The sequence below is a fragment of the Jiella soli genome (genome assembly GCF_020615385.1).
Taxonomy (GTDB): domain Bacteria; phylum Pseudomonadota; class Alphaproteobacteria; order Rhizobiales; family Rhizobiaceae; genus VKMB-3413.
Window position 1 is genome coordinate 1 of sequence record NZ_JAJAVB010000002.1, and the last position, 56,400, is coordinate 56,400.

Annotated in this window: 53 protein-coding genes, 1 tRNA gene and 1 other RNA gene (1 of these 55 only partly in view); 36 read left to right on the forward strand and 19 right to left on the reverse strand. The window is 66.9% G+C overall.

Annotation, left to right across the window (positions count from 1 at the left end; translation table 11 throughout):
* Positions 1-559, reverse strand: a 559-nt coding sequence (locus LH400_RS00265; RefSeq protein ID WP_229150647.1) for an FAD-dependent monooxygenase, incomplete at its 3' end; no start/stop codon positions are given.
* A 348-nt stretch (positions 560-907) separates the two neighbouring features.
* Between LH400_RS00265 and LH400_RS00270 the strand changes: the two genes are divergently transcribed.
* From LH400_RS00270 to LH400_RS00280, 3 genes are all read left to right on the forward strand, one after another.
* Positions 908-3,136: a TonB-dependent siderophore receptor gene (locus LH400_RS00270; protein ID WP_229150648.1), complete on the forward strand. Its 2,229-nt coding sequence runs from the start codon at positions 908-910 to the stop codon at positions 3,134-3,136.
* 7 nt (positions 3,137-3,143) lie between these two features.
* A complete protein-coding gene (locus tag LH400_RS00275) occupies positions 3,144-4,247 on the forward strand; it encodes a siderophore-interacting protein (RefSeq protein ID WP_229150649.1) in 1,104 nt (367 codons plus the stop codon).
* Positions 4,248-4,349: 102 nt separating this feature from the next.
* On the forward strand, positions 4,350-4,628 hold the full coding sequence (locus LH400_RS00280; protein ID WP_229150650.1) for an SH3 domain-containing protein: 279 nt from the start codon (positions 4,350-4,352) through the stop codon (positions 4,626-4,628).
* 54 nt (positions 4,629-4,682) lie between these two features.
* Here LH400_RS00280 and LH400_RS00285 read toward each other — a convergent pair whose 3' ends face one another.
* The 4 genes from LH400_RS00285 to LH400_RS00300 form a co-directional block, all read right to left on the reverse strand.
* Positions 4,683-6,437 (reverse strand): ABC transporter ATP-binding protein, encoded by a 1,755-nt coding sequence (locus tag LH400_RS00285; protein ID WP_229150651.1) that lies wholly within the window; start codon positions 6,435-6,437, stop codon positions 4,683-4,685.
* Between the two features lie 150 nt (positions 6,438-6,587).
* A complete protein-coding gene (locus tag LH400_RS00290; protein ID WP_229150652.1) occupies positions 6,588-7,448 on the reverse strand; it encodes an ATP-binding cassette domain-containing protein in 861 nt (286 codons plus the stop codon).
* Positions 7,449-7,486: 38 nt separating this feature from the next.
* A complete protein-coding gene (gene fhuB / locus LH400_RS00295) occupies positions 7,487-9,445 on the reverse strand; it encodes a Fe(3+)-hydroxamate ABC transporter permease FhuB (protein ID WP_255616774.1) in 1,959 nt (652 codons plus the stop codon).
* Between the two features lie 29 nt (positions 9,446-9,474).
* Entirely contained in the window at positions 9,475-10,326 is an 852-nt protein-coding gene (locus LH400_RS00300) for an ABC transporter substrate-binding protein (protein WP_229150654.1), read from the reverse strand.
* A 725-nt stretch (positions 10,327-11,051) separates the two neighbouring features.
* Between LH400_RS00300 and LH400_RS00305 the strand changes: the two genes are divergently transcribed.
* The 3 genes from LH400_RS00305 to LH400_RS00315 all read left to right on the forward strand — a co-directional run bounded on the left by LH400_RS00305 (position 11,052) and on the right by LH400_RS00315 (position 14,379).
* Complete coding sequence (locus LH400_RS00305) at positions 11,052-11,321, forward strand: DUF6894 family protein (protein WP_229150655.1); 270 nt, start codon at positions 11,052-11,054, stop codon at positions 11,319-11,321.
* A gap of 496 nt (positions 11,322-11,817) precedes the next feature.
* The gene (locus LH400_RS00310) at positions 11,818-13,098 is read left to right on the forward strand and encodes a flagellin N-terminal helical domain-containing protein (protein ID WP_229150656.1); all 1,281 of its coding nucleotides are present in this window, start codon (positions 11,818-11,820) and stop codon (positions 13,096-13,098) included.
* A 270-nt stretch (positions 13,099-13,368) separates the two neighbouring features.
* Entirely contained in the window at positions 13,369-14,379 is a 1,011-nt protein-coding gene (locus LH400_RS00315) for a BMP family lipoprotein (RefSeq protein ID WP_370638295.1), read from the forward strand.
* A gap of 110 nt (positions 14,380-14,489) precedes the next feature.
* Here LH400_RS00315 and LH400_RS00320 read toward each other — a convergent pair whose 3' ends face one another.
* Positions 14,490-15,281 carry a GGDEF domain-containing protein gene (locus tag LH400_RS00320; protein ID WP_229150657.1) on the reverse strand — a complete coding sequence of 264 codons (792 nt, stop codon included), beginning with the start codon at positions 15,279-15,281 and terminating at the stop codon, positions 14,490-14,492.
* A gap of 60 nt (positions 15,282-15,341) precedes the next feature.
* Complete coding sequence (gene miaA, locus LH400_RS00325) at positions 15,342-16,265, reverse strand: tRNA (adenosine(37)-N6)-dimethylallyltransferase MiaA (protein ID WP_229150658.1); 924 nt, start codon at positions 16,263-16,265, stop codon at positions 15,342-15,344.
* Between the two features lie 14 nt (positions 16,266-16,279).
* On the opposite strand from miaA, the gene serB reads away from it, so the two are divergent.
* Complete coding sequence (gene serB / locus LH400_RS00330; protein WP_229150659.1) at positions 16,280-17,167, forward strand: phosphoserine phosphatase SerB; 888 nt, start codon at positions 16,280-16,282, stop codon at positions 17,165-17,167.
* Positions 17,164-17,724 carry a GNAT family N-acetyltransferase gene (locus tag LH400_RS00335; protein ID WP_229150660.1) on the forward strand — a complete coding sequence of 187 codons (561 nt, stop codon included), beginning with the start codon at positions 17,164-17,166 and terminating at the stop codon, positions 17,722-17,724. Before serB ends, LH400_RS00335 begins: the two co-directional genes overlap by 4 nt.
* 112 nt (positions 17,725-17,836) lie before the next feature.
* Here the strand turns inward: LH400_RS00335 and LH400_RS00340 are convergent, their stop codons facing one another.
* The 7 genes from LH400_RS00340 to LH400_RS00370 all read right to left on the reverse strand — a co-directional run bounded on the left by LH400_RS00340 (position 17,837) and on the right by LH400_RS00370 (position 24,558).
* Positions 17,837-19,516, reverse strand: coding sequence for a Do family serine endopeptidase (locus LH400_RS00340; protein WP_229150661.1), 1,680 nt, complete (start codon positions 19,514-19,516; stop codon positions 17,837-17,839).
* 177 nt (positions 19,517-19,693) lie between these two features.
* A complete protein-coding gene (locus tag LH400_RS00345; RefSeq protein WP_229150662.1) occupies positions 19,694-19,879 on the reverse strand; it encodes a DUF2065 domain-containing protein in 186 nt (61 codons plus the stop codon).
* Positions 19,876-21,105 (reverse strand): SPFH domain-containing protein, encoded by a 1,230-nt coding sequence (gene hflC / locus LH400_RS00350; RefSeq protein ID WP_370638296.1) that lies wholly within the window; start codon positions 21,103-21,105, stop codon positions 19,876-19,878. Before hflC ends, LH400_RS00345 begins: the two co-directional genes overlap by 4 nt.
* On the reverse strand, positions 21,102-22,250 hold the full coding sequence (gene hflK / locus LH400_RS00355) for an FtsH protease activity modulator HflK (protein ID WP_229150663.1): 1,149 nt from the start codon (positions 22,248-22,250) through the stop codon (positions 21,102-21,104). The genes hflC and hflK overlap by 4 nt, the downstream gene beginning before the upstream one ends.
* A gap of 172 nt (positions 22,251-22,422) precedes the next feature.
* Complete coding sequence (locus LH400_RS00360) at positions 22,423-23,178, reverse strand: dihydrofolate reductase (protein ID WP_229150664.1); 756 nt, start codon at positions 23,176-23,178, stop codon at positions 22,423-22,425.
* A 189-nt stretch (positions 23,179-23,367) separates the two neighbouring features.
* On the reverse strand, positions 23,368-24,162 hold the full coding sequence (locus LH400_RS00365) for a thymidylate synthase (protein ID WP_229150665.1): 795 nt from the start codon (positions 24,160-24,162) through the stop codon (positions 23,368-23,370).
* 93 nt (positions 24,163-24,255) lie between these two features.
* Positions 24,256-24,558 (reverse strand): DUF2853 family protein, encoded by a 303-nt coding sequence (locus tag LH400_RS00370; RefSeq protein WP_229150666.1) that lies wholly within the window; start codon positions 24,556-24,558, stop codon positions 24,256-24,258.
* A gap of 63 nt (positions 24,559-24,621) precedes the next feature.
* On the opposite strand from LH400_RS00370, the gene ssrA reads away from it, so the two are divergent.
* The 4 genes from ssrA (at position 24,622) to LH400_RS00390 (ending at position 26,089) form a co-directional block, all read left to right on the forward strand.
* Positions 24,622-24,977: a transfer-messenger RNA gene (gene ssrA, locus LH400_RS00375) on the forward strand.
* Positions 24,978-25,032: 55 nt separating this feature from the next.
* Positions 25,033-25,617 carry an SspB family protein gene (locus LH400_RS00380; RefSeq protein WP_229150667.1) on the forward strand — a complete coding sequence of 195 codons (585 nt, stop codon included), beginning with the start codon at positions 25,033-25,035 and terminating at the stop codon, positions 25,615-25,617.
* An 8-nt stretch (positions 25,618-25,625) separates the two neighbouring features.
* A complete protein-coding gene (locus LH400_RS00385) occupies positions 25,626-25,859 on the forward strand; it encodes a DUF4169 family protein (protein ID WP_229150668.1) in 234 nt (77 codons plus the stop codon).
* Positions 25,856-26,089, forward strand: coding sequence for a ribbon-helix-helix domain-containing protein (locus tag LH400_RS00390; protein WP_229150669.1), 234 nt, complete (start codon positions 25,856-25,858; stop codon positions 26,087-26,089). The genes LH400_RS00385 and LH400_RS00390 overlap by 4 nt, the downstream gene beginning before the upstream one ends.
* 122 nt (positions 26,090-26,211) lie before the next feature.
* On the opposite strand, the gene LH400_RS00395 is transcribed toward LH400_RS00390, so the two are convergent.
* Entirely contained in the window at positions 26,212-30,105 is a 3,894-nt protein-coding gene (locus LH400_RS00395) for an AsmA family protein (protein WP_255616776.1), read from the reverse strand.
* 127 nt (positions 30,106-30,232) lie between these two features.
* Positions 30,233-31,648 (reverse strand): FAD-binding oxidoreductase, encoded by a 1,416-nt coding sequence (locus LH400_RS00400; protein WP_229150671.1) that lies wholly within the window; start codon positions 31,646-31,648, stop codon positions 30,233-30,235.
* A gap of 80 nt (positions 31,649-31,728) precedes the next feature.
* Between LH400_RS00400 and LH400_RS00405 the strand changes: the two genes are divergently transcribed.
* From LH400_RS00405 to LH400_RS00480, 16 genes are all read left to right on the forward strand, one after another.
* Positions 31,729-32,229: a thioesterase family protein gene (locus tag LH400_RS00405; RefSeq protein WP_229150672.1), complete on the forward strand. Its 501-nt coding sequence runs from the start codon at positions 31,729-31,731 to the stop codon at positions 32,227-32,229.
* Positions 32,230-32,533: 304 nt separating this feature from the next.
* Complete coding sequence (locus LH400_RS00410; RefSeq protein WP_229150673.1) at positions 32,534-33,580, forward strand: fatty acid desaturase; 1,047 nt, start codon at positions 32,534-32,536, stop codon at positions 33,578-33,580.
* A 343-nt stretch (positions 33,581-33,923) separates the two neighbouring features.
* Positions 33,924-34,775, forward strand: coding sequence for a type I methionyl aminopeptidase (map, locus tag LH400_RS00415; RefSeq protein ID WP_229150674.1), 852 nt, complete (start codon positions 33,924-33,926; stop codon positions 34,773-34,775).
* A 9-nt stretch (positions 34,776-34,784) separates the two neighbouring features.
* Positions 34,785-35,555, forward strand: coding sequence for a RadC family protein (radC, locus tag LH400_RS00420; protein WP_229150675.1), 771 nt, complete (start codon positions 34,785-34,787; stop codon positions 35,553-35,555).
* Between the two features lie 105 nt (positions 35,556-35,660).
* Positions 35,661-35,912, forward strand: a complete 252-nt coding sequence (gene moaD, locus LH400_RS00425; protein ID WP_229150676.1) for a molybdopterin converting factor subunit 1 — start codon at positions 35,661-35,663, stop codon at positions 35,910-35,912.
* A 113-nt stretch (positions 35,913-36,025) separates the two neighbouring features.
* Positions 36,026-36,445 carry a molybdenum cofactor biosynthesis protein MoaE gene (locus tag LH400_RS00430; protein WP_229151224.1) on the forward strand — a complete coding sequence of 140 codons (420 nt, stop codon included), beginning with the start codon at positions 36,026-36,028 and terminating at the stop codon, positions 36,443-36,445.
* Between the two features lie 234 nt (positions 36,446-36,679).
* Positions 36,680-36,889 carry a helix-turn-helix domain-containing protein gene (locus LH400_RS00435; protein WP_229150677.1) on the forward strand — a complete coding sequence of 70 codons (210 nt, stop codon included), beginning with the start codon at positions 36,680-36,682 and terminating at the stop codon, positions 36,887-36,889.
* A gap of 187 nt (positions 36,890-37,076) precedes the next feature.
* Positions 37,077-38,258 (forward strand): ABC transporter substrate-binding protein, encoded by a 1,182-nt coding sequence (locus LH400_RS00440; RefSeq protein WP_229150678.1) that lies wholly within the window; start codon positions 37,077-37,079, stop codon positions 38,256-38,258.
* A 249-nt stretch (positions 38,259-38,507) separates the two neighbouring features.
* On the forward strand, positions 38,508-39,434 hold the full coding sequence (locus tag LH400_RS00445; RefSeq protein ID WP_229150679.1) for a branched-chain amino acid ABC transporter permease: 927 nt from the start codon (positions 38,508-38,510) through the stop codon (positions 39,432-39,434).
* A complete protein-coding gene (locus LH400_RS00450) occupies positions 39,431-40,459 on the forward strand; it encodes a branched-chain amino acid ABC transporter permease (protein ID WP_370638297.1) in 1,029 nt (342 codons plus the stop codon). Before LH400_RS00445 ends, LH400_RS00450 begins: the two co-directional genes overlap by 4 nt.
* Positions 40,456-41,217, forward strand: a complete 762-nt coding sequence (locus LH400_RS00455) for an ABC transporter ATP-binding protein (RefSeq protein WP_229150680.1) — start codon at positions 40,456-40,458, stop codon at positions 41,215-41,217. Before LH400_RS00450 ends, LH400_RS00455 begins: the two co-directional genes overlap by 4 nt.
* Entirely contained in the window at positions 41,217-41,918 is a 702-nt protein-coding gene (locus LH400_RS00460; protein ID WP_229150681.1) for an ABC transporter ATP-binding protein, read from the forward strand. The genes LH400_RS00455 and LH400_RS00460 overlap by 1 nt, the downstream gene beginning before the upstream one ends.
* 113 nt (positions 41,919-42,031) lie before the next feature.
* Positions 42,032-42,892, forward strand: a complete 861-nt coding sequence (locus LH400_RS00465) for an alpha/beta hydrolase (protein ID WP_229150682.1) — start codon at positions 42,032-42,034, stop codon at positions 42,890-42,892.
* Between the two features lie 51 nt (positions 42,893-42,943).
* Entirely contained in the window at positions 42,944-43,186 is a 243-nt protein-coding gene (locus tag LH400_RS00470; protein WP_229150683.1) for an Lrp/AsnC family transcriptional regulator, read from the forward strand.
* A 188-nt stretch (positions 43,187-43,374) separates the two neighbouring features.
* On the forward strand, positions 43,375-44,790 hold the full coding sequence (locus LH400_RS00475) for a mannose-1-phosphate guanylyltransferase/mannose-6-phosphate isomerase (RefSeq protein ID WP_229150684.1): 1,416 nt from the start codon (positions 43,375-43,377) through the stop codon (positions 44,788-44,790).
* A 67-nt stretch (positions 44,791-44,857) separates the two neighbouring features.
* Positions 44,858-46,291, forward strand: a complete 1,434-nt coding sequence (locus LH400_RS00480) for a phosphomannomutase (protein WP_229150685.1) — start codon at positions 44,858-44,860, stop codon at positions 46,289-46,291.
* Between the two features lie 49 nt (positions 46,292-46,340).
* Here LH400_RS00480 and LH400_RS00485 read toward each other — a convergent pair whose 3' ends face one another.
* Positions 46,341-46,946 carry a TetR/AcrR family transcriptional regulator gene (locus LH400_RS00485; RefSeq protein ID WP_229150686.1) on the reverse strand — a complete coding sequence of 202 codons (606 nt, stop codon included), beginning with the start codon at positions 46,944-46,946 and terminating at the stop codon, positions 46,341-46,343.
* Positions 46,947-47,070: 124 nt separating this feature from the next.
* On the opposite strand from LH400_RS00485, the gene LH400_RS00490 reads away from it, so the two are divergent.
* From LH400_RS00490 to LH400_RS00500, 3 genes are all read left to right on the forward strand, one after another.
* Positions 47,071-47,745 carry a PspA/IM30 family protein gene (locus LH400_RS00490; RefSeq protein ID WP_229150687.1) on the forward strand — a complete coding sequence of 225 codons (675 nt, stop codon included), beginning with the start codon at positions 47,071-47,073 and terminating at the stop codon, positions 47,743-47,745.
* A 36-nt stretch (positions 47,746-47,781) separates the two neighbouring features.
* On the forward strand, positions 47,782-48,054 hold the full coding sequence (locus LH400_RS00495; protein ID WP_229150688.1) for a YiaA/YiaB family inner membrane protein: 273 nt from the start codon (positions 47,782-47,784) through the stop codon (positions 48,052-48,054).
* A gap of 61 nt (positions 48,055-48,115) precedes the next feature.
* Positions 48,116-51,511 (forward strand): acyl-[ACP]--phospholipid O-acyltransferase, encoded by a 3,396-nt coding sequence (locus LH400_RS00500; protein ID WP_229150689.1) that lies wholly within the window; start codon positions 48,116-48,118, stop codon positions 51,509-51,511.
* Positions 51,512-51,559: 48 nt separating this feature from the next.
* On the opposite strand, the gene LH400_RS00505 is transcribed toward LH400_RS00500, so the two are convergent.
* Positions 51,560-52,363 carry a class I SAM-dependent methyltransferase gene (locus LH400_RS00505; RefSeq protein ID WP_229150690.1) on the reverse strand — a complete coding sequence of 268 codons (804 nt, stop codon included), beginning with the start codon at positions 52,361-52,363 and terminating at the stop codon, positions 51,560-51,562.
* A gap of 113 nt (positions 52,364-52,476) precedes the next feature.
* On the opposite strand from LH400_RS00505, the gene LH400_RS00510 reads away from it, so the two are divergent.
* Genes LH400_RS00510 through LH400_RS00520 form a run of 3 tightly spaced genes read left to right on the forward strand, consistent with a single transcriptional unit; the run spans position 52,477 to position 55,417 of the window.
* Positions 52,477-53,604, forward strand: coding sequence for an ABC transporter substrate-binding protein (locus tag LH400_RS00510; protein ID WP_229150691.1), 1,128 nt, complete (start codon positions 52,477-52,479; stop codon positions 53,602-53,604).
* Positions 53,601-54,668: a FecCD family ABC transporter permease gene (locus LH400_RS00515; RefSeq protein ID WP_229150692.1), complete on the forward strand. Its 1,068-nt coding sequence runs from the start codon at positions 53,601-53,603 to the stop codon at positions 54,666-54,668. The genes LH400_RS00510 and LH400_RS00515 overlap by 4 nt, the downstream gene beginning before the upstream one ends.
* Positions 54,662-55,417 (forward strand): ABC transporter ATP-binding protein, encoded by a 756-nt coding sequence (locus LH400_RS00520; protein WP_229150693.1) that lies wholly within the window; start codon positions 54,662-54,664, stop codon positions 55,415-55,417. The genes LH400_RS00515 and LH400_RS00520 overlap by 7 nt, the downstream gene beginning before the upstream one ends.
* A 153-nt stretch (positions 55,418-55,570) precedes the next feature.
* Here LH400_RS00520 and LH400_RS00525 read toward each other — a convergent pair.
* Positions 55,571-55,647, reverse strand: a tRNA-Pro gene (locus LH400_RS00525).
* 185 nt (positions 55,648-55,832) lie between these two features.
* Here LH400_RS00525 and LH400_RS00530 point away from each other — a divergent pair.
* Both LH400_RS00530 and LH400_RS00535 read left to right on the forward strand, forming a co-directional pair.
* Positions 55,833-55,997 (forward strand): hypothetical protein, encoded by a 165-nt coding sequence (locus tag LH400_RS00530; RefSeq protein WP_229150694.1) that lies wholly within the window; start codon positions 55,833-55,835, stop codon positions 55,995-55,997.
* On the forward strand, positions 55,994-56,400 hold the 5' portion of the coding sequence (locus tag LH400_RS00535; RefSeq protein WP_229150695.1) for a thermonuclease family protein. Its footprint extends 13 nt past the window's final position; 407 of the gene's 420 nt are visible here — the first part of the coding sequence; its start codon is at positions 55,994-55,996; the stop codon falls past the right edge of the window. Before LH400_RS00530 ends, LH400_RS00535 begins: the two co-directional genes overlap by 4 nt.

A 56,400-nucleotide genomic window follows, 5' to 3' on the forward strand; every position in this document is an offset into this window, starting at 1 on the left:
CGGCCGGGATGGTCTGGCGGCAGACGCCGTGGAAGCCATCGCAGCCGGCGACGAAGTCGCATTCCAGCCGCTGGCTGCCCTCGGCGGTCTCGAAGGTGACGAAGGGTGCATCGGTTTCGACGTCCTGCGGCTTGACGTTCTCCGCCTCGTGAACGACCGGGACGCCCGCCTCGTCCAGCGCGTCGTAGAGATCATGGGTCACTTCCGTCTGGCCGTAGACCATGACGGTCTTGCCGCTGGTGAGATCGCGCAGGTCGATATGGAGCTTTTCGCCGCGCCAGGCGATGTCGAAGCCATCGTGGACGAGGCCCTCGCGATCCATCCTCGTGCCGGCGCCGGCGACGCGCAACAAATCGGTCGTGCCCTGCTCCAGGACGCCGGCCCGGATCCGCGAGAGCACGTAGTCGCGGCTGCGGCGCTCGAGGACGACGCATTCGATGCCGGCGCGGTGGAGAATCAGCGCGAGCAGCAGGCCGGCCGGACCGCCGCCGATCACCGCAACGCGGGTGCGGGTCGGTGTCCGGCTGACGATCTCGGCTGTCGGGGATTGCACTGCCATTTTTCGTCTTCGTCCTTGCTGCCACGCGGCGGGTCCGACCGTCGTCACGGCAGCGGCCGAAAATGCCGCGCCGATCATCGCGCCGCCTCGACCGGGAAGGCGAGCCGCATGGCACAATGCGCAAAAGCGCCCGTCGACAGCCGTCTGCGGAGGACAGCATTGTCAGCGACCTGACCGGTCGTCAACGGCGGGATCGCGCTCGGAAGACGTGCGAACGGGCCGAAAAGGTTGCCCATCGGCCACGCCGCGCAGAGGAAGACGAGCAGCTTCCCGCGCAATAACTTGACTCTGATATTCATATTTCAATACGCAGACCCTTGGAGCCACTTCGGCAAGGGGAACAGGTCAATGCATTCGCTCAGGGGGAATGGCGGGCGCCGCCGTCTCGTCGTCATCACGCTTCTTGCCACCGGGACTGCCACATCCGTCGCCGCGCAAGACGTCGTCCGGCTCGATCCGGTGGTCGTGGAAGGCCAGACCGGCGCGGCGGACGGCACCGTGGTCGCGACGGACGGGGCAACGCAGAACGGCAACGCCGCCCTCTCTCAGGGCAATGGATATGTCCAGCCGTCCGCCTCGACCGCGACCAAGGGTTCCGCATCGCGGCTGACGACGCCGCAGCCGGTCTCGGTGATCGCATCCGACCAGCTTCAGGAACAGGGCGTGCGCACGGTCGACGAGGCGACGCGCTATTCCTCCGGCGTCCGCTCGCAGCAATACGGCGCCAACAACCGGCTCGACTGGTTTACCATCCGCGGCTTCTCGGCCGATCAGGACGGCCTCTTCCTCGACGGGCTGGCGCTGTTCTCCACCGCCTTCGCCAGCTGGCGCATCGATCCGGCGGTGCTCGACCGGGTGGAGGTGCTCAAAGGCCCGGCCTCGGTGCTCTATGGCGGAACCTCGCCCGGCGGCCTCGTCAACCTCGTCTCGAAGAAGCCCGTGGCCGAACGGCTGTTCGAGGCGACTGTCGGCATCAACGACGATGGCCAGGCCTATTCGGCTCTCGACATGGGCGGCAAGCTGAACGAGAGCGGCACGGTCCTCTATCGCTGGAACTCCGTGCTCGTCGGCGGCGACACCTATGCCGACTATGGCGACGAGTTCCGCGGCGTCGTCGCGCCGTCCTTCACCTGGGCGCCCGACGGCGACACCAGCCTGACCGTGCTCGGCTATTACAGATCCGAGGATTCGAACAATCTGCCGGGCTTCCTGCCCTATGAGGGCACGGTCGTGCCCGCCTCCTTCGGCAGGATCGACCGCGAGCTCTTCACCAGCGATCCCTCGGTCGACGAATACAGCCGCGAGCAGGCGACGGTCGGCTACGAGTTCGAGCATCGCTTCGACGACACCTTCACCATCCGCCAGAACCTTCGCTACGCCCACACCTCCTCGACCTATTCCTATGTCTATCCCTTCGGCTATGCGGACGACCTGTCGAGCCTGAACGGCCTGTCCGGCGGGACGAGCGAGGATCTCGCCCGGCTCAACTTCCGCACCGACCCGACGGCGGACACTTTCAACGCCGACACCCAGCTGGAATCGAAATTTTCGACCGGGGCGCTCGACCACACGCTCCTGACCGGCCTCGACTACCGCTACTACAGGATCGACGACGTCCAGGGGACGAGCACGCTCTATTCGCCGCTGAACGTGCGCAATCCGGTCTACGGCCTCAATATCGGACCGATCGACAACGTCTATATCGACGCGGTCGAGACGTTGAAGCAGACCGGCTTCTACGCACAGGATCGGATCACCCTGGACCGTCTGACCGTCACGCTGAACGGACGCTACGACCTCATCGAGACGGAACTCGACAACCATATCGGCGACGATGCCGACAGTTCGGACGGCTATTTCAGCGGCCGCGTCGGCGCCGCCTATGTCTTCGACAACGGGCTAGCGCCCTATGCCAGCTATTCCCGCTTCGTCACGCCGGTGCTCGGCGTCTCGGCCGACACCGGCAAGCCGTTCGAACAGGGAACCGGCGAACAGTACGAGGTGGGGGTCAAGTATCAGCCGACGGGCTTCGATTCCTTCGTCACGGTCTCGCTGTTCGACCTCACGCGCTCGAACGTCCTCACCTATGACGTCAGCGGCGGGCGCTCCTTCACCCAGGTCCAGGTCGGCGAGATCAATTCGCGCGGCATCGAGGTCGAGGGCACGCTGGCACTGGCGGAAGGTCTGAGCGCGATCGGCGCCTACACGAAATACGACATCGACGTCACCAAGACCTCCGACGTCAATCTCGGCCTCACCCCCGTTGCAACGCCCGAAGAGTTCGCCTCGCTCTGGCTCGACTACCGGTTTCCGGAGGCCAGCACCCTTAACGGGCTGAGAGTGGGCGGCGGCGTGCGCTGGACCGGGAAGTCTTATGCCGATCTCGCCAACACGCTCGAAGTGCCGGACTTCACCGTCTTCGACGCGGCGATCTCCTATGAGCGCGATCATTGGCGGGGGGCGCTGAACGTCTCCAACATCGCCGACAAGACCTATGTCGCCTCCTGCAACGGAGCCGATTCCTGCTTCTACGGCGATCCGCGCAAGATCACCGCCAGCCTCACCTATCGTTGGTAGGCCGGAGATGACCGGAACGCCGCCAACCGCCCTGGACCTGGAGTCGGGGTTCCGGTTCCGTGCCGAGCTGCAGGTCACGCTCCCCGGTGCGGACCGCCTGCTCGACGGTCTCGCCGAACATGCCGCGGACGAGGTGCCGCAACCCGTGGCACCCGGCACCGTGCTGCGGTTCCCCTATTACGGCGGGCTCGCGCGCCTCGCCTATGAGGGAGACCGGCTTCTCGCCGTGGCGTCGGCCGACGATCTCGGCGCGCTCGCGACGCTCCGGCACTTCGTCGCCCATGCCGTGCGATCCTTCGATGGATCGGCTGCGATCGGATGGACCGGCGACGGCTGCGACAGGCGCGATCTGCCGCAGCTTCGCGAAATGCGGGTGGTGGGGGTGAGCGACGTCACGCCGCGCATGCGCCGCGTGCGGCTCGCGGGCGCCGACCTCGAGCGCTTCGCGACCGGCGGGCTGCATGTGAGACTGCTGTTTCCACCAAAGGGCCGCCCGCCCGTCTGGCCGCAGGCGGACGGAACCGGCATCCCCCTCTGGCCGAGCGGCGCGGACCGGTTAACCGCCCGCACCTATACGATCCGCCGCTTCGCCATCGAGGCCGGGACGGTGGATATCGACATCGCGCTTCACGAGGGATCGAGCCCCGGCTCGGATTTCGCGCGCGAGGCCAGGCCGGGCGATCTGGTCGGCATGATAGGCCCGGGCGGCGGCGGCGCGGTTTCGGCCGAGCGGCTGCTTCTGGCCGGCGACGAAACGGCCCTTCCCGCGATCGCCCGCATGCTGGAGGTCCTTTCCGCCGACCAGCGGGGCCTCGCCCTGATCGAGGTCCACGACGATGCGGAGATCCAGCCTCTCGTCCATCCGCGCGGCCTCGATGTCGTCTGGCTGAGCCGCGGCGGCCGCCCGGCCGGCACGACCTCTCTTCTCGTCGATACCGTGACCAGGCTCGACTGGCCGGCAAAACCCGGCTGCTTCGTCTGGGCGGCGGCGGAATTCTCGGCGTTCAAGCGCCTGCGCACGCATTGCCGGAAGGTCTGGAGCCTCAACAGGACGAACCATATGGTGGCGGCCTATTGGCGCCGCGGGACCAGTGAAGACACGGCCGATTGAGCCGTCGACTGCGATCGCGCATGGATTTTCTACCGGTCCTCGGTTACGCTGATGTATCGGCAGCCCAATTGTGGGCGAAACGACCGAGATCCGAGGCACATCATGACTACGAAGTCTTTTCGCCGAACAACTTTCCTTTCAGTCATCGCCGCCGCCCTTCTCGCGCAGTCGCCGGCTTCCGCGTCCTATGTCTGCGGCCTCAATCCAAATGGCGACAACTACCTGTCGATGCGGTCGGGTCCGAGTTCGCGTTCGCGTGAACTCCTCCGCCTCGCCCCAGGCACCTATCTCGAGATCCAGGCTGCGCGCGGCTCCTGGTACAAGGTCGTCGCCAACGGCTCCTATGTCGGCTGGGTCTTCTCCCAATATGTCTGCGACTAGACGCCGGGGCGCTGGCGCCCCTCTCCCGGCAGCCACGCGGCGTCGTGCCCCCCTCTACGAGCCGGCCGTGACGAGCCGGTTCGGCGCGGCGCCGACATCAAACTCCTGTGCCCGCACCAGCCGCCGATAGATCCCGTCCCGGGCAAGAAGGGCGGCATGGCTCCCCTCCTCCGCGATGCGGCCGTCGACGACCACGACGATCCGGCTCGCATGGCGGATGGTCGACAGGCGATGCGCGATCACCAGCGTCGTGCGCCCCTTCGCGAGTTCCGCGAGCGCGGCCTGGATCGCCCGCTCGGTCTCGGTATCCAGCGCCGAGGTCGCCTCGTCGAGGATGAGGATCGCCGGATCCTTCAGGAACATGCGGGCGATCGACAAGCGCTGCTTCTGGCCGCCGGACAGCTTCAGCCCGCGTTCGCCGACGACCGTGTCCAACCCTTCGGGCAGCGCGGCCACGGTCTCGGCAAGATGCGCCCGCCGTAGCGCATCCCAGATCTCCTCGTCGCCGGCGGCGAGCCGGCCATAGGCGACGTTCTCGCGGATCGTGCCGCCGAACAGGAACACCTCCTGCTGGACGACGCCGATCTGACGGCGCAGCGAGGCGAGCGTCATCTGCCTGATGTCGATCCCGTCGATGCGGATCGACCCGGCTTCGATGTCATAGAAGCGCGGGACCAGCGAGCAGATGGTCGACTTGCCGGCCCCTGACGGACCGACGAAGGCGATCGTCTCGCCGGCCGTGATCTGAAGGTCGATGCCCTTAAGCACCGCGCGGCCTGGCGCATAGCCGAAACGCACACCCTCGAAGACGATGTCGCCGCGCAAGGATTCGACCGGCCGCGCTCCGGGAGCGTCGACGATGTCGGGCCGCGTGTCCACGAATTCGCAATAGCGGCGGAAGCCGGCGATCCCCTTCGGATAGCTTTCCAGCACCGCGGCGATCTTCTCGACCGGCCGGAAGAACACGCCGACAAGGAGCAGGAAGCCGATGAACCCGCCGTTCGACAGGCCGCCGGCGATGACGAAATAGGTGCCGGCGATCATCACGATCACCTGGGTCATACGCATGGAGAAATAGTTCAGCGACTGGCTGATCGCCATGATGCGGTAGGCGTCGAGCTTGCGGCGGCGGTAGCCGGCATTGTTCGTCGCGAAAAGCGCGCGCTCGTGATCTTCGTTGGCGAAGGCCTGGACGATGCGGATGCCGCCGACATTCTCCTCGATCCGGGCGTTGAAGTCGCCGACGCTCCGGTAGATCGCCCGCCAGGTCTCGGTCATGCGGGCGCCGTAGCGGATGGTGACGATGGTGCCCACCGGCACGACGACCGCGGTGATCAGCGCAAGTTCGACATGGACGAACAGCATCAGCACGAAGGCGCCGATGAAGGTCATCACCGCGATGAACAGATCCTCCGGCCCATGATGGGCGACCTCGCCGATCTCCTCGAGGTCCTTGGTCAGCCGGCCGACGAGATGGCCGGTCTTCTGGTTGTCGAAATAGCCGAAAGAGAGCTTCTGCAGGTGGTCGAAGGCGCGCCGGCGCATCTCGGTCTCGATGTTGATGCCGAGCATGTGGCCCCAATAGGTGACGACCGCCATCAGTCCGGTATTCAGCACGTAGATGACGAGGAGACCGGCCGCCGCGGCAACGATCAGGCTCCAATTGCCGCTCGGCAGGAGCCTGTCGACGAACACCTTGACCGCCATCGGGAAGGCGAGTTCGAGGAGGCCCGCGAGGATGGCGCAGCCGAAGTCGAGGAAGAACAGCCCGCGCCAAGGCGCGTAGTAGGAAAAGAAGCGGGCGAGCATCTGGGTCTCTCTCACGGAAGCGGCCGGCCGGACGAAACGGACCGGAAGGCGGCGGCAGAACCGGCCGTCGCCGCGAAACGGGAAGCGCGCCTTCCTACTCGCCCCAAACCATCCGTGTCGAGCAAGGCAGGCGCGAGGCGGGCGGCGCGGTCAGCCGTGGGGATAGGCGATCGGTGCACCGCCTTCGGGGTGGACGAGGACGCCCATCGCGATGCCGGTGATGCTCTCGAGAGTCTCGGGTGTCATGATGTCTCGAGGCTCTCCGCGCGCGACCAGCCGGCCGGCCCTCAGCGCGACGATCTCGTCGCAGAAGCGGGCCGCCATGTTGATCTCGTGCAGGACGACGATCACCGTCACGCCGCGCTCGCGGCTGAGCTTTCTGACCAGGGAGAGCACTTCGATCTGATGGGCGATGTCGAGCGCCGAGGTGGGCTCGTCGAGGAGAAGGCAGCCGGCGTTCTGGGCGATCAGCATGGCGAGCCAGACGCGCTGGCGTTCGCCGCCGGAGAGCGTGTCGACGAAGCGATCCGCATAGTGCGCGGTATCGGTCAGCGCCATCGCCTCCGCCACCTTCTCGCGGTCCGCATTCGTGAACCGGCCGAGCGCGCCGTGCCAGGGATAGCGCCCGAGCGCGACGAGTTCGCTCACCAGCATTCCCGGCGCGAGCGGCGTGTGCTGCGGCAGATAGGCGACCGCGCGCGCAAAGGCGCGATCGCCCCATGCGCCGAGGGGCCGCCCGTCGAAGTGGATCGCGCCGGCGGTCGGGGCCTCCTGGCGGGCGAGCAGCTTGACGAGCGTCGACTTGCCCGAGCCGTTATGGCCGACGAGACCGATCACGCCACCCTTCTTCAGGGAGAGATCGAGAGGACCGAGCAGCGAGCGCCCGCGAACGGCAAAGCCGAGGCCGTCGACGCAAAACGCGGCCCCGCTTGTCTCTTCGTCGGCTCGGGGAGGCGTGCCGTCGCGGCGGCCGGCTTCCACCTGTTCATATCCGAACGTATCGGCGAGCATCATATGCGTCCTTCTTTCGATATCGAGCCGCTGGATGCTCACCGGGCGACCTCTCGCCGTCCGATGAGCGCCATCAGCACCGGCGCCCCGACCAGCGCCGCCACGAGGCCTGTCGGCAGCTGGTAGGGAAAGGCGGCGACGCGCGCGATCCAGTCGGCGACCGCCATGACGGCGGCGCCGGCCATGACCGTGCCGGCGAGCTCCGGCAGCGGGCGGCGGATGCCGAGCGAGCGCACGATATGCGGCGCCATCAGTCCGACGAATGTCAGCGGGCCGAGCACCGGGGTCGCCGCCGCCGTCAGCGCGGCCGCGAGGAGCAGCAGCGCCAGCCGGGCGCGGCCGAGCGGCACGCCGAGCGACAGCGACTGGGGCGAACCGAGCGGCAGGATCGCCAGCCAGCGCGCCGTGAGTGCGCTTGCGGCGACGAGAAACGCGGCGGAGAGCGCGATCGGCAGGACGCGGTCGAGCGTCATGCCATGGGTTGAGCCGCCCATCCAGGCGACGAGGATGAAGCCGCGCGGATCGCCGCTCGCCGACAGGACGCCGATGACCGCGTCGAGCAGCGCGTTCAGCGCGACGCCTGCCAGAAGCACCGTCTCCGGCACGAAGCCCGAGCGGCGGGAGAGAAGGAGGATCGCGGCCAGCACCGCCATGCCGCCGCCGGTCGTCAGCACCGCCTCACCGATGATGCCGGTTCCGCCGAGGAGGAAGAGCGACAGGGCGAAGGCGAAGGCGGCGCCGGCGCTGACGCCCAGCACCTCCGGGCTCGCCATCTCGTTGCCGGTCAGCCGCTGCAGGATGAGGCCGGCGACGCCGAGCATCGCGCCGGCGAGACAGGCGGCGGCAAGCCGCGGCACCCGCCAGGGCAGGACATCCGACCATTCGGACGGCGGCAGGAGCTGCCAGCCGCCGGCGGCGTCGCGCCCGAAGAGGACGGCGGCGGCAAGAAGCACGACGATGCACAGGAGAAGCGCCGCGAGCACGCCTTTCGGCAGGCGGCGCGGCAGCGCCGGTGCTCTCGCCCCCAGCGCCGGCCGCGCGAAAGACTTCAGCCGCGGCAGGAGGACAAGCAGGAGCGGCGAGCCGAAGACGGCCGTGACCGCGCCGGTCGGCAGGAACTCCGCTGTCGCCCCGGCGGCGAGCTGTACGGCGGTGTCGGTCAAAGCGAGGAGCAGCGCTCCGATCACCGTGGAAAAGAGGAGCCGTTCGCCGAAGCGCCTGGCGCCGGCAAGGCGCGCCAGGAGCGGCGCGACCAGCCCGACGAAGCCGATCACCCCGACGGCGCTGGCGACGAAGGCCGCCAGGAGCACGGACAGCGCGACCGCCAGGAAGCGCAGCCGCCCGACCGACAGGCCCAGCGCCCGGCCGCTCTCGTCGCCGAGATCGATGAGCGACAGCGGTCGCACGAGAAGCGCCGCCGGCAGGACGAGAAGCGCGAGCCGAAGGGCAAGGTCGAGCGCCGGCTGCCAGCCCTGCTGGCTGAGCGAGCCGGCGCCCCAGATGAACAGGCTGACGAGATAGCGGTCGTTGAGGAGCACGAGGATCGCTGCGAGCGCCCCGCAATAGAGGCTGACCACCAGCCCGGCGAGCACCAGCGAGACGGCGGCGAAGTCCTTCCTGCGCACCAGGGCGAAGACGACCAGCGTGGAGACGCCGCTGCCGAGGAGCGCGACGACGTCGCGGCCGAAGCCGAACAGCGCCGGCGCGAACAGCGTCGCCAGCGCCAGCGCGAGGCGCGCGCCGGCGTCGATACCGAGCGTCGTCGGCGAGGCGAGCGGATTGCGCAGAACCTGCTGCAGGATCGCGCCGGAGGCTGCAAGCGCGCCGCCGCACAGGAGCGCCATGACGAAGCGCGGCAGCTGCGCATAGAGAAGTACCATCCGCTGGGCGTCGTAGCCGCCACCGGCCGAGGTCGAAGCGAACAACTCTCGGACGGGTCCGGCGAGCAGGCCCGCGGCCAGGAGGGCGACGAAGAGGGCCAGGCCGAGGCTCAGCATCACCGGGCCCTTCAATTTCAAGGCTCCGGTCACGTCGCGCGGCCCTCCAGCGCATCGACGACGAGCCGGGCGAAGCGCATCGCCGAAGGAATCGCGCCGAAGGTCAGGACGGGCGGCAGGACCGTCACCGCGCCGGCGCGCACGAAGGGCAGCCGGGTCCAGAGCGGGCTCTCGCGCAGCGTCGGCCAGACATGGGGCGGAACCGGATCGAAGGCGAGCAGCCGGAGATCATCGCGGGTCGCAAGATCCTCGATGCCGACGGTGGCGAAGCCCCAATAGTTCGCCTCGCCGCGCCAGGCATTCTCGAGGCCGATCCGGTCGAGCACGTTCTGGAAGAGGCCCGTGCCGCCATAGACGCGCACATGCCGCGGATCGAGGAAGTTGACGAGGAGGACCGGCGGCGGCGAGAGCGCGCGAACCCGGCGGGACACAACGTCGAAATGCCGGTCCGCCCGTGCGATCAGCGCATCCGCCGCCGGGCCGAGGGACAACCGGTCGCCGAGCGTGCGCGCCGCGGCGTAGGCCCGGTCGAGAGGCAGGGCGCCGGGCTCGTAGAGCGTCAGCCGGACGGTGTCGGCGATGCGCCTCAGCGCAGGCTCCTGCCGCCTGACGTAGTCCGTCGTCAGGATCAGGTCCGGCTCCAGCTTGGCGAGGAGTTCGAAATTGATCTCAAGACTGGAGCCGAGATCGACGACGCCCTCCGGCAACTTCGGCTCGACGACCCAGCGGCCCCAGTCGGCCGCCGAGGCCAGCGCGATGGGCGGGTGTCCGAGCGCGACCAGCGTCTCGGCGAGCGCGTAGTCGAGCGAGGCGATCCGCGGCCGCGCCTTCGCGCTTCCGATGCCGGGCAGGATTGGAAGCAGAGCGGCGCCGGCCAGCACCCCTCTTCTTGTGAAACGGCATGTCACTTTCGAATATTTCCAATCAGCAACGCGTCGAAGACCTGCGAAAGCCGGCGCATCGGCCGTGTCGATTCGGCAAAGAGCGCCACAAGGTCCTGTAATGCGGAGGACCAGTGCGGACCGTCGAGGCCGGCTTCTTGCAGGAGATCCCGCCGATTGCTCGAATTCGCCATCCTTCGACCGCCCCTCGAACCATCCTGTTATAAGTTGAGTTTGCTATTCATATTTTACTAGCTTCGGCCGTTGAGGAGGGCAAGGCCCTCGCCGGCAAGAAGGAAGCGGTCGTTTGAAGGGACGCTCGCCCGGGCGCCGCCGTTCGCTGTCAGAAAGCGAGCCACCGGGCTTTGGTTGACGCTGATGTCTTGCCGTCTACCTGACCATGCATTGATCCGATCGATGCCAGAATCGGATCGTGGCAGACGGCGGCTCATGTCGAGGATGGATCGAAGATCCGAAATCCGGGTCTGGCCTGTCGCGGAAGAAGTGGTCGACGCTCCTTCCGCCTCAAGATCCCTTGTCGTCTCGTTGTGCCTCGAAGGTGCCGGCCAGGCGGCCGGGATTGCCGGCCCCCACATCGTTCCGGTCAGCGGACGGAGAACCTCGGGCAGCGTGTCGGCGCTGCGGTGGTCGGTAGCGCCCTTCTCTCGGCGACGGATTCACGTCGATGACAAATGCGAGCCAGCTTCCTATTGCGGAGACCGGGCATGCCTCATTATTTTTTCGACATACAGGACGATCATCACTGTGCCTACGACGACATCGGTTTCGACTGTGACGATGTGGAAGCGGTTCGCTGTCACGCGCTTGCGGCCCTTCCGACCCTTGCCCGCGACGCGGGGCCTGACGGAGACCGGCAGGTGATCTCGGTGCTCGTTCGTGACGCCGAGGGCGGGCGGATATTGAAGGCGTCGCTGACGCTGACAGTCGAATGGGACGAGACCGCAGGCTCGCCGCCCGACGATCCTTCTTCGTAGCGGTCCGGCTCCGAAATCCGCGTTCCCACGGATTGCCACCCGATGCGAGTGTCGAAATCGATGATCCGGCAGCTACCTTATTCTTCTGCCAGCTTGTCCAATGCGGGCGTTCGATGCGGCGCTGACATCGGGCGCGATCTGGATCCTTCCTCTTGCGCGCGCACTGCCTGCCATGGCCGCCGGCCCAGCGGCACGGCAGGACCCAGCCCGAATCTCCGCGCAGCCGAGCGGGCCGACCCCGCTGCGGGTCTTGCCGCGCCCCTCAGCGACCTGTTTAGCCTTTATTTACCATAAACAAAGCGTTTCTTCGAAAGTGCCGAATGCTTGAGAGAAGCGGCATCGCGTTAACCATTTAGCAGAGCCCCCCGCGGCATTGTCCTGTCCATAGCAGGGTGGCACTGCAGTAAATCTCGAGCCACAGACATGACGTCGCACCTCTATCCCGGCAAAACCCGGAATGTCCCATCATTAGTTGTATAGTATCGGGACAAATATCATGAGCAGTCTGATGACGAATACTGCGGCGATGACGGCGCTGCAGACCCTCGCCCTGACCAACACCTCGCTGGAAGAGACGCAGAACGCGATCTCCACGGGCTACCGCGTCGCCGACGCCAAGGACAACGCCGCCTACTGGTCGATCTCGACCACCATGCGCTCCGACAACAAGGCCATGTCGGCGGTCAAGGACTCGCTCGGTATCGGTTCGGCGACGGTCGACACGGCCTATACCGGCCTCGACTCCGCCAAGGACGTTCTCAACGAGATCAAGGCCAAGCTGACCGCGGCGACCCAGGACGGCGTCGACCGCACCAAGATCCAGGACGAGATCAGCCAGCTGCAGGAACAGCTGAAGAGCATCGCCGATTCCGCCTCCTTCTCCGGTCAGAACTGGCTGTCGATCGACTCCAGCGCTTCCGGCTACAACGCCAGCAAGTCGATCGTCGCGAACTTCGCTCGTGACGCTTCCGGCGCCCTGTCGCTCGGCTCGATCACTGTCGACACCTCCAAGCTGACCCTCTACGACGCGAACTCCACCAGCGCCGGCATCTTGAACGGCGGCGTGGGCGGCAACACCAGCGCCAACGGCGTCACGGACGGGACCAATACGGCGGCCACTGCGACTGCGGCGACCGTGAGCATGGGCAGCTCCACCACCGGGCTCACGCTCGACGTCAACGACACGATCAGCTTCGACGTTGCCATCGGCACCGGCACCACCGCCAAGGTCGTGACCATCGATCAGGCGCTGGTTAACTCCACGCTCGGCGTCACCGACGGCAAGATCGCCGGCGCCACCGCCATGGCCTCGGTCATGAACGCGGCGCTGACTGCCGCTGGCGTTGCCGCCTCCGCCACCGCCTCGACGGCCGGCGCCCTGTCGCTGTCGACGACCGCGACCGGTACCGGCACCACCATCACGGTCTCCAACACCGATGCCGATGCCGGCACGGCGGTGTCCACGATCGACATCACCGGCGCCTCGATCACCGCAGCCGACATCAAGAAGTACATCGGGATCGTCGATGATGCGATCTCCAAGGTCACGGCGGGCGCTTCGACGCTTGGTGCGATCCAGAACCGCATCGACCTGCAGACGACCTTCGTGTCCGACTTGATGGACACGATCGACAAGGGTGTCGGCACGCTGGTCGATGCCGACATGACCGAGGAATCAACCCGGCTGAAGGCGCTCCAGACCCAGCAGCAGCTCGGCGTTCAGGCGCTCTCGATCGCCAACTCCTCCTCGCAGACCCTGCTCTCGCTCTTCAAGTAAGAAGCCTGAAACCTCTGCGACCGAACCGGGCCGGCGCGAAAGCGCCGGCCCGGCTTTCATTCGTTCTCAGGCCGGAGAACGGTTCGGAAACGCCGAAACGTCGCGGCGCGCCGCCCCACGCGTCGGCCGGGAATCGTGGCCGGTCGCCACGGTCGATTTCACGTGATTCTCCGGACCGCTCATGTCAATCTGTGATGCAGGCACGATGCCGGCTTGCCGCCATCGTGACGCCGGACATCCGGCATTCGTCCATCCGCCACCTGCAACAGGATGCAACAATTGATCAAAACGTTCCTGGCCGGACTGCTGGCCGCTTCTCTTCTCTCGGTCAGCGCTGCCTCGGCTGCCGAAGATTTCAAGCCCGCGATCCTCTACGATCTCGGGGGCAAGTTCGACAAATCCTTCAACGAGGGCGCGTATAACGGCGCCGAGAAGTTCAAGAAGGAGACCGGCACCGACTATCGCGAATTCGAAATCGTCAACGACGCCCAGCGCGAGCAGGCCCTGCGCCGCTTCGCCCGCGATGGCGCCAGCCCGATCATCTCGGTCGGGTTCAGTCAGGCCGCAGCGCTCGAAAAGGTGGCGGGGGAGTATCCCGACATTGACTTCGTCATCATCGACGCCGTCGTGGACCAGCCGAACGTCCAGTCCGTCCTCTTCAAGGAGGAGGAAGGCTCCTACCTCGTCGGCATCCTGGCGGCGATGAAGTCCGAGTCCGGAAAGGTCGGCTTCGTCGGCGGCATGGACATCCCGCTGATCTCGAAATTCGCCTGCGGCTACAAGGGCGGCGTCAAGTCCGTCTCCAAGGACGACACCGTCCTCGAGAACATGACCGGCACGACCGGAGCGGCCTGGAACGATCCGGTGCGCGGCGGCGAGCTCGCCAAGTCCCAGATCGACCAGGGCGCCGACGTCATCTTCCACGCGGCCGGCGGAACCGGCCTCGGCGTGCTCCAGGCGGCAGCCGACGAAGGCAAATACGGCATCGGCGTCGATTCCAACCAGAATTCCTTGTTCCCTGGCCACGTGCTGACCTCGATGGTCAAGCGCGTCGACAATGCCGTCTACCAGATCTTCACCGACGCCAAGGCCGGCAAGTTCGAGCCCGGCAAGAAGGTGCTCGGCCTCGCCGAGGACGGCGTCGGCTATACGGTGGACGAGTACAACAAGGATCTGATCACGCCCGAGATGAAGGCTGCCGCCGAGAAGGCCAAGCAGGACATCATCGACGGCAAAATCGAGGTCCACGACTACTCGACCGATTCGAACTGCCCCTATTGATCGGTCAACTCTGAAAGACGCTTAAGGCGCTGCCGAAAGGCGGCGCCTTTTTCACGCGGCGGGTGCGCTCGCCGTCCCATCGGCGTCGCCGTCCCGGCCCGCTCCCCGGCTCACGCCGCGCAGATGCGATTGCGGCCCGCCTGCTTGGCCTGGTAGAGATTAATGTCGGCTCGCTTGAAAAGCGTCGCCGCAACGTCGCCTGATTGCGAGACGGACAGTCCCATCGACGCCGTCACCCGCAGGCTGGCCGACCCGACCTTGATGTCGAGAGACGCGATCGCCTCGCGCAAGCTGTTCGCAAACCGCCTGAGCTCCATCATCTCCATGTTGGGCGCGAGAATAGCGAATTCCTCGCCTCCGAGACGCGCGGCCACGTCGTTGAACCGGGCGAATTCGAAGAGGCAAGCCGCCAGGGCACGCAGGACCTCGTCGCCCACGTCGTGACCATAGGTGTCGTTGATCGCCTTGAAGCGATCGAGATCGATCACGACGAGGCCGAGCGGCCGCCCCACTCGCGTAAACTCCTCGATATACTGCTCCATCGCCTGGTCGAAGAAGCGGCGATTGTGCATGCCGGTAAGCGAATCGGTGACGGCGGCCTGCTCGAGGTCCTGCGATCGCTTGCGCAGGAGACCGGCCAGCGACTGCAGCTTGTTCTGTTCCCGCGTCTGGTGGCGCATGGCCGGCAGGATCCACCCGATCCCGAGGATCATCGCCGCCGCGAGACAGGCCATCCCCAGTTCGAAGAGCAGATAGCGTCCCGGTCCGATCGAAACGCCGCGCAGTTCCGCCAGCAATGGCTGCGGGTGGCCCTGCAAATGGTCCGCCGTGAACGACGCGGCGGCGGCCGCCACCGCTGCCAGCAGCAGGATGACCGGCAGTTCTGCCCTGCCTAGTTTCATCGAATGAAGCGGTCCCGGTTTCGGAGACCCGAGGATTATTCGATACTGTCTACCGCAGACTTAACGGAAAGGCAGCAAACCTTCCAGATTCGTGCGGTCGGCTGACGGCAGGCGCAGCCAGCCGGTTCCGAACTGGTGGCGGAACCAAGTCTCCTGCCGCTTCGCATATTGCCGGGTGCGGGTGACGGTGCGCTCGCGGGCTGCGTCCAGCGACATCTGCCCGTCCAGAACCGCGCCGAGTTCGGCGACGCCGATCGCCTTGGCCGCCGTCCCCGGCACCTCGCCATAGCGATCACGAAACGCCGCCACCTCCTCCAGAGCCCCGGATTGCAACATGATATCGAAGCGCTGTGCGATCCGCTCGCGAAGGATGTCGCGCGGCGGCGTGATCACGATCTTCAGACATCTGTCGGCGTCGAGCAGGACCTCCCCCTCGCCCGACTGCAGCTCGGACAATGGCACGCCGGCAATTTCCATGACTTCCAGCGCCCGCACGATGCGTTGTCCGTCGGCTGGCGCGATCCGGGCTGCCGCGACCGGATCGCGAGCCATCAAGAGCGCGTGAAGCGCTGCGGCTCCCTCCTCCTGCAGGCGTCGTCGCCAAGTCTGCCTTATGTCATCCGGCACGGACGGCATGCTATCGAGGAGACCGAAGAGCGCCTTGAAGTAGAGCCCGGTCCCGCCGCAGAATATCGGCACCCGACCAGATTGCAAAGCGTGCAAAATTATACTTCTGCAGTCGCGGACGAACGCTGCAGCCGAATAGGGTGTGCCAGGCTCGACATGACCGTAGAGGCAATGCGGCGCGCGGGCCAGATTGTCCGGACCGGGCCGGGCGGTGACGATGCGCAGGCCGGCATAGACCTGCATGGAATCGGCGTTGACGACGACGCCGTCCAGGCGTTCGGCGAGTTCCAGGGCGAGCTGCGACTTGCCGCTGGCGGTCGGCCCCGCTATCAGGATCGCCTGTCTGTCCGCGAGCATCGGCCCGTCTTCCCATGCATGTCGCAACATTGATCGCCGCCCAAAGCGGAGAAGGCCTTCCCACACCGGCCGTCGAGGAGATCGCCGCCGTGCTCGGCCTCGATCCGAGCTCCTCTGACTGGCTCGCACCTGGTCAGGCAGCGGATCTGATGGTCGAGACCGAGCCAAGCCCGGACCAGCGGCGACGCATCGCCGAAATCGCGAGCACCGGCGCCTTCGACTGCGTCGTGCAGGAGGCGACCGGTCGGCGCAAGAAGTTTCTGATCGCCGACATGGATTCGACCATGATCGGCCAGGAATGCATCGACGAACTGGCTGCCGAGATCGGCATCAAGGACCATATCGCGGCGATCACGGCGCGGGCGATGAATGGCGAGATCGCTTTCGAGCCCGCGCTGCGCGAGCGCGTGGCGCTGCTGAAGGGTCTGGCCCAAGAGATCGTGGACAAGGTGATCGCCGAGCGGATCACCCTTGCGCCGGGCGGCGCCACGCTCATTCGCACCATGCGCGCCGAGGGTGGCCACACCGCGCTCGTCTCCGGCGGCTTCACCGTCTTCACGAGCCGCATCGCGGACATGCTCGGCTTCCACGAGAACCGCGCCAATGTGCTTCTCGTCGAAGACGGAAAGCTGACGGGGCGCGTTGCCGAGCCGATTCTCGGGGCGGAAGCCAAGGTCACCGCCCTGAACGAGATCGCGGAACGGCTGGGCCTCGCCCCCCGCGAGGCCATCGCCGTCGGTGACGGGGCCAACGACCTCGGCATGATCGGACAAGCCGGGACGGGTGTCGCCCTTCATGCCAAGCCAGCCGTGGCTGCCAAGGCGCCGCACCGCGTCGACCACGGCGACCTCACCGCCCTCCTCTACATCCAGGGTTACCGGCAGGCGGACTTTCGGGCATGATCTTCGCCGAGACTGCGCGAACCCGTCTGCGCATCTGGCAGGACGGGGATCGCGAGGTCTTCCACCGGCTGAACAGCGATCCCGACGTGATGCACTTCTTCCCGTTCCGGCGGGACCGGGCAGCATCCGACGCGATCATGGATCGGTTCAACGAACGCTTCGCCCGCGACGGGCTCACCTTCTTTGCCATGGAAGACAAGGAGTCGGGCCGCGTGACCGGCATGGTGGGCGCCGCGGTGACCGAGCCGAACATGCCCCGCGCACCGGGGATCGAGATCGGTTGGCGGCTCCTGCCGGAAGTCTGGGGACGAGGCTTTGCGGGCGAAGCGGCGCAAGCCTGTCTCTTGCGCCTCTTTGCCCCACCTTTTTCTGCAGACGAGGTCGTCAGCTTCTGCGTGACGACGAATGGCCGATCCGAAGCCGTGATGCGCCGCCTGGGAATGCAGCACGCCGGAGAATTCGACCATCCCAATGTCGACCCGGCCATGCATCCGGACCTGGTGCGCCACCATCTTTACCGGCTCGCTCAAAGTGACTGGGCGGCACGGCCAGGCTGAGGTCCACTCTCGGGACGCTGCCGGGCCTCAACGAGGCGAGGACGGCCGTGCGAGCGTCCCCGAACCGGATGCGATCGCGGCCGCCAGCGAACGCCGTGTTCGCCGGGACGGCTTACTCGATCGGCACGACGACGAAGCGCAGATCACCATTTGAGGCGGCGAGCAGGAGAAGCGCGTTGCGGCGCCCCTCGCTCCTGAGCTTATCGATCTTCTCCGCCACCTCGGCGGCGCTGGAGACCTTTTCCTGGGCGACCTCCTTGATCGTCGAACCGGCTTCGATGCCCTTCTCGGCGGCGCTGGAACTGGGCGCGACGGAGGTGACGACCACGCCCGTGGTGTCCTTGGACAGGCTGAACTGCTTGCGCAGCGTGTCGTCGATATCGGCGAGCTTCATGCCGAGGGTCTCGACCGATGTGGCCGAGGGCGCCGACGGCGTCGCGTCCGGCTGCCGGTCGTTCTCGGCCATGATCTTCTCGCCATCCTCGAGACGGCCAAGGGTCACTTCGACGGTCATCGGCTTGGCCGGCTCACTGGTGCTCTCCTTCCGCAGGATGTCGACCTTGGCGGTCTTGCCCACCGGCGTCTCGGCCACGATGCGCGGCAGGTCGCGCGAGCCCTCGACGGCCTGACCGTCGAAGCCGACGATCACGTCACCGACCTTGAGCGTGCCGTTGTCCGAGGGACCCCCGGGAACGATCCCCATGACGACGGCACCGCGCGTCGTGTCCAGCCCGAGCCCGTCGGCGATGTCGTCGGTCACCGCCTCCAGGCGGATGCCCAGCCAGCCACGTCGGGTCTCGCCATATTTGCGCAGCTGGTCGATGACGTTGACCGCGAGCTTGGAGGGGATCGAGAAGCCGATGCCGATCGAGCCGCCGGTCGGAGAGATGATCGCCGTGTTGATGCCGACCACATTGCCGTTCATGTCGAAGAGCGGGCCGCCGGAATTGCCGCGATTGATGGCGGCGTCGGTCTGGATGAAGTTGTCGTAGGGGCCGGCATTGATGTTGCGGCCGCGCGCCGAGACGATGCCGATCGATACCGAGCCCCCGAGCCCGAACGGGTTGCCGATCGCCATCACCCAGTCGCCGATCCGGATATGATCGGAATCGCCGAAATCGACCGCCTTCAGCGGCTTCGGCGGCTCGACCTTGAGGACGGCGATGTCGGTCTTGGAATCCTTGCCGACGAGCTTGGCGTCGAGCTGGCTCCCATCGGCGAAATTGACGGTGATCGTATCGGCGTCCGCGATCACGTGATTGTTGGTGACAATGATGCCGGAAGGATCGATGACGAATCCGGAGCCCAGCGACTGGACGCGCTGGTCGCCGCTGCCCTTGTCGCCGTTGAGAAGATCGTCGAAGAAATCCTGAAGCGGCGAGCCTTCCGGCGCCTGAAGCGGCGGGATGCCGCGCCCGGGCGTGTCGATCGACTGCGCCGTCGAGACGTTGACGACGGCGTCGAGGAGCCCTTCCGCGAGGTCGGAAACCGCTTTTGGGCCATGCGAGAAGGCGGAGTTTGCCGGCTCCTCGACCAGCTTCGTGCTTTGCTCCGAAGCGGCATCGTCATCTGCGGGTGGAACGGGCAGCGCAGGCACGGCCTGTTCGGCGGCGTCGTCCGGCGTCGCGGGAGCCGGTTGCGGTGTCGCTTGATCGTCGTCCGGCTGGTCTGGGATCGTCTGCGTCGGCGCGGGCTGATCGCTAGGCGCCTGCGCGAACGCGGCACCGGACGTCGAGGCCGTGAGGGCCAGAGCCAGTGCGGTGAGGATCGATCGGAGCGGCGTCGGGATCATCGCAAATCCTACTCGTGAAATCGATGGCGGGGCCGGGACGGCCGACGGATCGCCTCGCCGTGACTCGGCGTTTGCGCGAGCGGAGCCGAGAATTCTGGCCGAATCAAGTGCTTTGTCGCGGGTTCCGGCAACCGTGATCGCGCAACTGCCCTGCCCTTCGGCCGGCAGGGCCCGGGACTATCGCCGGACCAGCCAGACGACGCATACGCCGAGACAAACGGCGACCAGGCCGCCGATTCGCATATTGGACTCCGGCAATTGGACGGCGCGTTTTGCCATCCGCCTGACCGCTTCGGGGAACAGGCAATAGAAAATGCCCTCGATCACCAGAAGGAGACCGAGGGCATCGAGGAAGTCCTTCACTGAACCGCGACCGCCGAACCGGTGCCGGTCGATGCGGCCTCACCGCTTCCGCCGGCGGCCGGCGCGCTGCCGGAAGTCGCCGCATCGGCAGTGCCGGCATTGCCGCCGCCAGAAGGCGCCGTGCCGGGTGAAGCGGACGCAGCGTCCGGGCTGCTTGCAGGCGGCGTGCCTGCAGCCTCGCCCGTGGCCGAGCCGGCCGCTTCGGCCGAGCTGCTCGTCGCGGGGCCTGAGCCCTCGCCCTCGGGGGCTGCCTGAGCCTCAGGCCGCGGCGTCCCGGAAGTCTCCGGGGCCGCGGTGCCCGGCACGTCGGCACTGCCGGACTGCGAGGGTGAGGCGAGACCCGGGATCCGGTTCTGGTCGGAGTTGAAGTAACGGAAGAACTCCGTGTTCGGCGAGAGCACCATGGTCGTGCCGGAATTTTCGAGCGCCTGCCTGTAGGCCTGCATCGACCGGTAGAAGTCGAAGAATTCCGGATCCTTGCTGTAGGCGTCGGCGAAGATGTTGCTGCGTTCGGCTTCGCCCTGACCCTTGAGTATCTCCGCTTCGCGCTGCGCCTTGGCGACGGTCTCGACGACCTCGCGGTCGGCGCCGGCTCGGATCTGGCGAGCCGCGACCTGACCGCGTGCGCGAAGCCGCTCGGCCTCCGCCAGGCGCTCTGCCTGCATGCGCTCATAGGTCTGCTGCGAGACTTCCTGCGTGAGATCCGTGCGGCGGATCCTGACATCGTCGATGTCGAGCCCGAGTTGCGCCGCATCCGGCCGGATCTCGTCGCGGACCTGCCGCATCATCTCACCGCGCTCGTTGGACAACGCAGCCTCGAAGCCGCGCAGGCCGTAGACCCGGCGAAGCGCCGCATCGAGACGGGTGCGAAGACGCTGCTCGGCCTGCGGGATGGAGCCCGAGACCGTCTGCCGGAACCTGGCCGCATCGGAGATGTTGTAGACCATGAACGCGTCGACTTCGTAGAATTTGCCACCGGAGACCTGGACGCGGATGTTGTCGAGATCGAAACGCAACAGCCGGTCGGGCAGCTTCTGGACGCTGTCCGCCCCCGCGAAGGAGAAGGGCAGCTTGAAGTAGAGCCCGGGCTCGCTGACCACGCGTCGGATCTCGCCGAAGCGCAGGATCAGGGCCTGTTCCTTCTCGTTGACGATGAAGATAGCGTTCCAGAGCAGCAGGAGGCCCGCCGCGCCGGCGATCAGGAAAGCGTAGATACGGCCGTTCATTGGTTGGTCCTCCCCTGCGAGCCGGCCGGGGTATTGGTGCCCGAGCCGGTCCTGGCCGCTCGCTCCTGCAACTGATCGAGCGGCAGATACGGGACGACGCCTGCTGCGCCGCCGACGCCCTGTTCGACGATCACCTTGGCGGAATCCTTCAGGACGCCCTCCATGGTTTCCAGGAACAGCCGCTTGCGGGTGACGTCCGGGGCCCGCTCATAGGCGTCGCGCACCGAGGTGAAGCGCTGCGCCTCACCTTCCGCTTCCTGCACCACGCGGCTCTTGTAGGCGGCAGCGTCCTCCCGGACCTGAGCCGCCTGGCCCCGCGCCTGGCCCACCTTCTGGTTCCGGTACCGGTTGGCTTCCTCGACGAAGCGGTCCTCGTCCTGCTCGGCGCGCTGGACCTCGTCGAAGGCGTCAGCGACCTGGCTCGGCGGTGCCGCGTCCTCGATCGAGATGGCATTGACGCGCAGACCCGCCTGATACTCGTTCATGGTGTCCTGGGTAATCTGGCGGACTTCCTCGGCGATGCCGGCACGGTCGTCGCGGAAGACGTCCTGGACCGGCCGCCGGCCGACGACCTCGCGCATGGCGCTCTCGGCCACCTGCTTCAGCATGCCGACCGGGTCTTCCACGTCGAACAGATAGTTCGCCGGTTCGTCGACCTGATAGAGCACGGCGAACTGGACGTTGACGATGTTCTGGTCGCCCGACAGCATCAGCCCGGAATTGTCGCCGCGCTGGCCATCGCCAAGCGTCATCTGGCTTTCGACCACAGGCACCGTGTCGACTGTCTCGACCGGCCATAACATGAAGTGCAGGCCAGGCTGGGAGAGTTCGGTCTTCGGCTTGCCGAACACCATTTCGACGCCGACCTCATCGGGCTGGACGGTGTAGACCGCCTTGAACAGCCAGAGCACGACGAGCGCCGCGACGATCAGCAGAGCCCAGCCGATGCCGCCGCCCGTGCCGGACCCGCCCGGCATGGCGCGCCGGAGGCGGTCCTGGCCGCGGCGCAGAATATCTTCGAGATCGGGCGATCCGCCACCGCCGCCGCCTCCGCCGGGGCGCGGACCTTGCGGTCGCTGCCCCCAGGGGCCGCCGTTGCCACCGCCTTTCCAGCCGCCGCTACCGGTCTGATTGCTCCAGGGCATTGATGTCCTTCCAGATGCGAGGGAGAGCGGGGAGCGCCTTCATCATGATGCCCCCGAAACGTGCCTCAGCCCTTATAGGAACTGCGAAATCCGCTTTCAACGCGAGTGCGACGGAATCGCCTTGCACGGTGGCGCGAATGGTGAACGAGACGCCGACCTCCGAGAGGAACCGTCACGCGAAGAGATCGAGCTGGCGCGCCTCGAATTCGACGATCTGAGCGTCTGTCTTCGCCGCCTCGCGGGGGGACGCCGGTTCGTCGAAGAGATCGAGCTGTTCCTCGCCCGCCCGCCCGGCCTCATCGGGATCTTCGAATGGAGCGACAAACGCCCGCAGATGCGGATACTGCCGGACAAATTCATCCTCCATCTGCGTGCGCAGCCGCTGCACGCGGCGAATGTAGCAGTGGACCTCGAAGGGGAAGTCGTCACGCTCGGAGGCGGGATAGGATCGCTGGCCCGGCGCGCGCCACCAGGCATCGTCCGAAAAATCGACGTCGTAACGCGCGTCTCCGGACAATTCGCCGGCATCGACCTCGGTCAGGAACACTTTGTTGATCAGTGAACCGAACACTTTGTAGATCGTGTCGCCCCCGATGACGAAGAACTCGCGTCTGGCGTTGATAATGCTGAAGGCGTCGGCGATGAGCAGCGCCGTCGACGGCGTGTCCGCCCATTTCAGCGTCTCGGTCGAGGCGAGCGGGCGATGCGACAGGACGATGTTGAGCCGATTCGGCAGCGGCCGGCCGATCGATTCGTAGGTGCGCCGCCCCATGATGACGGCATGGCCGGTCGTGCGCTCGCGGAACAGGCGCAGGTCGCTGCCCAGATGCCAGGGCAGGCTGTTCTCGCTGCCGATGACGTGGCCGATGCGGCTGCGCGCGACAAGCGCGGTTGCGGACGGAAGCCGGACGCGATTTCTGACGGCCAAGGACGACGAACCTTCTTTCGGACGGCCGGTGTTCGCAAGTTTTGCCGAAAGAGACAAGGACGCCGGCGGGAGGCGGCGCGTCGTCCACAGGCCGAAGACCGCCGCTTCGGCTGCCATCGTCCCGTCCGCTCTCGGGCGCTCGCCGGGACGGCCCGAGAAGGCGCAGACGCTGCGCCGGCCCCTCCCCCGCTACACGGCCACCTTCGCCTTGATATGCTCGTGTGACTGGTAGCCCCCGACTGCGATATCCTCGAAGCGGAATGTGAAGAGGTCGTCGATCTCCGGATTCAGCCGCAGCGTCGGCAGCGGCAACGGCGCGCGCGTCAGCTGCAGTCGCGCCTGGTCGAAATGGTCGGCGTAAAGATGTGCGTCCCCGAGAGTGTGCACGAAGTCGCCGGGCTCCAATCCCGTCACCTGCGCGACCATCGCCGTCAGCAGCGCGTATGAGGCGATATTGAACGGAACGCCGAGAAAGATGTCGGCCGAGCGCTGATAGAGCTGGCAGGAGAGCCGCCCCTCCGCCACGTAGAACTGGAAGAGGCAGTGGCAGGGCGGCAGCGCCATCTCGTCGACCAGCGCCGGATTCCAGGCCGAGACGATTAGTCGTCGTGAGTTCGGGTTCGTCCGAATCGCCTCGACCACACCGGCGATCTGGTCGACATGGCCGCCGCGATAGTCCGGCCAGGAGCGCCACTGCGCCCCGTAGACCGGTCCGAGATCGCCGTTCTCGTCCGCCCATTCGTCCCAGATCCGGACCCCGTTCTCGTGCAGATAGGCGATGTTGGTGTCGCCCTTCAGGAACCAGAGGAGCTCGTGGACGATCGAGCGGATGTGCAGCTTCTTCGTGGTGACGAGCGGAAACCCGTCCCGAAGGTCGAAGCGCATCTGGTGGCCGAAAACCGAGCGGGTGCCGGTCCCGGTGCGGTCGGGACGGTCGATGCCGCTGTCCAGCAAATGGCGCAGGAGATCGAGATATTGACGCAATGGATCCTCTCGCATGCATGGCCGCGCGCCCTCCGCGACCGCCCCTTATCGGTGCCGGCCGGGCGCTGCCGTGGCAAATCTCGGGCCTGGGGCTCAGAGATCGGCGAGCTTTCCGAGGCTGCTGGCCGACAGGTAATAGACCACCAGCCGATTCTTCATGCGCTCGTTCTTCATCGTCTCGAGCGCGCCGTCCACCGCCCTCTTAGCCTCGTCGAGCGGAACGGAACACGCCTTGGCGACCCAGGCGGCGGCGCGCTCGACCTCCTTGGGATCGCTCGCGGCGACCGAAGCGGTATCCCGCTTGTTCAGGACGAGCGCGAGGCGCCTTTCAAGCCGCTTGACGCGTTCCTCGTCGGCGTTCGGATCGTATTCCTTCACCTTCGCGACGTAGTCCATGAAACGCTCCATGTCCGGAATCGGAGCGAGTGTGGCCGATTTCCTCCGCTTTCGGAAGCGACATCTCTTTTCACCGGCGAGTGAGCCCCTTATATTCGCCTTGCCGGTCATTCGGCCGGCTATGGCGATAAACGTTCGATGGAATAAGCCTTTCGGACCCGGGGGCGGTACCCGGCGCCTCCACCAGATCCCATTCGTGGATGGGATCTGGCGGGGGCGAAATAGGATCGACGAGGGTGTAAAGATCGAATTTTCGCTCGGCATGGTTCCGCCGTTATCGGGCCGTATCAATAGTTGCCAACGACAACTATGCGGAAGCTCGTCTCGCTGCGTAAGCAGCGCGAACGCTTCAATTCAAGTCCTGAGGGTTCGCACTCTTAGGCGGGGCTCGGAGGCGCCTGGCAACAGAAGCCTCCACTTTTTTGAGATACGCCCCTCGCGTATCGCCGGAGGAAGGCAGTTCAGGACACCGCAATGGGCCAGGATCTTATCCGTTACGATGTTCTCGCGCAGGATGCGCTCCGCGGCGTGATCCGCAAGGTCCTCGGCGAGGTGGTCAAGACCGGCCTTCCGGGGGAACATCACTTCTTCATCACCTTTCTCACCTCGGCACCGGGCGTGCGGATTTCCTCGCGGCTGCGCGAGAAATATCCGGAGCTGATGACGATCGTCATCCAGCACCAGTACTGGGACCTGCAGGTGAACGAGACCGCCTTCGAGGTCGGCCTGTCCTTCTCGGACATTCCTGAGCGGCTTCTGGTTCCGTTCAGCGCGATCCGCGGCTTCTACGACCCGGCGGTGAATTTCGAGCTCGAATTCGACGTCCAGAGCGCGGAAGCTGCGAATACGCAGGGCGAGGCCGTCGAGCCGATCCCGCTGGAACCCGTCGCGCCGCAGCCGGTCGCACCGCTCGGCAAGCCTGCCAAGCTGCCGGCGAGGCAAAAGGCGGAAGCCGGCTCGGAGGAAGAAAAGTCCCCTGCCGAGGACGGCGACGACAAGGCCGCGGAGAAGAAGGACGCGCAGGTCGTTTCGCTCGACGCATTTCGCAAGAAGACCTGAGGTCTCCATTGGCCGAGATCGTCAATCTGCGCCGGGCCCGCAAGCGCCGCGAGCGCGATGCGGCAGACAAGACCGCTGCCGATAACCGGGTTCGCTTCGGCACGCCGAAAGCGGCCCGGACATTCGCGGAGTTGGAACGGCAACGCAGCGAGCGCGCCCTCGACGGTCTGAAGCGCAATCACCGCATCGTCGCGGCGGCGGCAGACGCAGACGCGCCGGGCGGCGGGTCCGACGAGGCGTGAGCGTCGTCAAGCGATCCGTCGCGATCGCAGGGCACTCCACATCCATCAGCATCGAAGACCGGTTCTGGGACCGCCTCCGCGTAATCGCGGCGGAGCGTGACATGCCGGTCGCCCGCCTCGTTGCCGAGATCGACGCCGGTCGCGAAGCGGAGGCCAATCTGTCCTCGGCCATTCGCCTGTTCGTCCTCGACGACGCCCTGTCGCGAATCGAGGAACAACAACGCGGCTGATCAAGAGGCCGATGGCGCTGGCGGGCCGACCCTTTCGGCACGACTATCGTCCCAAGACCGATGGCCGGCGGAGGCGAATCGGATCAGGACGCCATTTCCGATCTCTCCCGGCCCGTGCCCGGTCAGAATTCCAGCGGCCCCTTCACCCCCGGAAGGCTCGGAAAGCTCGCCTCCCCGCCAGTCGAAGCGCCGGGGACGGCAGTGTTGAAGTCGATCGCGGGAGTGTCCCGCGCAGTGCCGGCCGACGGCTTCTCCGGCTGTGGAGCGCGCTCGCTGGGCTGGGACTTCTCCGCCGGACGGTCGGCTGCGCTGCCAGACGCCGCCCGCTCGGCGTCCTTGCGCGCGGCTTCGGCCGCCGCCTTCGCGCGCGCTTCGCGCTCCGCCTTGGCCGCTGCGGCCGCCGCCTCTTCCGCGGCCGCCTTGGCGCGGGCCGCTTCCTCCGCCGCCTTGCGTTCGGCTTCGACCCGTTCCGCTTCGTCGGTCCGCCAGCGATAGAAGCGGGCCTCGCGCCGAAGCCTCAGCTTCTCCTGGAGACTTTCCTGCATCTGCTCGACGCGGGCCTGTTCCTGTTCCAGCGCCCGCACCGACAGATAGTTGACGAGCGCGGTCGCATCGATCGACAGCGCCGGGTCGAACAGCTTGCCCGCGACGTCGTAGACGACCACCGGGGTCGCGCCTTCGACGCGGTCGAGCCCGGGGTCCAGCGACAGCTGCATCTCGCCGTCGAGCGTCAGCGACGCGAGATCAAGGCTCGTCTCGAGACGCAGCTGCTCGTTCTGGCTGGCGACGGTCGTCGGGGCGAACCGGACCGTCCCGCCGGTCACCGCGAATTCGCTGGAGGCGGACGGCACGGGAAAGCTCGTGCCTTTGGCCAGCCCGACGAATGTCGCCTTCGTATCGCCCTGCGGCTTGAAGCCCGATTCGTCGGCGGCCTCCAGCAGGGGACTGAAGATGGCAGGGGGAACGCCAGGGATCTGCGCGTCCGTCACAGACACCGAGCCGGCGCCGGTCAGCGCGGAAACGAGACCGGCATAGGACTGGCCGCTGCCGTCAAGCCGGATGTTTCCGGAGAGCGAACCGCCGCCCTCGCCGGCCGCAAGCTGCGGGAAGACCGCCGAGAGATCGAAGCCGGAAGACTTCGCCTCCAGCGTCAGCCCGCCGAGGCCGCCGGCATTGCGAAGCGCCAGGCGGCCGGAGAGTTCTCCGCCCGGCAGCGACAGCCTCGCCTTTTCAAAGGAAAGCTGCGAGCCCGTCACCAGCGCCTCCGCGGAGAAATCCTGGAGGCTGCCGGCGCCGGTGTCCAAGCTGTCGGCGGTGACGGCGACATCGAATTCGCTGTCCGGCAGAAGGCTCGCGCGGAAAGGCTTCTTCGGCCAGAGCGGACCCGAGATTGCAGTCTGAAGCGGCTCACCGAATACGAGATTGGCGACCCAGGGCAGCGACAGCGTCGAGACATGCGCCTTCCCATCGAAGGCTCCGCCGACGCTCTTGTGAATATCGACGGCGACGTCGTTGCCGGCGATCGTCCCGGAGACCCCGCGAAGCGTCCATTCCCCCACATCATAGACGACATCGCCGTTGACATCGACCGGGACGGAATCGAAGGACTGGCCGAGGTCGACCGCCGCCGTCCGCAGCCAGGGCCCGGCATCCTCGCTCTTCAGATAGACCGACATGTCGGCGCGGGTGACGCCGTTCGGGGTGACGTCGAGGACGCCGTCGACGCTGACTTCGCTGCCGGGGGCGCGCAAGGAGGCGCTGGCGACGGCGGGTCCGGTCTCGGCGGCCGAGAGCGACAGTTCGACCTGAAGCGGCGACGGTGCGTCGATTTCGGCGGCGGGAACCCCGAGCTGCCCGAGGAGGATGGCCGGCTTATCGTTCTTCAGCGTCAGATCGAGCCCGAAGCGTCCGCTTTCCTGGCGCGCATAGATGCCGTTCTCGATCGCCGAGGACAGGTCGATCGTGGTGCCGTCGGCGGTTCCCTTCAAGCGCACGAGAAGGCTCGGCTTCTTGCCGGCGTCCCCATCCGTCGCCTCCAGCTGACCCGAGAGTGCAAGCGGCGCCAGGCGCGCGGACTTGGCGCTCAGCACCTCGACGAGGGGAATGCCGGGAAGCCGGCTGTGCAGGAACGTGAAGAAGCGGGACGGCGCGGCGGAGGTCAGGTCGACGTCGAGCTTGCCCTTGGCCTCGCTCTTCAGATCCGTCAGCCGCCCGGACGCGGTAACCGTCGCACCGGCGATCCCCTCGACGTCAAGCTTGCCGATCGACAGCATGTCGCCGTCATAGAGCACGTCGGCATCGATCACGTCGGCCTTGACATCGTCGAAGGTGACCGGCCCGGCCTTGAGCGCGACGTCGAACCGATCGGCATTGGCGAGCGAGTCCGACTGGCCTGTCAGGATCTTGGTCAGGGCGAAGAAGGCGTCGAGGTCCACGGCGCCGCCGGAGAGCTTGGACGAGATCTTGGTATGCTCACCCATCTCCGTGCGTTCGAGCCGGCCGGTCAGCGTGTCGCCCCCAATATCCAGTTCGAGGCCGTTGAAGACCTGGCGCTCGGGCGTCAGCACCGTCTTCGCCGAGAAACCGGCGCGGCTGAGCGTGCGGATCGCCGGATCGATTTCGCCGGTCAGCCAGGACGAAAAGCCCGAGGGCTGCTGCGAGGCGACAAGCAGATCCCCTTCGAAGCTGAAGCTCGGCTCGAGGCCGACCGTGCCGCTCGCCTCGATGCGGGTGCGCCCTGGAAGTTCGGCCGAAAAGCCGTCGACAGACCAGCCGCCCCCGGTCGGGCTGGCGGTAAAGGCGACGTCGCGGATCGTCGTATCGCCGGCGAGGACAACCGGCAGATTGACGACCACCTCCCCGGGGATCGTCGGGCGCGGGATCTGCGCGAGCACCGAGCGCAGAGCTTCGACCCGCTCGGGCAACCCGATCGCGGATCCGGCCGGCGCCGCTTCGCTCGACGAGGACCCTTCACCGGACGCGAGCGCGTCGACATTGACCTGCTCGCCCTTCAGGGACAGCGCAAAGGATGGCGACTTGCCGAAGTCGAGGCTGCCCTTGCCGTTCAGCACATAGGGCTGCGGAGCCGGTCCGGCTTCGACGCGCAGGTCGCTCAGCTCGGCGGATTGCGGCGTCAGCCTGATCGCGCCGGCCGCCCGCAACGGCGGCACCGCCGGCCCTTGCGGCGTGTCCTGCGAAGCGCCATCGGACTGCGCGCCGGCCAGCGATTCGAAGGGGCTGCGCGTGCCGTCCGAAGCCTCGCCGGAAAGTCCCGCGAGTTCGGGCACTGGCCGCTGGATGCCGACCGCGCCCTTGAAGTTCGGCACGTGCCCGTCGAGCGTCGCCGATCCGTCGAGGGTGACCTTGGTGGACAGCGTGTGGTTGGCCGCCTCGACCCGCACCGGCATCGAGCCGTCGTCCTGGACCGTGCCGAGCGAGAGCGTGAAGTCGACCGTCTCGCCGCCGACGGAGAAACTGCCGCTGCCGTCGACGGGGCCCGCGAGCGTCGCCGCCGACAGGGTCGCGTCGACGTCGTTCAGCCTTTCGGTCCGCCCGGACGCGGCATTCTCGATCTCGACCTCACCGTTCTCGATGCCGACACTCTGGAGGACGACGGTCGCCCCGGTCGGGATATGGGGCTGGTCGACCACCCAGCTGATCGCTCCATCGGCGCCGACAGGAATGCGGATCGTCGGATGGTCGAGCGTCATCGAATAGATGAAGATTTCGCCCGACAGATATGGGGCGAGTTCGGCGTCCATGCGGAACCGATCGACGGTCAGGAGCGGCTTTCCGGCATCGCCTCCGACTTCGACATCCTCGAAGGTCACGGAGGGAAAGGGCAGAAGCCGCGCCGAGGCTTCCCCGCGGACGATCACCTTGCGGCCGAGGATCCTGGACGCCTCTCGCTCGAAATCGGCGCGATAGGCCGTCCAGTCGATGAAATACGGCGCGACCAGTGCCCCGAGCAGAGCCAGCACCAGGAGGCCGCCGACGAAAACGAAGGCTCTGACCAGAACTCAGCTCCCTTCTCGATCGGTTGGGCCGGCGGCCGAAGGCGAGACAGCCCCATGCTGCACTGCGCCAGCCGCCATTGCCGTCAGGATAGGCCAGAACGGAGCGCGAATGTCGAGGGTCAACGGATCATTCGGACGCGAAGATCTTGCCGGGATTGAGGATATTGTGCGGATCGAGCGCAAGTTTGATGCTCCGCATCACGTCAACGGCATCGCCGAGCTCGCGGCGGAGATAGCCGCGCTTGCCCTGACCCACTCCATGCTCGCCCGTGCAGGTGCCGTCCATCGCCACCGCCCGCTCCGCAAGCCGCGCCATGAAGGCCTCGGCCGCGTCGATCTCCCGCGGATCTGCCACATCCAGAAGCAGCGTGACGTGAAAATTGCCGTCGCCGACATGGCCGATGATCGGGCCGACAAGACCATTCGCCGCGATGTCCTCCTGGGTTTCGCCGATGCAGTCGGCGAGGCGCGACAACGGCACGCAGACATCCGTCGCGATCGCCCGCGCGCCCGGCCGCAGCGTCATCGAGGCCCAGTACATGTCGTGGCGGGCCTTCCACAGCTTCGCCCGCTCCTCGGTCTTCTGCGAGGCACGGATTTCGCCGCCCCCGTGCTCTCGCGCGATCGCGCCGAAGGTCTCGGCCTGCTCGGCCACAGAAGCGGGCGAGCCGTGAAATTCGAGGAACAGCGACGGCCGCGCTTCGAGATCGAGCCCGGCATAGGCGTTGGCCGCTTCCATGGACTGGGCGTCGAGAAGCTCGATCCGCGCAACGGGAATGCCGGACTGGATGGTCTCGATCACGGTGTCGCAGGCGTCACGCACGCTTGGAAAGGAGCAGACCCCGGAGAGAATCGCTTCGGGAATTCCGTAGAGCCTCAGGTTCAGCTTGGTGATGATCCCGAGCGTGCCCTCCGAACCGACGAGAAGCCGCGTCAGATCGTAGCCCGCCGAGGTCTTCTTCGCGCGCCGGGCGGTCCGGATGATCCTGCCATCGGCCATGACGGCCGTCAGCGAGATCACATTGTCGCGCATCGTCCCGTAGCGCACGGCGTTGGTGCCGGATGCCCTCGTCGCCGCCATGCCGCCGAGGCTGGCATTGGCGCCCGGATCGATCGGAAAGAACAGGCCCGTATCCCTCAGATGGGCGTTCAGCGCCTCACGCGTGATTCCCGGCTCCACCGTACAGTCGAGATCCTCGGCGTTGACAGCGAGGACCTTGTCCATGCGCGAGAGGTCGATGGAGATGCCGCCCTGCGGCGCGTTGATATGGCCTTCCAGCGAGGAGCCGGTGCCGAAGGGCACGATCGGCGTATCGTTCTCGCCGCAGATCAGGACCAGCGCCTGCACCTCTTCTTCGGTCTCGGCGAAGAAGACGGCGTCCGGCATCTGGTTCGGGATATAGGTGGTGGAATGGGCGTGGGCGCGGCGCACGTCCTCGCCGGTGACGACGCGATCGCCGAACTTATCCTTGAGGCTGGCGACGGCGGTTTCGATGCCGGCCCGGCGCACCGGCCGTTCCGCGAGAATATCCTTCAGCGCCATCCGCTTCCTCCCGTCATTGACATTTCGGCATTGCCTCGTTCTTCCCTCTTGCAGCCGACATCGGGGAGGATGCAAGCGCCATGACCGCGACCGAAGACCAGAAGGTGCCGTTCCGCTCGGCGCCGATGCGCTTGAAGCCGGAATGGATCGACTATAACGGCCACCTCAACCTCGCCTACTACCATGTGCTCTTCGACCAGGGTATCGACGGGCTGTTCGCCGCGATCGGGCTCGGCGAACTCTACCGGGCCGCGACGGGGTTCACGACCTATACGGCCGAGGCGCATGTCTCTTATCTGAAGGAACTGCCGCCGGACTCGGCTGTGACCGTGAGCTCGCAGATCGTCGGCCTGGATACCAAGCGCCTCCACATCTTCCAGGAGATGCATCACACCGATGGCTGGCTCGCCGCGACGCTGGAAAACCTCAGCCTGTCGATCGACCAGCGCAATCCGGACGGGCCGAAGGTGGCGCCGTTTCCGACGGACGTGTTCGAACAGGTCTCGCGCGCGGCAAAGGAGCACGCCCGGCTGCCGCGCCCGGAGCAGCTCGGTCGGTCGATCCGCGATCTTGGCGTCTGAAGCGGCGGGGCAGCGAATCGGGACCGAGGGTCTGTGCAGCGGCTCCAACCCTCGTGTTAAATTTTCGGTCCCAAGCAAATGAACCGTTTGGGCCGACGAGCGTTCGATGTAAGACTTGTCATGTCTGCGCGGCAAGGGTTTAAGCCAAATGCGGACGGCATGCATCTCGCGAGACATGAGACGCTCGAACTCGCGTTTTCTTCATCCGATTCTCCGGCAGGCCACTTCAAGCGTTCGCGACGCAAGTCGCATCCAGGCATCGGCGATTTCGGGACCCGGCAATACACCTGTTTCGATGGAACGCATGCACGCACCCGCCACGCATCCCCTATCCGACCGCACCGAAGACGCCAGAATCAACGATGCCAGCCGCGCCTGGAGCGCGATCCTCGCGTCCTATCGCCAGCCGAGCCACGCCCGCAGCATTTGGGAGATTGTCGTCAGCGCGCTGCCCTTCGCCCTGCTTTGGGCATTGGCCGGGATTGCGGCCGTCAACGGGTTCTGGTGGGGTCTTCTCCTGACGATCCCGGCGGCCGCCTTCCTGATCCGCCTGTTCATCCTGCAGCACGACTGCGGCCACGGTGCGCTCTTCACGCAGCGCGCCAGCAATGACTGGACCGGCCGCGTCATCGGCGTCTTGACGCTGACACCCTACGACTATTGGCGCCGCACCCATGCGGTCCATCACGCGACGGCTGGCAATCTCGACAAGCGCGGCATCGGCGACGTCGATACGCTGACCGTCAGGGAGTACCAAGCGCTGAGCTACTGGAACCGCGCGCGCTACCGGCTCTACCGCCATCCCATGGTGATGTTCGGCTTCGGACCCGCCTGGCTGTTCATCTGCCAGTACCGGCTGCCCATCGGTCTGATGCGGGCCGGCATGAGGCCCTGGGTCTCCACCCTTGCGACCAATCTCGGCATCGCGCTGCCGGTGGCGCTGCTGATCTGGCTGATGGGAGTCTGGCCGTTTCTCGCCGTTCAGTTGCCGATCACGCTGATGGCCGCGACCGCCGGCGTGTGGCTCTTCTACGTCCAGCACCAGTTCGAGGAGACGCACTGGTCCATGGACGAGGACTGGAACTTCCAGCGCGCAGCGCTTCACGGCAGTTCGCATTACGACCTTCCGCCGGTGCTGCGCTGGTTCAGCGGCAATATCGGCATCCACCACGTCCACCATCTGTCGAGCAAGGTGCCGTTCTACCGGCTGCCGCAGATCCTGCGCGATCATCCGGAATTGCGAAGCATCGGCCGCATCACCCTGTGGCAAAGCTTCGCCTGCGTCAGGCTCGCCCTTTGGGACGAGCGCAACAAATGTCTCGTCTCCTTCCGCGAGGCGCGGACGGCCTGATCGGCCGGCTCCTCCGTCGATCGGGAACGCGATGGCGATCTGGCGACCGGTATAGCGCATACGGACCCTGGTCATCGTCCTCACCTGGCGCGAAGTTCAGTTGCTTCTCGCCGAGATCGAAGACGATGACGGCCAGGTCCTGGACCGGAGAAATTCCGATCCACGCCATCCGCCACGGCGCCAATGATCCCTCCTCGACGCCGGGTGCCGGATCCTGATCAGCCGCGCTCGCTGCATCGATGCGACCGGTCCCAGGGGTTGAAGCGCCCGCCGTTCGGTGCGACATCAGCCGGATGACCCGATATCGGCCGTTTTCCGTCTCAGCAGCAAGTCGCGCGCGCCCATGACCACCTATCTCGAAGCCGAAGCCAATCCGAGCCGCAACACCGGCGCGATCCGTCTCTACGACGATGCAGCCTTCGAGGGCATGCGACGCGCCTGCCAGGCGACGGCGCGCTGTCTCGACGGGTTGGTCGACATCGTCAAGCCGGGTGTGACGACGCAGGAGATCGACGATTTCGTCGTGGAGTTCGCGCGGCAGAACGACACGGTCTCCGCCACGCTGAACTATCGCGGCTATCCGAAGAGCGTTTGCACCTCGATCAACCACGTCGTCTGTCACGGGATCCCCAATGACAAGCCGCTGAAGGAAGGCGACATCGTCAACATCGACGTGACGCTGGTCGTCGATGGCTGGCATGGCGATTCCTCGCGCATGTATCCCGTGGGCCGGATCAAGCGGGCGGCGGAGCGGCTCTGCGACGTCACCTACCGGTCGCTGATGTTGGGCATCGCGGCGGTGAAGCCGGGCGGCCATATCGGCGACATCGGCGCAGCGATCCAGGAATATGCCGAATCGGAGCGCTGCTCGGTGGTACGCGATTTCTGCGGTCATGGCGTCGGCAAGCTCTTCCACGACGCGCCGAACATTCTTCACTACGGCCGCCGCGGCGAGGGCGTCGAGATGCGGCCCGGCATGATCTTCACCATCGAGCCGATGATCAATCTCGGCCGACCGCATGTGAAGATCCTGAACGACGGCTGGACCGCGGTGACGCGCGACCGGTCCCTTTCCGCGCAGTACGAGCATACGCTGGGCGTCACCGAGACGGGCTGCGAGGTCTTCACCTTCTCGCCGCGCGGGCTCGACACCCCGGGCCTCGACGTCTCGCCCGTCGCGGGCGCGGCGGAATAGACCCGGCCGATGAACACGGGAGGCGGCGAGGACGAGCCGGACTTTCCCGGCCTCACCGAGGCGCGGGCTGAGCGTCATGAGCCGCCGCACACATCCGCCAGAGCAGAGGCGAAGCATCACGACGGCCACCGCGACAGGCTGCGGGAGCGCTTCGCCACCTCCGGGGCCGCCGCGCTTGCCGATTACGAGCTTCTCGAATTGATCCTCTTCCGGACGATCCCGCGCCGTGACGTCAAGCCGATCGCCAAGGCGCTGATCGCCCGCTTCGGCTCCCTGTCGGAGGTCCTCAACGCGCCGCGTCAGCGGCTGGTGGAGGTACCCGGCGTGAAGGAGGCCGTCGCGCTCGACCTTTCGATCGTGGCGGCGATCAACCAGCGGGCGATGCGCTCGGCGGTGAAGGGCCGCGAAGTACTCTCCTCCTGGTCCGCCGTCCTCGACTATTGCAAGGCGGCGATGGCATACGAGACACGCGAGCAGTTCCGCATCCTCTTCCTCGACAAGAAGAATGCGCTCATCGCCGACGAGATCCAGGGAACCGGGACCGTCGACCACACGCCGGTCTACACCCGCGAAGTGGTCAAACGCGCGCTGGAACTCTCGGCGACCGCGATCATCCTCGTCCACAACCATCCCTCGGGCGATCCGACACCCTCGCGGGCAGACATCGATATGACGCGGACCATCGTCGAGACGGCGAAACCGCTCGGCATCGCCGTCCACGACCACATCATCATCGGCAAGTCCGGCCATGCGAGCCTCAAGGGGCTGCGGCTGTTCTGAGCCGGCGAGGCCGCGACGCCCGAAGCTTGCCCGCGGACACGATCGGGGGTGGATTTCGTCCCCGGGGCTCGCCATCTGCGCTAGGAGAGACGAAGGGAGCGCGTCATGAAACTTGCCTATTTCGCCTGGGTCCGCGAGCGGATCGGCCTCGCAGAGGAAGAGGTGCAGCTGCCCGCGGGCGTCGAGACCGTGGACGATCTGCTGCACTGGCTGAAGGGGCGTGGCGCAAACTACGATTCCGCCCTGCAGGCGCCGGAGATCATCCGCGTCGCCATCAATCAGGAGCATGTCGATCATTCCGAGCCGCTGGCCGGCGCCAAGGAAGTGGCGCTCTTCCCGCCGATGACGGGCGGCTGACCAAGCCTTTGACGGAGACCGACGTGAAGCAGCATCCCGACGACGCCGGCTCGCAAGGGTCCGCACATGCCCCCGCTCGGCCGACGGTCCGGGTCGAGACTGGGCGGATCGACATGGCTGCGGAGACCGCTCGACTGTCCGGCGGCGGCGCCGTCGGCGGGCTGGTTACCTTCTCCGGCTATTGCCGCGACGAGGGCGGCCGCCTCGCGGCGCTGGAACTCGAACACTATCCCGGCATGGCCGAGCGCGAGATCGAGAAGATCGCCCTGGAGGCCGCAGGTCGCTGGCCACTTCTCGCCGTCACGGCGATCCATCGCACCGGCATGATCTCGCCGGGCGAGGAGATCGTCTTCGTCGCCTGCGCCTCGGAGCATCGGCAGGCCGCGTTCGAGGCGGCGAGCTTCCTGATGGACTTCCTCAAGACCCGAGCCCCGTTCTGGAAACGGGAGCATCTCGTCGATGGCACCGCCGGCGGCTGGGTGGAATCGAAGGACACCGACGACGCTGCCGCCGACAAGTGGCACCGGCTCTGACAGGATTCGCGAGGGACGGCGACGCCCCGGCAGCGCCGCATTGATCTCCCGACCGTAAGACAGCTTGGGAAAGCCGCGCAGAGGCGCGCGCAAATGCCCCGGCCCCTGCCCCGTTCGTTCACCCGCGCCTCTCCTTCGGCGCCCGAGCTGTCGGGCGAAAAATAAGTCGATCCCAGCCGATTGAACCCCGACCCGCGGAGTGGAACACTGCGATCCGCAACGGGGGGAGCCCGAATGACTTCGGACGAGTTCAAGGCCTGGCGGCGCTCGCACGGTTTCACCCTGGCGCATGCCGGTCAGGCCCTGGGGCTCCCGACGACGACCGTCCTGAGCTACGAACTCGGATCGCGCAAGGACGACGACCGGCCGGTGGTCATCCCGAAGACCGTCGCCCTCGCCTGCGCGGCCATCTCCCACGGCCTGAAGCCGATCGGCGAGACATGAGTGCTCTTCCCGGCTTCCCGCCCGTCCAATCTTCAGAACAAGTTGGAAGAGGCCGGTTGCGACGAACTACTTTATGTGTAAACTATTTTCCGGCGGCGGAAAAACCGCGGACATCGTCAGCATTGCCGGCACCGGGACAAGAGATCACGTTCCCCTCGCCGCAGAGTTTCGCATGGGAGATGCAGGAATGACCAGACTTCGCACCGTCGCCATCGGCCTCCTTGCGGCGACAGCACTCGCCGGGTCCGCCGCCGCCGAAGATACGGCCAATGAAAAACTCACGGTCGGCCTGATGCTCACCCTGTCCGGCCCGGCGGCCGTCCTCGGCGAACAGGGCCGCGACGGGTTCCTCCTCGCGGTGGAACAGATGGGCGGCAAGCTCGGCGGAGTCCCGACCGAGGTGACCACGGCCGACGACGAGTTGAAGCCGGACGTCGCCGCCAACAAGGCCCGCGAACTCGTCGAGCGCGACGGCGCCGACTTCGTCGTCGGCCCGATCTTCTCCAATATCGCCGGCGCGATCGTGAAGCCGGTCACAGAGGCGGGCAGTTTTCTGATCAGCCCCAATGCCGGCCCGTCCAATCTCGCCGGCGAGGCCTGCAACAAGAATTTCTTCGCCGTCTCCTATCAGAACGACCAGAACCACGAGGTTCTCGGGCAGTACGCTCAGGATCAGGGCTATGCCCGCGTCTTCCTGCTGGCGCCGAACTACCAGGCGGGCAAGGACTCGCTCGCCGGCTTCAAGCATGCCTACAAGGGCGAGGTGGTGAACGAGCTCTACACCCCGCTCGGCCAGCTCGACTTCTCCGCCGAGCTCGCGCAGATCGCCGCCGCCCAGCCGGACGCCGTCTTCACCTTCATGCCCGGCGGGATGGGGGTCAATCTGGTCAAGCAGTACCGCCAGGCCGGCCTCGAATCGATCCCCTTCCTCTCCGCCTTCACCGTCGACGAGACGACCCTGCCCGCGCAGAAGGACGCCGCAGTCGGCTTCTTCGGCGGCTCCGACTGGGCCCCGGACATGGACAATGAGCAGTCCAAGGAATTCGTGAAGGCCTATGAGGCGAAGTACGGCAGCGTGCCCGGCAGCTACGCCATGCATGGCTACGATGCGGCGCTGCTGATCGACAGTGCGGTCAAGGCGGTGGGCGGCGACCTCTCCGACAAGGACGGCCTGCGCAAGGCGCTGGAGAAGGCCGACTTCCAGTCCCTGCGCGGCGACTTCAAGTTCGGGCCGAACCACTTTCCGATCCAGGACTTCTATCTCGTCAAGGTCGCCAAGCGCGACGACGGCAAGTACGAGACCCGGATCGAGAAGAAGATCTTCGACGATTATCAGGACAACTACGCCAAGGACTGCAAGATGGATTGAGGGCAAGGCTCGGCATAGGGGCGGACGGCGGGGCGGATCAGTAGCCCCTCATCCTGAGGTACGACCTGAGCGCAGCGACGGGAGCCTCGAAGGGCGAGGGCGCTGGGCTCGACATTCACCCATCGCCCTTCCAAACGCGCATCCCTTGAAGGGGAAGCGGCTGCCCCCTCGCCCTTCGAGGCTCGCTTCGCTCGCACCTGAGGATGAGGAGGCTCCGACCCCCGTGGGCATGAGAATGATGCAGGACCGATGTTCAACCTTTTCCTCCTGCAGGCGCTGAACGGCGTTCAGTTCGGGATCCTGCTCTTCCTCGTCGCGGCGGGGCTGACGCTGATCTTCGGAATCATGAACCTGATCAACCTCGCCCATGGCGTCCTCTACATGGTCGGTGCCTATTTCACCGCCGCCTTCACCGCCTGGACCGGCGACTTCTTCCTCGGCCTCGCGCTCGCACTGCCCGCCGTCCTCGCCTTCGGCCTCCTCCTCGAACGCCTCGTCTTCCGCCACCTCTACGAGCGCGACCATCTCGAACAGGTGCTGGCGACCTTTGGGCTGATCCTGATCCTCAACGAAGGCGTCAAGATCCTCTTCGGCGCAGCGCCGATGAGCGTGCCGGTCCCCGACATCCTCTCGGGCTCGATCCCGCTGATCGGCTTCATGCGCTATCCGGTGTTCCGCCTCGCGATCATCGCGGCAGGCCTCGCGACGGCGTTGGGGCTCTACCTCCTCGTCAACCACACACGCGTCGGCATGCGGCTGAGGGCCGGCGCCTCCAACGCGCCGATGGTCTCCGCCCTCGGCGTCGACGTCGGACGGCTGTTCATGCTCGTCTTCGGTCTCGGCGCCATGCTCGCGGGCTTCGCCGGCGCCATGGTCGCGCCGATCCTGTCGGTCGAGCCCGGCATGGGCGACAGCGTCCTCATCCTTACCTTCGTCGTCATCGTCATCGGCGGCGTCGGCTCGGTGCGGGGCGCCTTCGTCGCGGCGATCCTCGTCGGCCTCGTCGACACGCTCGGCCGCACCTTCGGGCCGATCGTGCTGAAGAGCCTGATGGATCCCTCGGCCGCCTCGCAGGCCGGGCGGACGCTCGCCCCGATGCTGATCTACATCCTGATGGCGGCCGTCCTGTCCTTTCGGCCGGCCGGCCTCTTTCCCGCCAAGGGCGCCGCGGCATGAGCGCAGGCGCCTCCGATGCCGGTCTCTCCCGACAGGGAACCGACAACAAGACCTCCGAGCGTCGCCGCGGCATGCTTCAAGGGCGCGGCGCCGTCCTCGCGGCCGGCCTGATCTTCCTCGGCCTCGCGCTCCTGCCGCTCCTTGCGGCCGCGACGGACGATCCGTTCCTGATGGTGACGGCGACGCGCGTCATGATCTTCGCGCTCGCGGCCCTGTCGCTCGACCTGATCCTCGGCTACGGCGCGATGGTCTCCTTCGGCCACGCTGCCTTCATCGGGATCGGCGCCTATGCCGTCGGCATCCTGGCCGCCAACGGGATCGACGACCTCCTCCTCCAGATTGTCGCCGCCATCCTTGCCGCCAGCCTCTTCGCCCTCGTCACCGGCGCGATCTCGCTTCGGACGAAGGGCGTCTATTTCATCATGATTACGCTCGCCTTCGGCCAGATGGCGTATTTCTTCATGGTCTCGCTCTCGGCCTATGGCGGCGATGACGGGCTGACGCTAAAGGCGCGCTCGACGCTGTTCGGCCTGAACGTGCTGGCGGGCGATCGCTCGCTGTTCTACCTCGTGCTTGCCGTCCTCGCCCTCGCCTTCTTCGGCCTGCGCGCCCTCACCCTGTCGCGCTTCGGCCGCGTCCTGCGCGGCACGCGCGACAATCCCGCGCGCATGCAGTCCATCGGCTTCTCGCCCTTTCCCTATCAGCTCACGGCCTATGTCATCGCCGGCGCCATAGCCGCCGTCGCCGGCGTCTTCCTCGCCAACCAGGCGGAGTTCGTCTCGCCCGCCTATATGACCTGGCAGCGCTCGGGCGAACTGATCGTCATGGTCGTCCTCGGGGGCATGGGGAGCCTTGCCGGAGCGATCGGCGGTGCCATCGCCTTCCTGCTTCTCGAGGATTGGCTCGCCCAGATCTCCGAACACTGGAAGCTCGGCCTCGGCCTCCTCCTCGTCCTCCTCGTCCTGTTCACCCGCGGCGGCATCGCCGGGGGCATCGAGCGGCTCATCGGAGAACGGCTCAAATGAGCGCGCGGCCGCTCCTCTCCGTCCGAGGACTTTCCAAGAGCTTCGGCGCGCTCAAGGTCACCGACGATTTCCACCTCGACGTTCCCGACGGCGAACTCCACGCGATAATCGGACCGAACGGCGCCGGCAAGACCAGCCTGATCCACCAATTGTCGGGAAGCCTGAAGAGCGACGGCGGGACGATTTCCTTCGCCGGCAAAGACATCACTCGCCTGTCGATGGTCGAGCGCGTGCGCCGGGGCCTTGCCCGCTCCTTCCAGATCACGTCGATCCTGGAGGGCTTTTCCGTTCTCGAAAACACGGCGCTGGCGGTGCAGGCGCGGTCGGGATCGAGCTTCCGCTTCTTCGCCCCGGCCGCGAGCGAGGCCGCGCTCAACGACCAGGCGATGGCGGCCCTGGCCCGCGTCGGACTCGACGACCGGGCAGAGCGGCGGGCCGGCAGCCTCTCCCATGGCGAAAAGCGGCAGCTGGAGATCGCCATCGCGCTGGCGACCGGCGCCCGGCTTCTGCTCCTCGACGAGCCCCTGGCGGGAACCGGGCATGAGGAATCGACCCTTCTTGTCGAGCTCATGCGCGCGTTGAAGGCGACGCATACGATCGTCCTCATCGAGCATGACATGGATGCCGTCTTCGCGCTCGCCGACCGGGTCAGCGTGCTCGTCAGCGGACGACTGATCGCGACGGGAGCACCAGCCGAGATCCGGACCGACTCGCAGGTGCGCGTCGCCTATCTCGGCGAAGAGGGAGCAGCCGCCTGATGCTCGACGTCGAGGGCCTCGAAAGCGCCTATGGCGACAGCCGCATCCTCTTCGGCATCGACCTTGCGGTCGCGGCCGGCGAGGTCGTCACCCTCCTCGGCCGCAACGGCATGGGCAAGACGACGACGGTGAAGTCGATCTTCGGCCTCCTGAAGCCGCGCGGCGGCCGGGTCCGGATCGACGGCGAGGACGTCACCGGCCGTCCGCCGCATGTGGTGGCCAAGCGCGGGCTCGGCCTCGTGCCGGAGGGCCGGCAGATCTTCCCCACCCTCTCCGTCGAGGAGAACCTTGTCGCCACCTGTCGCGCGAGCCGCGCCGGCGCGCCCAAATGGACGCTCGACAGCGTCTACCGCCTGTTCCCGCGGCTGAAGGAGCGGCGGCGCAACATGGGCAACCAGCTGTCGGGCGGCGAGCAGCAGATGCTGGCCATCGGCCGGGCGCTGATGACCAATCCCCGGCTCGTCGTCCTCGACGAGGCGACCGAAGGCCTCGCCCCCTTGATACGCGAGGAGATCTGGACCTGCCTTGCGGCGATCAAGGACGCGGGCGAGGCGATCCTCGTCATCGACAAGAATGTCGACGCGCTCGCCCGCTTCGCCGACCGGCACGTGGTCATCGAGAAGGGCCGTGTCGCCTGGAGCGGCACCTCGGACGAGCTGCGGGCGACGCCGGAGATCAAGGACCGGTTCCTGCATGTGTGACGGCCGGGCCGGGCTCGCGCGCGCGAACGGAACCTTGTAAGCGGACCGGAGGAATTGGGGACGATGCAAGGCGCCCATGGCAGGCGGCTTCATCGACGAAGAGGGGGCGGCCTATGCCATACGAGACCATCTGGACGGGTGGCGATCCGGTCGCCGACTACGATGCCGCCTATGACAACAGCGGCTCGGTCCCGGATTCCGCGGCGTTCCTGCCGCGCTGGCAGGCGGACGCAGCAGCCTTTCGCGGCAAGCTTTCCTCCGAAGGCCGGGCCGACCTCTCCGTTCCCTATGGCGACCGGCCGCGCCAGCATTACGATCTCTTCCGCCCCGAAGGCGAGGTGCAGGGTCTCGTCGTCTTCGTCCATGGCGGCTACTGGAAGGCGCAGGAGATCGGCAACTGGTCGCACTTTTCGGCCGGGGCGCTCTCCCGCGGCTTCGCCGTCGCCCTGCCGGAATATACGCTATGCCCGGAGGCGAGCGTCGCGGACATCACCCGCGAGATCGGGCGCTTCCTCGACCATTCGGCGGCGCGGATCGCCGGCCCGATCCGTCTGTCCGGCCATTCCGCCGGCGGCCACCTCGTTTCGCGCATGCTCTGCACGAACGCGCCGATCGCCGCGGCGACGGCCGACCGCATCGACCACACCGTCTCGATCAGCGGCGTCCACGACCTCCGGCCGATCATGCGGACCGCGATGAACGATGTGCTCGGCCTCGATGTCGCGGAGGCGCTGGCCGAAAGCCCCGCCCTTCTGGAGCCGCGCCCGGGCGCCAATCTCACCTGCATCGTCGGCGGAGCGGAGCTTGCGGAATTCCGCCGTCAGAACGCGCTGCTTGCCAATGCCTGGCATGGCTTCGGCGTCGTCACACGCGCGGCCGAGATCGCCGGCCGGCATCATTTCGACGTCGTCGACGACCTTCTCGATGCCGAAAGCGAACTTGTCGCCATCTTGACGCAGCCCCCGAGCCGCTGAAACGGTCGGGTGGAAGTCCATCCTCGCCACAGCGCGATTCAGGAGCCGCTCATGCAGACGATCTTCGTCCAGTTCAAATGCCGGCCGGGCATGGCCTACAAGGTCGCCGACGAACTCGTGCAGGAAGTCGAGCAGATCTCGGAGGTGTTCTCCACCTCCGGGCATTACGACCTCATCGCGAAGTTCTATCTCGCCGACGACCAGGACATCGGCCACTTCGTCACCGAGCGGCTTCAAGTCATTGAGGGCGTCGCCGACACCTTCACGCTCGTCGCCTTCAAGGCCTTCGGATAAGGCCGCCGGATTCGGAGCACCGGGCGGATTGGTCGTCGGCCCGCGGTCGCGTCGGCCACTTCGGTCCGTCGATCTTCTGTTTATCCTGACCGGAAAAACTGCCGGCGCAGCCCTTGCCCGACAAGCCTTTCTAAGACAATCAGGCTTAGGCTGCCCTTTTGCTTCACCAGGCTTGGAGTAACCGGCCCATGACCCAGCCCGTCACGCCGATCATCATGGCCGGCGGCTCCGGCACACGGCTCTGGCCGGTGTCGCGCGACACCATGCCGAAGCAGTTCATCGAGCTTCTCGGCGAGGGCCTGTCGGCCTTCCAGGCGACGGTGCGCCGGGTCGCCGGCGAGGGCTTTGCCCGGCCGATCGTCGTCACCAACGAGCAATTCCGCTTCACCTGCGCCGAGCAGCTCGCCCGGCTCGGGATCGCCGCCGACGTCGTGCTGGAGCCCGAGCGCCGCGACAGCGCCGCCGCGGTCGCCGTCGGCGCCGTGATGGCCGAGCGCCGGACCGAGGACGCCGTCTGCCTTGTCCTTGCCTCCGACCATGTGATCGGCGACGAGGCGGCGTTCCTGGAGACGATCCACCAGGCCGCGCGGCTCGCCGCTTCCGGCCGGATCATGACGCTCGGCATCCGCCCCGACCACGCCTCGACCGCCTATGGCTATGTCCAGCCCGGCCGCGAGAGCCTCGGTGCCGACGCCTTCGTCCTCGAACGCTTCGTCGAAAAGCCGGACGCTCCCACCGCCGAGCGCTACATTGCCGAGGGCTTCCTCTGGAACAGCGGCAATTTCGCCTTTCCCGCCGCCCTGATGCTGCGCGAGCTCGAGCGCTACGTCCCGAAGGTCGTGGCGGCGGCGCGCGACGCGGTCGACAATGCCGTGCTCGATCTCGACTTCATCCGCCTCGACGCGGCCGCCTTCTCCGCTTCGCCGACCATCTCGATCGACTATGCGGTGATGGAGAAGACCGAGCATGCGGGTGTCCTCGCCGCCGATTTCGGCTGGTCGGACATCGGCTCATGGGATTCGCTCCACGAGGTCAAGCAGAAGGACGAGAACGGCAATCGGCTGGAAGGCGACGTCGTCGCGCTCGAGACGACCAACAGCTTCGTGCGATCGGACGACATGCTGACCACCGTGCTCGGCCTCGACCGCGTCGTCGTCGTAACCACGCATGATGCGGTTCTCGTCACCTCGATGGACGCCGCGCCGAACGTCAAGACGCTGGTGGCCGCGCTGAAGTCGGACGGCCGGCGCGAGGCCGGCGAGCATCTGAAGATCTACCGGCCCTGGGGCTGGTACCAGCGGATCGACATCGGCGACCGCTTCCAGGTCAAGCATATCTGCGTCAAGCCGGGCGGGACGCTCAGCCTGCAGCGCCACCACCACCGCGCCGAGCACTGGGTGGTCGTCCACGGCACGGCCGAGGTGACGATCGACGACACGGTGAAGCTCTACCACGAGAACGAGGCGGCCTATCTGCCGATCGGCTGCGTCCACCGGCTGAGGAACCCCGGCAAGATCGATCTGAAGCTCATCGAGGTGCAGGTCGGCAGCTATACCGGCGAGGACGACATCGTGCGCATCGAGGACGTCTACGCCCGGGCCTGATCCGCTCCGCCGTCACCGTCTCGCCCGCACGCTTCCATCGCAATCGCCCTATAGAAGAGCACCGCCCATGACCTCGCTGAAGTTCGGCACGAGCGGCCTCCGCGGCCTGGTCACGGACCTTCAGGGCTGGCCGAGCCATGCCTATGCGCTGGCCTTCCTGAAGCATGTCGCCGGCACGATGCCCGAAGGCGGCGAGCGCGAGGTGCTGATCGGCCGCGACCTCAGATCCAGCAGCCCGGAGATCGCGCGGCTCGCGGCCTCCGCCGCCCGGCGCGCCGGCTTCTCCCCGCGCGACTGCGGCGCCGTGCCGACGCCAGCGCTGGCGCTTGCCGCGATGTCCCGCGGAGCGCCTGCGATCATGGTCACCGGAAGCCACATTCCGGACGACCGCAACGGGCTGAAGTTCTATCGGCCGGACGGCGAGATCAGCAAGGCGGACGAGGCCGGCATCCTTTCCGCCTTCGCCAGCCTGAGCGACGCCGAGCGCCGGCCGGATGAGGCTGGACCCGCCGCCGAACCGCTGGCGGTCGCCGAGACCTACGCCGCCCGCTATACCGAGTTCTTCGGGCCCCAAGCCCTTTCCGGCCTTGCCGTCGGCGTCTACCAGCATTCCTCCGTCGCCCGCGATCTCCTCACAGACATACTCGGCGGGCTCGGCGCCACCGTCGTCCGCTACGGCCGCGCCGAGGCCTTCATCCCCGTCGACACCGAGGCGCACCGGCCCGAGGACCTCCACCTCCTCGCCGGCTGGGCCGCCGAGCAACGCTGCGACGCCTTCGTCTCGACCGATGGCGACGCCGACCGGCCGCTGGTCGCTGATCGGCACGGGACGGTGCTGCGCGGCGACGTCCTCGGGCTCCTCACCGCCCGGCATCTCGGCCTCTCCACTCTGGTGACGCCGGTGACGTCGAGCTCGGCGATCGAGCGCTCCGGCATTGCGGACAGCGTCATCAGGACCAGGGTCGGCAGCCCGTTCGTCATCGCCGGTATGGCGGAGGCCGCAGCCAGCGGCGCGTCGGGCATCGTCGGCTTCGAGGCGAATGGCGGCCTTCTGCTCGGTTCCGACATCGTCCGCGACGGGCGCCGGCTCGCGGCCCTGCCGACGCGCGACGCCGTCCTGCCGATCGCCGCGGTGCTGGCCGAGATGGCGCGGACGGGCAAAGCGCTCGCCGACCTCGTTGCCGATCTCGACGCCGGTCACGCCGCCGCGCATCGCCTCCCTGAGGTGAAGGCCGACCGCAGCGGGCCGTTCCTCTCCCGCCTCGCCGAGGATTCCGCCTGGCGCGAGGCCTTTTTCGCCCCGATCGGCCGGGCCGACGCCGTCGACGGGATCGACGGGGTCCGCGTAACGCTGGAGAGCGGCGCTGTCGTCCACTACCGCGCGTCGGGCAACGCGCCGGAACTCCGCTGCTATGTCGAGGCGGGCGACGCCGCAAAGGCGCAGCGCCTTCTCACCTGGGGGCTGGACGCTGCGGCAAAGGCGATGGACCCCAACGCCTGACCAGAGCCGCGGCCCGGCCGCGCGGCCCCTGCCCTGCGCTGCCCGACGGTCAGTGTGGCGAAACGGTGCGGAAGCCGACGAGCGCCGCCCGCACGAGGCCCGCCAGTTCATCTTCCAGCCTCTCGATGGTGACGCCCGCATAGCGGCTTTCGAGCGAGATCGAGACGATCCCGTGCACCGCTGAGAACAGGGTCCTCGCCCGCAGGAGAACCTCGGCTTCGCCAAGGTCCGGGAAGAGCTCCGAAAGCGGCCCGGCGGCAAGCTCGAACAGCCGTGCCTGGTCCGCCTGCAGGCTCTCGGCGGTCGCGCCGCCATCGGCCGGCACGAATTCGAACAGGGCCCGCCAGAGCGGCGTCTCGTCGGAGGCAAAGCCGAGATAGCACCGGGCGAGCGCCACGAGGCATTCGAGCGAGTCGCTCGCGTCGACCGACTTCAGCCGGTGTTCGAGCCGCCCGAGCGTCTCGGTATTCACGCCGAGAATGATTTCGTCGGTGTTGGCGAAGATGCCGTAGAGCTGACCGTTGGATGCGCCCGAACGGGCGAGGATCTCGCGCAGGCGCACCGCGCGGACCCCGCCCTCGATCATCAGCGCGCGTGCCGCCTCCAGGATCTCGCCCCGCACCTCCTCCGCATTCCTGATCTTTCCCCTCGGCATGCCTCGTCTCCGGTTCCCGAATTTATTTAGGAGCACTCCTCCTATACGGATTGACGCCTGCGGTTTCCAGTGTATCCTAGCTATAGGAGCGATGCTCTTATAGCTGTCCACAAGGAGAATGCGCATGTTCCGACTGTTCACCACCATCGCCCGGGGACGGGCGCACGAGGCGGCCGAAGCCGTCGCGGCGCGGCACGCCCGCACCATCCTCGACCAGCAGATCCGCGAGGCGGCCGCCGCCCTCGACGATGCTCGGCGTGCGCTCGCGCTCTCCGAGGCGAGCCTTGTCCGCGAGGAAGAGGCCGTCCGCGCGCTCGACGTGCGCATCCGCGACATCGAGACCCGCGTCGTGGCGGCGCTGGACAAGGGGCTTGAGGATCTCGCAAGCGACGGCGCGCAGGAGATCGCCGACATGGAGTGCGAGCGCGCGCTCTGCCGCGAGGGCATCGAGAAGATGCGGGCCGAAATCGCCGCAAGGCGTCCGTATCTGCGCCGGTGCGAGACCCGCCTGCGGCGCCTGTCGCGGGGCCGCGATCTCGTCGCCGTCCGCGCCCGCGTCCAATCGCTGTCGGCACGCCCGGATACGACGTCGCTCGCGACGCTGTCGGAAGCGGAAGCGACCCTTGCCGGCCTCGAGGACGCCCAGACCGCCGAAGACGCCCTCGCCGCAGAAGCCACCGTCTGCCGGCAAAGCCCCGTTGAGGACCGCCTTGCCGCCGCCGGCTGCGGCCCGGCCCGCGAGGGCAGCGCCGACGCCGTCCTCGACCGGCTTCGCGCCCGCAGGAATGACGCCGCCTGATCTCTTCCCCCGACCGATCCCGGAAAGGACATTCTCATGAACGCCAATCGCATCCCTACCAATGCCTGGACGATCTTCACCGTCATCTCCTTCGTCGTCGCCTCGCTGATGATGGCCGGCGGCATCTACTTCCTGGAGGCGAGCTTCGCCGCCAAGGGCTTCTACGCTATGGCCGCGATCATGCTGGTCCACACCACTGTCACGATCACGCGGACGCTCCGCGACGTCGAGGAGGCCAACAAGGAGACGATCCGCCAGGAAGAACTGCGGACGGAAAAGATGATCGGCGGGCTGTCCCGCGCCGCCTGATCCCGCACCCCGCGTGCCCGGCCCGCCGGCCGGGCACGTCCCCCTCATCCGGAGCTTCTCCATGTCTCTCCTCGCTTCACGCCGTTTCGCGCCGCTCTTTGCCACACAGTTCCTCTCGGCGGTCTCAGACAACCTCCTGAAGAACGCGCTCGCGCTCATCATCCTCTTCCACACTGCCGGCGAAGGCTCGCCCTCCCTGGTCACGCTCGCCGGCGCCGTCTTCATGCTGCCATTCCTCCTGTTCTCGGCCACCGGCGGCGAGATCGCCGATCGCCACGACAAGGCGCTCGTCGCCCGGCTGCTGAAGGCAGTCGAGGTCGGCGCCGCCCTGATCGCGGCCGCCGGCCTTGCGACATCGTCCATCCCGCTGCTCTTTCTGGCGCTCTTCGCCTTCGGAAGCGTCTCGGCCCTGTTCGGCCCGGTGAAATACGGCATCCTGCCGGACCACCTGCCGACGCAGGACCTTGCGGCGGCCAATGCCTGGATCGAGGGCGCGACCTTCGCGGCGATCCTCGGCGGGACGATCGGCGCCGGGCTCGTCCTGTCCGCCGGTGTTCCCCTCTGGGCCTTCGGGATCGGCATCGCGGCGCTGTCCGTCGTCACCTATCTCGCATCGAGGGCGATCCCCTCGGCTCCTCCGGCCTCGGCGGAAAATACCGTCGACGCCAATCCGCTGCGCGCGACCTGGCGCCTTCTGCGTGAGACGAAGGCGGACCGCCGCATCTTCGCCGTGGCCCTGATGTCGGCCTGGTTCTGGGTCGTGGGGGCGATCGTCCTCTCCGTCCTGCCTGTTCTCGTGGGCACCACGCTCGGCGGGGACGAGACCGTCGTCACGCTCTGCCTTGCTGCCTTCGCCGTCGCGGTCGGTCTCGGCTCCGCCTTCGCCGCCTGGCTCGGCAAGGGCAAGATCGTGCTCCTGCCGGCGCCGGCCGGATGTCTCCTGATGGGTGCCGCGACGCTCGACCTCGTCTTCCGGCTCCATGGCGCTACGCCGAACGCAACGCTCGGCTGGACCACCTTCGCGACTTCGGCAGACGGCGTGTGGCTACTGCTCGACCTTGCCGGCATCGCCTTCGGCGGCGCTCTCGTCGCCGTTCCGAGCTTTGCCGCCCTCCAGGCCTGGGCCGCGCCGGAGCGCCGGGCCCGGACCGTCGCCGGCGCCAATGTCCTGTCCTCCGGCCTGATGGTCCTTGCCGGTGGTCTCGTCGCAGGGCTCCAGGCCATCGGACTCTCGGCTATCGCCGTTCTCGCCATTCTCGCCGCCGGCAATTTCCTCGTCGCCGCCATGATGCTGCGCGCGCTGCCGACCGATCCCTTCCGCGACCTCATCTCGATCGTCTTCCGCGCCTTTCACGGCCTCGAAGTCGAAGGCCTCGAAAACCTTGCCAAGGCCGGCGAAAACCCCATCCTCGCGGTGAACCACACGAGTTTTCTGGACGCGGCCCTCGTGATGACCCTGACCGACCGCAAGCCGGCCTTCGCCATCGATCGGACCACGGCCGAGGCCTGGTGGGTGCGGCCGTTCCTGCGGCTGGTGAAGGCGATGCCGATCGATCCGACCAAGCCGATCGGCACGCGCACCCTCGTGCGCGCCGTTCAGGGGGGCGATCCCCTCGTCATCTTCCCGGAGGGACGGATCACCGTCACCGGCAGGCTCATGAAGATCTACGACGGCACCGCGATGATCGCCGAGAAGGCGGGTGTCCCGATCGTGCCGGTGCGCATCGAAGGCCTTGAACGCAGTCCCTTCTCGCGCCTCACCGGACGCCAGGTCCGCAAGGCCCTGTTCCCGAAAGTGAAGGTCACCATGCTGGAACCCGTCTCGCTGAACGTGCCGGAGAACCTGAAGGGCCGCGCCCGCCGCGCCGCCGCCGGCCTCGCCCTCCACGACGTCATGAGCGACATGCTCGCCGAAACCACCTCGATCGAGTGCACCGTGCCGCAGGCGGTGCTGGCGATCACCCGCGAGCGCGGCACCGGCGCCCTCGCGCTGGAAGACCCGGTCGCCGGCCAAATGACCTATGGCAGGCTGCTCACCGCGGTCGCCGTGCTCGCTCGCCGGCTCGCCGGACAGATGGAAGGCCAGATGAATGTCGGCGTGCTTCTTCCCAATGCGATCGGCACCTGCGTCACCACGCTCGCCCTGATGTCGGCGGGACGCATTCCGGCCATGCTGAACTTCACGGCTGGCAAGGCAAATGTTCTGGCCGCCTGCCGCGTAGCCGAGATCCGCACGGTCCTCACCTCCCGCAAATTCATCGAGAAGGCGAAGCTCGGCGATCTCGCGGGAGCCCTCTCCGAGACTGTCGAGCTCGTCTACCTCGAAGATGTCAGGGCCTCGATCGGGCTTGTCGACAAGCTGCGCGGCGTTCTCTCCCGCCGCCGGCCGCTCGTCGCGCGCGGTCCGGACGATGCGGCGGTGATCCTCTTCACCTCCGGCTCGGAAGGAACGCCCAAGGGTGTCGTCCTTACCCATCGCAACATCATGGCCAATGTCGCCCAGGCGGCGCAGCGCATCGACTTCGACTCCTCCGACAAGGTGTTCAACGTCCTGCCGATGTTCCACGCCTTCGGCCTCACCGCAGGGACGCTCCTGCCGCTCGTCTCGGGCGTCCCGACCTATCTTTACCCTTCGCCGCTGCACTTCCGCATGGTTCCGGAGGCGGTCTACCGCTCGAACGCGACGATCATGTTCGGCACCGACACCTTCCTCACCGGCTATGCCCGCACGGCAAACCCTTACGACTTCCGCTCGCTTCGCTACGTCTTCGCCGGCGCCGAGCCTGTGAAGGAATCGACGCGCCGCGTCTGGGCCGAACGGTTCGGTGTGCGTCTCCTCGAAGGTTATGGCGTGACCGAGACCGCGCCAGTCATCGCGCTGAACACGCCGATGCATGCGCGCGCGGGCAGCGTCGGCCGGCTGATGCCGGGGGTCGAGGCGCGCCTCGAGACGGTTCCGGGCATCGAGGACGGCGGACGCCTCCATGTGCGCGGCCCGAACGTCATGGCCGGCTATCTGAAGGAAGACCGGCCCGGCATTCTCGAAGCGCCGGACGGCGGCTGGCACGACACCGGCGACATCGTCTCGATCGATGCCGAGGGCTTCGTGACCATCCGCGGGCGCGCCAAGCGCTTCGCCAAGATCGGCGGCGAGATGATCTCGCTGGCGGCCGTCGAGAACGCCGCTTCGGAGACCTGGCCGGACGTGAAGTCCTGCGCCGTCTCGGTGCCGGACAAGCGCAGGGGCGAGCGCATCGTGCTCGCGACCGAGGCCAAGGACGCCGACAAGGTGACGCTTCGCGAGGTGGCGCGCCGGCAAGGGCTGCCGGAGATCGCGATGCCATCGCAGATCATGTCGGACTTCGCCATCCCGCTGCTCGGCACGGGCAAGGTCGACTTCGTCGGCACCCGCCGCGCGGTCCTCAATGCCCTCGACGATCCGGCCGTCGCGGCCTGAGCCGGAACCGGCAAAGGCGCACCTGGCCGGAACCGGCTGGGTGCGCCTTCAGTCGCTCGGCTTGATGGCGCGGATCGCGTAGCGGTGCTGAACCTGACGCGCCAGCCCCTTGGTCAGCGGCATTGCACGGGCCTGCGCGCGGTGGATCGGGCCGAGCCGCCGGTCGATCGTAATGTCGGCAAAGCCGGCATCGGTAAGCATCTGCGCGACGTCGCCGGCGCGTGCCCCGTCCTTGAAGTGCACCCGTGAAAGAATGCTGCGGTGGCGCGCGGCGAGATCGCCCGGAAGAGCGGGACCGGAGGCAGCAGCAAGCACGCCGCGGCGCTGCGCGAATCGCTCGAGCCTGGCGATCAGCCGTTCGAGGGGGCCCTGGCTGACGAAGTCGCCGTCGATGACCAGCAGCGTTCCGCCGGGCTTCAGGACCCGCAGCCACTCGGCAAACGCCGCGGCCGGGTCGACGAGGGTCCAGACGAGGTGGCGGGTGACCACGACGTCGAAACTGCCGTCCGCCTCGATGATGCGCTCGGCATCGCCGAGCCGGAAGGTGATCCGCCGGTCGCGGGAGGCCGCCTTCGACGCTGCCCGCTCGAGCATCGCTTCCGACCAGTCGAGGCCGGTCACGCGGAACCCCAGATCATCGAGGAGATGGGAGACGACGCCGGTGCCGCTCGCCAGGTCCAGCGCGCTGCGACCTCCCGCCTCGCCGAGGTGCCGTTCGATCAGCGCATGCCAGGCCCGGCGCTCCCGTTCGCTAAAGATTTCGTGACCGGGAAACTCGTCGAAGCTCGCCGCTCGTTCCGACCAGAAGTCCCGGATTTCGTCCCGCAATCCGTAGTTCGCGCCTGTCGCCATCTCGTCCCGCCGATCCCCATCTGCTTCGAATCCCTCTAAAAGATAAATATTGACTATCCAAGTCATAAATTCGAAGACAGCCCGCATCGACCATCCGAGAAGGAACCTGGATCATGCGGGTTTTCCGGCACCTTGCCGCCATCGCTGTTGCCGTTGTCGCTCTTGCGAGCGGACCCGGCTTCGCCGCAACCGTCACCGACGTCACCGGACGCACTGTGACGGTCGAGACGCCTGTCAAGCGCGTCATCCTCGGCGAGGGCCGACAGATCTACTTCGTCGCCGCTCTCGACCGCGACGCGCCGTTCCAGCGCATCGTCGGCTGGCGGGACGATCTCACCAAGGCCGATCCGGAGACCTATGCGGCCTATCTCGAGAAGTACCCCGAGATCGGTGAGCTGCCGACCTTCGGCGGCATGAAGGACGGCACGTTCGACGTCGAGCAGGCGGTCGCGCTGAAGCCCGACGTGATCCTGATGAATGTCGATGCCAAGACCGCGACCGAAGAGGCCGGCTACATCGGCACGCTGGAGAAGGTCGGCATTCCGCTCGTCTATGTCGACTTCCGCGAGAAGCCGATGGTCAACACCGAGCCGTCCATGCGGCTGATCGGCAAGCTGTTCGGCAAGGAAGAAGTCGCCGAGGACTTCATCGAATTCCGCAAGGAGAGCATTGCGGCCGTCACCGATGTGCTCGACCGCGAGCAGCCGAAGCGCCCCCTGGTCTTCGTCGAGCGCGCGGGCGGCTATTCCGACGACTGCTGCATGTCCTTCGGTGACGAGAACTACGGCAAGATGGTCGAGATCGCCGGCGGCATCAACATGGCCAAGGACATCATCCCGGGCACGTTCGGCACCGTCAATCCTGAGCAGATCATCGCCTCCAACCCCGACCAGGTGATCATAACGGGCGGCAATTGGGAGGGCTATGTTCCCGGTGGCGCATGGGTCGGCGTCGGCTATGGCGCGGATGAGGCGCTTGCCCGAAAGAAGCTCGAGGCGCTGACCAAGCGCCCTGCCTTCACCGGCATCAAGGCCGTGGAGAACGGGAAGGTGCACGCGATCTGGCACCAGTTCTACAACAATCCCTACCAGTTCGTGGCGATCCAGGAGATGGCCAAGTGGCTGCACCCCGATCTCTTCCGCGACCTCGATCCGGAGGCGACCTTCAAGGAGCTGCACGCCCGTTTCCTGCCGCTCGAGTTCAAGCCGGGCTATTTCGTGTCACTCGCAGGCGGCGAATGAGCGTCGCCGCCTCGCATGCCGCAATCCGCGAAGGGCGGGAGCGCTACCGCGCTCTCGCCTTTCGCCGCATCGCGCTCCTGTCCGTCCTCTGCGCAGCCTTGTTCGCCAGTGTCTGCGTCGACATGGCACTCGGACCCGCCAACTACACGATCGCGGAAGTCCTGGATTCGCTCTTCCGCTCGGATCAGGTGAGCGACCAGCTCCGGGTGATCGTGTGGGACATCCGCATGCCGATCGCGCTGATGGCGGTGACGGTCGGTGCCTCGCTCTCGGTGGCGGGTGCGCAGATGCAAACGATCCTCGCCAATCCGCTCGCGAGCCCCTTCACGCTCGGCATCTCCGCGGCGGCCTCCTTCGGCGCCGCGCTGGCGCTGGTGGCCGGTACGGCGCTGGTGCCCCTCGCCGTCGCCTACATGGTGCCGATCAACGCCTTCGTGATGGCGATGGCGGCGGCCCTGTTCATCCATTTCGCCTCGACCATGCGCGGCGTGACGGTCGAAACGATCGTGCTGCTCGGCATCGCACTCGTCTTCACCTTCAACGCCTGCCTGTCGCTTCTCGAATATCTCGCCTCCGAGCAGGCGCTTGCGGCGGTCGTGTTCTGGACGATGGGAAGCCTGACCAAGGCGACCTGGCCGAAAGTGTTCATCACCGCGACGGTGCTCATCGTGACCGTGCCGCTGTTCGCACGCCAGGCCTGGGCGCTGACGGCGCTCCGGCTGGGCGAAGACAAGGCGGCGAGCTTCGGCGTCAACGTCCGGCGGCTGCGGCTGCAGACCATGCTGACGATCAGCCTGCTTGCCGCAATCCCGGTGTCCTTCGTCGGAACCATCGGCTTCGTCGGGCTGGTCGGGCCGCACATGGCGCGCATGCTGGTCGGCGAAGACCAGAGGTTCTTCCTGCCCGCCTCGGTGCTATGCGGGGCGCTGCTCCTGTCGGTGACCTCGGTGGTCTCGAAGACGATCCTGCCGGGCGCGATCCTGCCGATCGGCGTCATCACCGCGCTCGTGGGCGTACCCTTCTTCTTCGTCCTGATCTTCGGCAGCCGGAGGCGCGCATGGTAGCGGTAGCTCTCGACGGCGTCGGCGCGTCCTACGGCAAGCGCACGGTTCTCTCCGGCATCGCCACCGACTTCCTGCAGGGCGGATCGCTGACCGCGGTGATCGGGCCGAATGCCGCCGGAAAGTCGACGCTGTTCAAGCGGATCGCCGGACTTCTGGCAGGGCCAGGAACCGTCCATCTGTCCGGGGCGACCAGCGGCAAGGACGCGATCCGCTACATGCCGCAGGATACCGGCGGAAACGCGGTGCTGACCGTTTACGAATCGGTGCTCCTTGCGGCCAAGCAGGGCTCCGGCTGGCGGGTCAGCGACGCGGAACTGACCGGGATCGACGACATCCTGCGGGCGCTCGACATCCAGCCCCTCGCCTTCCGCGAGCTTGGCGAACTGTCCGGCGGGCAGCGCCAGCTCGTCGCCATCGCCCAGGCGCTCGTCCGCAAGCCCGAGGTGCTGCTCATGGACGAGCCGACCTCGGCGCTCGACCTCTATCGCCAGATCGAGGTCCTGGCCTTCATGCAGCAGCGCGCCGTCGCCTCCGGCATGGCCGTGCTGATCGCGCTGCACGACCTGAACCACGCGCTGCGATATTGCGACCAGACCATCGTCATCGCGGACGGCCAGATGCGGGCCGGCGGACCAACGGCCAAAGTGATCACGCCTGCAATGCTGCGCGACGTCTACCGTGTCGAGGCCAGGGTCGAGCACTGCTCGCGTGGGCGGCCCATGCTGATCGTCGACAGCACCGCCCCGTAAAAGGGCTGCCGCAGCGTGCGTTGGGATAACCTCGACGGCCAGGTCGACGGTGCATGCGGTGCTCGACCGGCATTGGGCTGGTCGCCGGGGGGAAGCGGCGTCGCAACAAGGCCGTTCCGTCACCGATGTGTCCGGGTCGGACATTTGGGAAAATGGTCGGAGCGAGAGGATTCGAACCTCCGACCCCCTGAACCCCATTCAGGTGCGCTACCAGGCTGCGCTACGCTCCGACGTGAGAAATCCCTAGAGAAGTCGGGCTTTGGACGCAAGAGGTGTTTCGCCGGGCGAAACCGATAAGCGGAACGAAGCCGGCACAGTGGGACTTTTCAGACCGCAAGTCCCACGGAAAGTCCCACGGGATGTTCTCTTTGCGTTCGAGGTTTAGATATGCCGAAAAGCAACGAGTCCTCCTGACATGTCCCGCACCGAAGCCATCACCGAACTCGCCAAGCTCGCCGCCGCCACCCCGCCAGAACTTCGCCTGTCCGATGCCGTCGCCGTCCTCGAAGACGTTCTAATCAGCCACGGGCTCGGCGATGTCGCGGAGGCGTTCCGGGCGCTCGATCTGGAGTGGGCATGATGCGCCCTCGCCTCGTCCTGGCCGCCGTCCTCGCGATCGTCACCTCACCCGCCGCAGCAGGCGCGCCGATCAGAGGCGCAGTCACCCGCGTGATCGACGGCGACTCGCTCGTCGTCGGGCGGACCGAGATCCGCCTCTGCGGCATCGACGCGCCGGAGCTGTCGACGCGCGCGGGCAAGCGCTCGGCCAAGACCGCGCGCCAGATGATGATCGGCCGCGCGGCCCGCTGCGTCGCCGTCGGCGATGGCACGCCCTGCGACGGCCGCTCCTATCGCAGGAGCTACGACCGCATTGTCGCGCAGTGCTTCGTCGGCGGGGTCGACGTCGCGCGTCAGCTCGTGCGCCGCCGTGCCGCCTGCGACTGGCCGCGCTTCTCCGGCGGCGCGTACCGAACAGTCGGAGG

Coding starts and splice junctions, on each gene's coding strand:
- LH400_RS00270 (WP_229150648.1), top strand. CDS start 908: ATGCATTCGCTCAGGGGGAATGGCGGGCGCCGCCGTCTCGTCGTCATC.
- LH400_RS00275 (WP_229150649.1), top strand. CDS start 3,144: ATGACCGGAACGCCGCCAACCGCCCTGGACCTGGAGTCGGGGTTCCGG.
- LH400_RS00280 (WP_229150650.1), top strand. CDS start 4,350: ATGACTACGAAGTCTTTTCGCCGAACAACTTTCCTTTCAGTCATCGCC.
- LH400_RS00285 (WP_229150651.1), bottom strand. CDS start 6,437: ATGCTCGCCCGCTTCTTTTCCTACTACGCGCCTTGGCGCGGGCTGTTC.
- LH400_RS00290 (WP_229150652.1), bottom strand. CDS start 7,448: ATGCTCGCCGATACGTTCGGATATGAACAGGTGGAAGCCGGCCGCCGC.
- fhuB (WP_255616774.1), bottom strand. CDS start 9,445: ATGCTGAGCCTCGGCCTGGCCCTCTTCGTCGCCCTCCTGGCCGCGGGC.
- LH400_RS00305 (WP_229150655.1), top strand. CDS start 11,052: ATGCCTCATTATTTTTTCGACATACAGGACGATCATCACTGTGCCTAC.
- LH400_RS00310 (WP_229150656.1), top strand. CDS start 11,818: ATGAGCAGTCTGATGACGAATACTGCGGCGATGACGGCGCTGCAGACC.
- LH400_RS00315 (WP_370638295.1), top strand. CDS start 13,369: ATGCAACAATTGATCAAAACGTTCCTGGCCGGACTGCTGGCCGCTTCT.
- LH400_RS00320 (WP_229150657.1), bottom strand. CDS start 15,281: ATGAAACTAGGCAGGGCAGAACTGCCGGTCATCCTGCTGCTGGCAGCG.
- miaA (WP_229150658.1), bottom strand. CDS start 16,265: ATGCTCGCGGACAGACAGGCGATCCTGATAGCGGGGCCGACCGCCAGC.
- serB (WP_229150659.1), top strand. CDS start 16,280: ATGCATGTCGCAACATTGATCGCCGCCCAAAGCGGAGAAGGCCTTCCC.
- LH400_RS00335 (WP_229150660.1), top strand. CDS start 17,164: ATGATCTTCGCCGAGACTGCGCGAACCCGTCTGCGCATCTGGCAGGAC.
- LH400_RS00340 (WP_229150661.1), bottom strand. CDS start 19,516: ATGATCCCGACGCCGCTCCGATCGATCCTCACCGCACTGGCTCTGGCC.
- hflC (WP_370638296.1), bottom strand. CDS start 21,105: ATGAACGGCCGTATCTACGCTTTCCTGATCGCCGGCGCGGCGGGCCTC.
- hflK (WP_229150663.1), bottom strand. CDS start 22,250: ATGCCCTGGAGCAATCAGACCGGTAGCGGCGGCTGGAAAGGCGGTGGC.
- LH400_RS00370 (WP_229150666.1), bottom strand. CDS start 24,558: ATGGACTACGTCGCGAAGGTGAAGGAATACGATCCGAACGCCGACGAG.
- LH400_RS00380 (WP_229150667.1), top strand. CDS start 25,033: ATGGGCCAGGATCTTATCCGTTACGATGTTCTCGCGCAGGATGCGCTC.
- LH400_RS00400 (WP_229150671.1), bottom strand. CDS start 31,648: ATGGCGCTGAAGGATATTCTCGCGGAACGGCCGGTGCGCCGGGCCGGC.
- LH400_RS00405 (WP_229150672.1), top strand. CDS start 31,729: ATGACCGCGACCGAAGACCAGAAGGTGCCGTTCCGCTCGGCGCCGATG.
- LH400_RS00410 (WP_229150673.1), top strand. CDS start 32,534: ATGCACGCACCCGCCACGCATCCCCTATCCGACCGCACCGAAGACGCC.
- map (WP_229150674.1), top strand. CDS start 33,924: ATGACCACCTATCTCGAAGCCGAAGCCAATCCGAGCCGCAACACCGGC.
- radC (WP_229150675.1), top strand. CDS start 34,785: ATGAACACGGGAGGCGGCGAGGACGAGCCGGACTTTCCCGGCCTCACC.
- moaD (WP_229150676.1), top strand. CDS start 35,661: ATGAAACTTGCCTATTTCGCCTGGGTCCGCGAGCGGATCGGCCTCGCA.
- LH400_RS00430 (WP_229151224.1), top strand. CDS start 36,026: ATGGCTGCGGAGACCGCTCGACTGTCCGGCGGCGGCGCCGTCGGCGGG.
- LH400_RS00435 (WP_229150677.1), top strand. CDS start 36,680: ATGACTTCGGACGAGTTCAAGGCCTGGCGGCGCTCGCACGGTTTCACC.
- LH400_RS00440 (WP_229150678.1), top strand. CDS start 37,077: ATGACCAGACTTCGCACCGTCGCCATCGGCCTCCTTGCGGCGACAGCA.
- LH400_RS00445 (WP_229150679.1), top strand. CDS start 38,508: ATGTTCAACCTTTTCCTCCTGCAGGCGCTGAACGGCGTTCAGTTCGGG.
- LH400_RS00450 (WP_370638297.1), top strand. CDS start 39,431: ATGAGCGCAGGCGCCTCCGATGCCGGTCTCTCCCGACAGGGAACCGAC.
- LH400_RS00455 (WP_229150680.1), top strand. CDS start 40,456: ATGAGCGCGCGGCCGCTCCTCTCCGTCCGAGGACTTTCCAAGAGCTTC.
- LH400_RS00460 (WP_229150681.1), top strand. CDS start 41,217: ATGCTCGACGTCGAGGGCCTCGAAAGCGCCTATGGCGACAGCCGCATC.
- LH400_RS00465 (WP_229150682.1), top strand. CDS start 42,032: ATGCCATACGAGACCATCTGGACGGGTGGCGATCCGGTCGCCGACTAC.
- LH400_RS00470 (WP_229150683.1), top strand. CDS start 42,944: ATGCAGACGATCTTCGTCCAGTTCAAATGCCGGCCGGGCATGGCCTAC.
- LH400_RS00475 (WP_229150684.1), top strand. CDS start 43,375: ATGACCCAGCCCGTCACGCCGATCATCATGGCCGGCGGCTCCGGCACA.
- LH400_RS00480 (WP_229150685.1), top strand. CDS start 44,858: ATGACCTCGCTGAAGTTCGGCACGAGCGGCCTCCGCGGCCTGGTCACG.
- LH400_RS00485 (WP_229150686.1), bottom strand. CDS start 46,946: ATGCCGAGGGGAAAGATCAGGAATGCGGAGGAGGTGCGGGGCGAGATC.
- LH400_RS00490 (WP_229150687.1), top strand. CDS start 47,071: ATGTTCCGACTGTTCACCACCATCGCCCGGGGACGGGCGCACGAGGCG.
- LH400_RS00495 (WP_229150688.1), top strand. CDS start 47,782: ATGAACGCCAATCGCATCCCTACCAATGCCTGGACGATCTTCACCGTC.
- LH400_RS00500 (WP_229150689.1), top strand. CDS start 48,116: ATGTCTCTCCTCGCTTCACGCCGTTTCGCGCCGCTCTTTGCCACACAG.
- LH400_RS00505 (WP_229150690.1), bottom strand. CDS start 52,363: ATGGCGACAGGCGCGAACTACGGATTGCGGGACGAAATCCGGGACTTC.
- LH400_RS00510 (WP_229150691.1), top strand. CDS start 52,477: ATGCGGGTTTTCCGGCACCTTGCCGCCATCGCTGTTGCCGTTGTCGCT.
- LH400_RS00515 (WP_229150692.1), top strand. CDS start 53,601: ATGAGCGTCGCCGCCTCGCATGCCGCAATCCGCGAAGGGCGGGAGCGC.
- LH400_RS00520 (WP_229150693.1), top strand. CDS start 54,662: ATGGTAGCGGTAGCTCTCGACGGCGTCGGCGCGTCCTACGGCAAGCGC.
- LH400_RS00530 (WP_229150694.1), top strand. CDS start 55,833: ATGTCCCGCACCGAAGCCATCACCGAACTCGCCAAGCTCGCCGCCGCC.